We start from the raw sequence: 57,671 nt of genomic DNA, 5'->3' as shown, positions 1-57,671 counted from the left end.
GGCTCAGCAGGTTGGCCGAAATGCCGAACTGCCGCATCCCCGCCATGGCGCAGACCAGCGCGAAGGGAATGACCGAGGCAATGACCAGCGACGCCCGCCAGTCCCCGATCACCACCACCAGCACCCCCAGCACCAGCGCCGCCCCCAGCAGCAGGTTCTCGCGCACGGTGGCGATGGTGCGGTTGGTCAGGTCGGAACGGCTGTAATAAGGCTCCAGCGTCACCCCGGCCGGCAACGCGCGCCCGATCACAGGCAGCGCATCGCGAATGGCGGCCAGCGTGGCGTCCGAACTCGCCCCCTGACGCATCATCACCACACCGATCACGATCTCGCCCCGCCCGTCGCGCGTCACCGCGCCCAGCCGCGTGCGCGGCCCCATCGACACAGCGCCGACATCGCGCAGACGGATCGCGGTGCCGTCGGCATTGCTGCGCACCGGCAATGCGCCGAAATCGTCCAGGGTGCGGATCAACCCACGCCCGACCACGACCTGCTGCTCGGCATGGTGCTCGATCCACCCGCCGCCCGAGGCCGCGTTGTTGCCGTCCACCGCCCGGTAGACCTCGCCGACCGACACGCCGTACGCATTCAGCCGTGCCTGATCCAACGCCACCTGAAACGTCTGCTCGGCCCCGCCATTGACGTTCACATCCACCACGCCGGGCACCAGCTTCAACTGCGGCACCACGCTCCAGGTCATCAGCCGGTTCAGATCCATCAGCGACCGACCGGCGCCACGGATCTGGATCTGCATGATCTCGCCCATGCCGGTCGCCAGCGGCCCCATATTGATCGAAAGCCCCGGCACCGCGATCAGCGACCGCGCCTGCATGATGCGCTCGTTGACCCGCGTGCGGTCCAGATCGATGTCGGTCTCGTCGTCGAACTGCACATAAACGACCGAAACCCCCGACCGCGAGACCGATCGCAGGTCGTTCATCCCCGGAATCCCGGCCATGCTGGCCTCGACGGGGAAGGTAATCAGCCGCTCGACCTCCTCGGTCGCCAGTCCGGGCGCCACGACCGACACCAGCACCTGCCGGGGCGAGATATCGGGCACGGCCTCCACAGGCAGCCCCATCACCGCCACCATTCCGGCCAGCATCAGCGCAACGGCGCCCCCCAGAACCACGAAGCGGTTCGCCTGGAGCAGATTCAACAGGGCTAGCATATCAGTCGTCCCCGCCCACCCCGGCCAGCAGCACCATGGATTTCAGGGCAAAACTGCCATGAGCAGCCACAGCCTGCCCCGCCGAAAGGCCGGAAAGAACGACCACCCGCCCCTCACGCTCCACACCAAGCGTCACCGGCACCGGCCGATAGCTGTCCGCCCCCTCGCGCACGAACACCACGTCCCGGCCCGCGATCCGCTGCACCGCTTCGGCCGGCACCAGCATCCCGCTCCGTCTGTCGGCCGTCTCCAGTTCCGCATCCAGCATCATGCCCGGCCGCAACACGCCATCCGGATTGGGCACGACGCTGATCACGCGCACCAGTCCCGAGACAGGCGACGCCGCGCCGCTGACCGAACTGATCCGGGATTCGATCCGCCGCCCATCCAGCAGCACGCTCTGCCGCCCGCCCACCACCAGCCGCGCGGCGTCCTGCGGCGACACGTCGGACACGATCCAGACCGACGACAGGTCGATCAGCGTCGCCGCCACCTGCCCGGCCTCGATATCGCCGCCGGCCGACACCCCCACATCCTGCACCATGCCGTCGATCGGGGCGAGCAGCGACGAGGTCTCGTCCCCGCCAGTGGTCGTCCGCTCGCTGACGGAATTGAATTCCTCCTCGAAGCGATGCGCCATGGTGCCCACATCCGCCTGTCGGGCCGCCACGGTGCTGCGCGCCTCCTGCAATACCGCCAGCCGGCGCCGGAGCTCCCCCTGCGAAACGGTGCTGCCCGCCAGCATCTCGGCCCGTTTCCACGCCGCCTCGGCCTCGGCCCGCGCCGCCAGCGCGCCCGCCAGCGCGGCCCGCATCTGCACCGCCTGCAAGCGCGCGACATGCAGTGAATGATCCAGGTAATCGACCAGCACGCTCGCGCGCGCCACATGCTGCCCGGCCATGACATGCACCCGCAGCACCTTGCCCGCGCCCACGGACCGCACACGCACGATCCGCGTCTCATCCGCCATCACACTGGCCAGCACCGGCAGCATCCGCGACAGGCTCCCCGGCCGCGCCACGCTGTCGGTCAACTCCTCGGCCCGCCGCGCCTCAGCCCCGATCGTCACCGGCTCCGGCAGCACCGGCGCATCGGCCCGGACGGCGGAAGACAGGAAAAGACAGCCCATCCCCACCACGCACGCCAGGCGTGCCCGCACATCCCTCATGGCGTCACCCCGGTCGCGATGGCGGCACGCAAGATGGCCGCATGCCAGCCGATTTCGGCGGAATTCAGCGCCAGAATGGCGTTATAGGCCCCCAGCCGCGCCCGCAATGCCTCGATCAGCGTCGTCTCTCCCACCTGCCAGGACCGTTCCATCTCGTCGGCGCGCCGGTTCAGCGCGGCGGCCGACATCCGCGCGCTTTCCAGCGTCGTCCGCGCCGCATCCAGCCGCGCGCGCACCTGCGCCAACTCCACCCGCACCATGCGCCGTGCCTGCGTTTCCTGGCTGCCCGCCGCCGCCAGCCGGTTCCGGGCATCGGCCATCATCGGCACGTTGCGCGCCTCGCTGGGCAGCGGCACCGAAATCTGCACCCCCACCCGGCTGTCCCAAGGGCTGCCATACTGCCCCTCATGGATCGCCCCGACCCCGATTTCCGGGTTGGGCATGAAAGACGCGCGGGCCAGCCGCACCGCTTCCTGCGCGGCGGCCACATCCCGATGGGCCGCCCGCACGCGCGGGTCGTTATCCTCCACCACCTGCGGCATATCCAGCCGCGTGCGCGCCAGAAAGCCCGCGTCGTAGGACAGGATGTCCGGCAGGCCGGGCCGCCCCAGCAGCACCGTCAGCGCCGCATCGGTCGTCGCCACCTGCTCGCGCGCCAGCCCAACCTCGGTGCGCGCGGCGGCCAGTTCGGCGGCGGCCGCCTGCTGGTCGGCCGCCGTGGATTCGCCCACACGCTGCGCCCGGCCGACCGCATTGCCCACGCGCTGCATCGCCTGCACCAGCGACAGCGCCACCGCCAGCCGGCGCTGGGCGATCACCAGGGCAGATGCCGCTTCCAGCACCCGCACCGCCACGGCCATATGCGCGACATTCAGCTTTTCCTGGATCGACGCGGATTCGGCCTGCGCCACGCGCCGCGTCGCGGTGCCCTGCCCCGGCAGCCACAGCGGCACCGAAACCGTACCCTGATAGGTGGTATAACCAACGTTCGAGCCGATCAGATGATCGTCATAATATTGCGCCGAAACCACCGGCCCACCGGGAAACCACGATTTCGCGGCATCCGCCCGCGCATCGGCCGACTGGCGGTTGGTCGTCAGTTCGGAACGGGTCGGATCGATCGCCCACGCGGCACTCACCGCCTCATGAAACGACAGCTCGGCCGCCCGCGCCCCACCGGCCGAACCGGCCAGCAGCCCGGCACCCAGCAGCCCGGCACCCGGCATCACGGCCAGCATCGCGGCCAGCATGACACCCAGGCCCGGCTTTTCGACACCGCGCCGACGCAACAAGCCCCCTGGCATCCATCCGTCCCCACGCTTCGAATGGCCCGCTGCCATCCCTGTCGAAAGCGCGCTCTAACACACCAAGCTGACAGGACCCTGAACGCGGGGCGGGGTCGCGGGCGCCACAGGAGAATTTACGCGCGCCCCGCTGACTTTCGCGGGGTTTTGGCCTATGTCTGCGCCCATGACCGACACACCGCTCTCGCTGATCCGCAATTTCTCGATCATCGCCCATATCGACCACGGCAAGTCGACGCTGGCCGACCGGCTGATTCAGGCCTGCGGCGCGCTGACGGCGCGCGAAATGACCAACCAGGTCCTGGACAATATGGAGCTGGAGCGCGAGCGCGGCATCACCATCAAGGCGCAGACGGTGCGCCTCGCCTACCCGGCCAAGGACGGCAAGACCTACGTCCTCAACCTTATGGACACGCCGGGCCACGTCGATTTCGCCTACGAGGTCAGCCGCTCGCTGGCGGCCTGCGAGGGCTCGCTGCTGGTGGTCGACGCCTCGCAGGGCGTGGAAGCCCAGACGCTGGCCAACGTCTACCAGGCCATCGACGCCCATCATGAGATCGTACCGATCCTGAACAAGGTGGACCTGCCCGCCGCCGAGCCCGAGCGCGTCAAGGCGCAGATCGAGGAAGTCATCGGCATCCCGGCCGACGACGCGGTCCAGATCTCGGCCAAGACCGGCCTGAACATCGAAGGCGTGCTGGAAGCCCTGGTCACCCGCCTGCCCCCGCCGGTCGGCGACGACACCAAGCCGTTGCAGGCCCTGCTGGTCGATAGCTGGTACGACCCGTATCTCGGCGTGATCATCCTGGTGCGCGTCAAGGAAGGCCGGCTGAAGCGCGGCATGCGCATCCGCATGATGTCCAACGGCTCGGTCTACAACGTCGATCAGGTCGGCGTCTTCGCGCCACGCATGACGCAGGTCGACGATCTGGGTCCGGGCGAGATGGGCTACGTCAACGCCGCGATCAAGACGGTGGCGGACTGCAATGTCGGCGACACGCTGACCGACGACCGCCGCCCGGCCGAAGCCCCGCTGGCGGGCTTCAAGCCGTCGATCCCGGTGGTGTGGTGCGGCCTGTATCCCGTCGATGCCGACGATTTCGAAAAGCTGCGCGACAGCCTGTCCAAGCTGCGGCTGAACGACGCCTCGTTCCATTACGAGGCCGAGACCTCGGCGGCGCTGGGCTTCGGCTTCCGCTGCGGCTTCCTGGGCCTGCTGCACCTGGAGATCATCCAGGAGCGCCTGAGCCGCGAATTCAACCTGGACCTGATCGCGACCGCGCCATCCGTGGTCTATCGCCTTTACCGTACGAACGGCGCGATGGAGGAACTCCACAACCCCGCCGACATGCCCGACGGCTCGGTGATCGAGAAGATGGAGGAACCCTGGATCGTCGCCACCATCATGGTGCCCGACGAATATCTGGGCGCGGTGCTGACCCTGTGCACCGAGCGGCGCGGCATCCAGAAGGATCTCACCTATGTCGGCAACCGGGCCATGGCGGTCTACCGCCTGCCGCTGAACGAGGTGGTGTTCGATTTCTACGACCGGCTGAAATCGGTATCGCGCGGCTATGCCAGCTTCGACTACCAGATGGACGGCTACGAAGAGAGCGACCTGGTACGGATCTCGATCCTGGTCAATCTGGAGCCGGTGGACGCCCTGTCCTTCGTCGCCCACCGCTCGGCGGCTGAAAGCCGTGGCCGCTCGATCTGCGCCAAACTGAAGGAGCTGATCCCCCGCCAGCTCTTCAAGATCGCGATCCAGGCCGCGATCGGCAGCCGCGTGATCGCGCGCGAGACGATCGGCGCGATGTCCAAGGACGTGACGGCCAAATGCTATGGCGGCGACATCTCGCGCAAACGCAAGCTTCTGGAAAAGCAGAAGGAAGGCAAGAAGCGCATGCGCCAGTTCGGCAAGGTCGAAATCCCCCAGAGCGCCTTCCTGGCCGCCCTGAAGATGGACCACTGACGGAACGACTGACGCACGACAGCCCCGACCAAGGCCCCCATCACGGCCCCCGTCACGGCCCACTCCACCCCTCGTGCGCCGCCGCGGAAGCGGCGCACCTTTACCCCCTTGCGCCGGCCGGAATTATTGCTATGTTCCCGCCCCATACCGACGGGCTGGCCGACAAGGCAGTCCCGCCAGTGCGCCGGAGAGATGGCCGAGCGGCTTAAGGCGCACGCTTGGAAAGCGTGTGTGCGTTAATAGCGTACCGTGGGTTCGAATCCCACTCTCTCCGCCATACCTTCTAAGGCATTGATTTTACAGCGAAAATTTATGGGTTCCCGCCTTGTGTCACATGAGGGGCGCCAGATTTGCAGACGCCTTCCATGCTCGGACGGCATCACCCATGGTATGCCCGCATCCGAATCCCGTACAGATCAGGCGCGGCATCCACCGTTCGAGCGAAGCCCGGGAGGCCGACATCAGGGCTTTCATCGGCGTCCATAACGAACAACCCAAGTCCCTCAAATGAACCAGGTCCGCTGACGACACTCTACAGGCCGTCAAGCGATTCTGCCTCCATACTCCCAAAATCAGCGAAACTTCAGAATCAGGACACTCTCGACCCTGCCCCACCCGGACCGTACTCAGTCCGCCAGGGTCAGGCGACAATCCGGGTCCCGTGCCATGTCACGCAGGACAGACGCGAGCGCCGTCTTCTCCTGCGCGTCCAGGTCCTGCAACGGCGGCCGGACGGCCCCTCCGTCAAAACCGCGCATCGTCATCGCCGCCTTCACCGTCTGAGGCTGGCCATATTGCCGTGCAAGGGCACGGAATTCGTACCAAAGCCGATGCAGCCGGCCCGCCAGAGCACTGTCCCCGGCCTCGATCGCGCGATAGCTCTGCAGGAGCAGTTCCGGAAACGCGCCACTATTGGTCGAGCTGATCCCGTCGAACCCTGCCGCCATCGGGCCGAGAAATGCCAGGTCCGAAGCACAGAACAGACGGATACGGTCCTTCAGCCGGCCCACGATGCGATCGATTGCCGCAGGAGACAGGTCTCCCTGCTTGATCGCCACCATCCCCGGCAGGTCGGCGATCTGCTCCAGCGTGGCAGGCGAAAGCGTAATACCGATCCCCGGCGCGTTGTAGACCAGGATACCGGTTCGAGACAGCGGCGCCATCTCACGGAAGAACGCCACGATCTGCTCGTCCGTCACCTCGGAAACGAAAGGCGGCGTCACCATGGGAATACCCCCAAGATCACCGGCAAGGCCCGTCAGCTCCCGCACCACCCGCGGGTCCGACCCTGCCGCGCACAGCATGACCGGCACCCTGTCCCCCACGACATCCATCACATGCCGGAAGACATCCGCACGCTCCTGCGTGGAAAGCGCGGGAAACTCGCCGTAGGTCCCGCCGATCAGCAGACCGTCGAATCCCAGGTCCAGAACGCGCTCGACATTGCGCGCGAGCCCCGGAAAATCAATCGCATGGTCGGCCGTAAACGGCGTCATGGTGATGTTGAACAGGCCGCGCAGGCGCGCGCGGCTCTCTTCGAGCGTTTTCATTGATATATTTATCCTGAAAGAAGAAAAAAACCGCGGGTCAAAGGCGATTTGCGCATCGGACCCGCGAGGGATCACGCAGGGCGCAGCACCATGCCGCGATCGAGCGTTCCCAGCACGCGATGGCCGGTCTCCGTCACGACGATCGTTTCACTAACCCCGACCGTGAAACGGCCATAGATCCGCAATGCGGGGGGCAGATGAAAAGCCATTCCGGGTTCAAGCTCGGTTTTAACCCCGGCATTCAGGCTCAGGATGCCCCCCTCGCCCCAATCCGGGGCAAACGAGATTCCAACGCTGTACCCAAGACGTTTACGGAAATTCTCCGTATATCCCGCCGCATCGACAATGCGCTGGCAGACATTATGCGGCGTCTCGCAGGTCACGCCCGGACGGATCGCCTCCAGTGACGCCGCCAGGGCGTCCTGGCAGACCTTCATCATTTCACGCGCCTGCTCCGGCGGCGTCCCGACCCAAGCGGTGCGCATGAGCGCCGCGTGATAACGGTCATGACAGGCGGCCATTTCCAGAAAGACGCCGTCACCGGAGGCGATCGGCCCGCGGCGCCATGTGCCATGCGGCACGCCGCTGCGCCGCCCTGCGGAAACCAGAGGCTCCATCCCCATATATTCCGAACCGGCGGCAATGGCGTCATGCATCATGGCGGCGACGAGATCGTTTTCCGTCCCACCGGCCCGTACCTGGCCCAGACCGGCTTTCATCCCCGCATCGACATAAGTCGCGGCACGCGCCAGCTTCCCGATCTCGGCGGGCGACTTGATCGCGCGCAGGGATTCGGTAATGCCCCCCGCATCATGCAGCGTCCCCAGGGCGGCAACCATCCGGTCATAGACCGCTACGGGAAAGAACCAGCCGCTCTTCTCCACACCGACCCTGCGGCCCTTCAATCCTTTCTGCCGGAGCAGCGCGTTGAGCACGGCCATCGGGTCGTCGCTATCGCCGAAAGGATGGATATCGGTCAGGAACGTATTGGCCACCAGATTGAAATATTCCAGTTGCCTGACGACGAATGACGGCTCGCCGGAAACCGGCAGAAGCAGACACTGGAACGTATAATATCCCGGCGTCTGCTGCCCCGTCAGATAATAGATGTTCTCCGGGCTGGTCACCAGCATGGCATCCAGGCCCGCCTTCTGCATGGCCTGCCGGGCCCGGTCCTGCCGTCCGGTAAATTCGTCCCGGGTAAACGTCGCTTCCATTCCAGACGTGACGTCCTGTGCTGCCATCATGTCAGCAGGTCTCCATGAACAATTGAGGTTGAGTAAGGGTCGCATCGAACGCAAGGCCAAAGCCCGACCGCTCCATCCCGGCCAGACCCACCGCACCATCCCGGTAGACGAGGCCGGAAGCCGGATCGTCCGCCAGACCGTCCGCGCCATACAGTTCCGCGAAGCGCGGGGTGAGCACGCACGCGGCATGCAGCGCGGCCGCTGTGGCAATCGCCCCCTCGTTCATCTGTCCGATCATCAGCGTCACACCGGCAGCCTGGAGCATCCGCGCGGCCGAAAGCAGCGCGGCCAGCCCACCCAGCTTGACCAGTTTCAGATGCGCCATGGGCGGGCGCGTCATCTCCGCCAGCCTGCGGCAGGCCGCCATGTCGGCCAGGCTTTCATCCAGCATCAGCGGCACGGGGCTGCGCGCCGCGACACGCTCCAGCACGGCCCAGTCCCCTGCCGCGACAGGCTGCTCGACATAGTCGAGACGGAACGCCGCCAGCCTGTCCAGCGCGGTCAGGGCCGCCCGCTCGTCCCACTGGCCGTTCGCGTCGGCCGACAGCGTAATGTCCGCACCGAAATGGTCGCGCAACCAGCGCAACCGGTCCAGATCGGCATCCAGATCCGCTCCGATGCGAATCTTCAGTTGCGTGAATCCCCGCGCTACATACGCAATGCAACGACGCTGAAAGGTCGGCATATCGCTGAAGAACAGGGTCTGGTTGGTCGGATGACGAACCACCCCGGTCCCACCCAGCATGTGGGCCAGCAGAACGCCCTCGCGCCGGGCCAGAAGATCATGGACGGCCAGATCGACCAGCATCCGCACGGGCGCCGGCACCGAAAGAGGCAGTGCCGCGACAAAGGCCCGCAAATCCGCGCTCGCCTCGGGCCAGTCGCACGGCGATACGAAGCGCCGTGCCGCATCCAGCACCGCCTGCGGCGCCAGACCGGTCAGATAGGCTATGTTCAGCCGGACTTCGCCGACGCCCCGATGCACGCCGTCGTCCAGCAGAAGATACAGCGCGTCCAGCGCCTGCACCGCGCCGGAGGACGCGGTATGCACCGCCATTCCACCCGCATAGTGCAGTTGCGCGCGTCGCAGGGTGGCGCGCAGGCTCATCCCGTCACCACCGGCGGCATGAGACGGCAGACGATATCGACATAGATGCGCGTGGCATCGGCCAGTTCACCGATGGTCACGAACTCGTCGGGCTTGTGCGCATTGGCCAGGTCGCCCGGACCGATCACCACGCCCGATGCACCGGCCTCGCGAAAATGCACGAGATCGCATGCGCCCTGAAAGCCGAACGGCCCCGGCCGGGCAATATCCGCCGCCGACGCCGCGGCCAGAGCGGCCACGCTCAGGGGCGCGTCGGGCGCGGTCTGCGTCGCGCCCCCCGTGGTCGGCTTGTAACCGGTCACCTTCGCCACGATACCCTCTACCTGCCGGGCACGCTCCAGCAGGGCCAGGATATCGGCCTTGGCGGCCTCTTCATCCTCGCCCGGCACCAGGCGGCGGTCCAGCAGCAATTCGCAGGCGTCCGGCACCACATTGTCGGCCTTGCCGCCGCCGATGCGCGTCACACACAGGCTGGCATTGCCGACCAACGGATGCGTGATATGGCGGATCACCCCGCCATGATGCGCCTCGATCCGTGCCATCAGCCGCCCCGCGTCATAAATCGCGTTCCGGCCCAGTTCCGGTGTGCCCGAATGGGCGGTCACGCCCTCGACCAGCACGATCGGGCGCAGGCTTCCCTTGTGCGCCGTAAAGACGGCATTGGAGGTCGGCTCGCCGATAATCGCAAAATCGATCGCCGGACAGTCGCGGGTGTAAAAGCGCGCTCCCTGGCTGGAAACCTCCTCGTCCGCCACGAAGACGGCAATCAGCGTGCCAGACCACGCCGCGCGCGAGGTCGCGAGAATACGCGCGGCCTCCAGCATGGAGGCCAGCGAGCCCTTGCAGTCGCAGGCGCCACGCCCATACAGCCGCTCGCCCTCGCGCGTCATGCGCAGCGCCTCATGCGTCCACCCCGATCCGACGGGCACGGTGTCCATATGCGTGTTGAGGGCGAAGACGGGGCCAGGGCCATTGCGCAAGGTGGCGGAAATATTGGGCCGATCCGGCGCATATTCGGCAATGGCGATTTCGAAGCCCAGCGGCTCCAGTTCCCGTGCGACGAAACGCGCCACTTCCGTCTCATGTCCAGGCGGATTCTCGCTCGGCATAGCGATCATTTCCGCCAGATCGGAAACCAGCCTGTTGATATCCGGACTACAGCTCATCGTAAAAAACCATCTACAGATCGGTTGAAGAAGAAAACGCACCCGCATGGGGCATCGCATGCGTCAGGAACCGGCGAAGGCGCGGATTGGCATCCGCGGAGAAAGCCTGGCCGGCGGCAGCCTCGGCCACGATTTCCCCGCCTTCCATGAAGACGATGCGATCCGCGACCTTGCTGGCGAAGGCAATGTCGTGCGTCACGATGATCTTGGTCATCCCAGCCAGGGCATCGGATCGGAAAAGCGCCTGAAGCGCCTCGATCGATTCCGGATCGAGAGCCGATGTCGGTTCGTCGAACAGCATCAGTTCGGGCCGCATGACCAACGCGCGCGCAATCGCGACACGCTGCTGCTGGCCACCCGACAGTTCATGCGGATAGCGATCCGCCTTGTCCGCCAGTCCGACAGCCGCCAGCAGATTCATCGCCCGCGCATCGGCATCCGCCAGAAACCCAGCCCCGGCTGTCCGGGGCGCCAGCAGAAGATTGGCCCGTACATCGAGATGTTCGAACAGGCAATAATCCTGAAAGACCATGCCGATCATCCGCCGGACCTCGGTGGCCGACACATGCCGCGCCATCAGGTCCCGTCCCCGAAAGAGGATCTGCCCGCTATCGGCACGGAGCAGCAGGTTCAGGCATCGCATCAGCGTGGACTTGCCCGATCCCGATGGCCCGAGAATGACCACGGTTTGCCCTTCTGCCAGATCCAGCGTGCAATCGTGCAGAATCCGATGGGTTCCGATCGTCAGGCAGAGGCTGCGCAGCGACAGTACGGATGCCGATCCGCTCATCGCACATCCCCCCCGGCCGGCAGGAGATGACGCAGCCACCCCCGTCCATTATCGCTCCTGCGGCGGGGCGAGACATATCGCTCCAACCTGTATTGAAGCAGCATGAACAGGGTCGTGAACGCCAGATAATACAGCGCGGCGGCGCTCAATGCTTCCAGATAACGGAAGTTGGCGCTGGCAGCCTGGTCCGCGACCAGCAGAAGTTCCTGCACGGCAATGACCGAGACGAGAGAACTGGTCTTCAGCATCCCGATGACCTGGTTGCCCAGCATGGGCAACACGACCCGAAATGCCTGCGGCGCCACGACATGCCGAAACACCGATACCGGCGACATGCCAAGCGCCAGTGCGGCCTGCCGCTGACCCGGTCGCACGGCATCCAGGCCCGAGCGCACGATTTCAGCCATATAGGCACCTTCGTTGAGCGACAGCGCGACGATGGCGCTGGTCAACGCCGGCAGGCGCACGCCCAGCAGAGGCAACACATTGTACACGAAGACGATCTGCAACAGCACCGGCGTGCCCCGGAACAGCCACAAATACAGAAAGATCGGCCCACGCAGGAAACGACCGGCCCGCCCGAGTTGCCCCAGTGCCGCCAGCACCCCGACGAAACTGCCCAGCACCAGCGAGGCGACGGTCAGGAGCATCGTCATGCCCGCACCGCGCAGGAAGGGCGCGGAGACGACAAAGTCACCGATATAGGCAAGCCCGTCCCACACCGGGTGGACCACCCTGGCAGCCTCCCCCGTCCCGCCGGGCAACCGGTCCGCCTCCAGATGCCACTTGCGCAGCAGGCGGTCGAACGTACCGTCGCCATGCAGCCTGTCCAATGCCTGCTGCAGGCGGGCATGAAGTTCGCCATCCCCCTTGCGAATGGCGAACCCGATCCGGGCGTTCTCTCCGAACGGTGTACCGACGACACGATATCCACCCGGTACCTGCGCCTCCAGCACCGCGGCTCCGAAGCGCGACGTAAACGCACCGTCGGCACGCCCCTGCAACAGATTCAGGGCCGTATCCTGCGCGGTGGGATAGGCCAGCACCGTCAGGGGCGGCCGCCCCGCGTCGCGGCATGTGCGATCCGCGACATGCGCGTCGCGTTCCTCGATCCCGCCAAGCGTGACCGCAATACGTTTTCCGCAAAGGCTCAGATCATAACCGGTAATCGCCGACGCCCCCTCCGCCCGGACCAGCACCATGTTGTCGATGGTCATGTACGGAACGAATTCCACCGCCTGCTCCCGCTCGGGGCTCAGATACATGGCGGAATTGATCAGATCGATCCGGCCGCCCTGCAATGCCGGGATAAGGCCACCGAATTCCATGTTTACGGCGTCGGCCTGCACCCCCATCTTTCCGGCCACGGCCTGGGCAAGGTCGATGTCGAACCCCGTCAGCGTTCCATTCTGCACGAACTCGAACGGCGCAAACGTCGCGGCCGTCCCGTAGGTCAGCTTCCCGGCCACAGCCAGGCCCTCAGCCCGCGCGGGCAGGACCGCGCCGAACAACAGAAGAGGCAGAACGAAAGACCTGAGGTCACGCAGCGACATGAGATTCCAGAGCGTTTGGATACGTGCAGGATTGTCTTTTTTTTATAAATTAAGACAACGCCTTTCGCACGATCATGTCAAGCACGAAATGAGAAGGCATCCCCCCCCGTACCCTGCTTGCCGAAGTCGGAAAATTGTCTCTGAAAGTAGAATAAAATCAGGTGTTTGGGATATCGATCAGCACATGGGCCGCACTGAGAGCCTGATCGAGATGCAACGACATCAGAATGGAGGCGCGCTGCAATTTCCCCTCACCCAGCGCCGCCATGACGGCCAGATGCTCCTCGCACCACAGATGCACACGCGCACGGTTCGAGTAACCGCCGAACTCCAGCAGCCGACGCAGACGGCTCTGCTGTCTCATCGCCTGGACCACGAACGTGTTATGAGAAAACTCGGCGACCATCTCATGAAAACGACTATCCGCTTCGAACAGGACCCGAGGCTCCAGCGCATCGACATCGGCGCACGCGATCTGCCGATGCTGCTGGATGCTCTGCTCCAGTTGCGCGTGATCGACCCGGAAACCGGGCAGAAGAATCGCCTGGGGCTCGAACATGCGACGAAACTGGAAGCTTTCTTCAAGGGCTGCCCCGTTATCCAGTGCCTGCACGAACGACCAGTTTCGCGCCCCGTTCGATTGCAGCAACCCGTCATCCGTCAATCGCCGAAGCGTCTGGAGCATCACGGTCCGGTCGGCCTTGTAAAGCGCGGCAAGGTCTCTCTGCGTGAAGTCGTTCGCAATCCGCCCGGCCAGCCGATCCCGGACCAGACGGATATAAAGATCCTGGTCAGGCGTCGGAGGAGGCGACAGCGCGATCTCGTTGATCGAATCCAGCGCCATTTCCAGGAAATATCCCTGGTTGCGCCGCGCCTGGACAATCCCGCGCGACGCCAGGATCTGCAATGCGGACCGCACCGGCGTCCGCGAAAGGCCCAGTTGATCACTCAGCCATTGCTCGCGCAGATGGTATCCCCGCTCCGCCCGCTCCCGTCGCAGAAGATCGACGATCGCGTTGGCTATCGTATATTGCCGATGGACACTCGACCGCACGGGGAGCAAGGCACTCGTATTCACTGTCATTCCTGCAATGCGACATGTCGGAGAAGCGACGCCCGACATGCTATCATAAGCATGCCGGTATGCATTGCCAAACGGCGCCCGCCGGCAGCGGAGCCCGTCAGACGGACATGCACGCCGCGACGATGCGCTCGCAGGTCGCCCGCAGCGTATCGGTCTCGATCGCAAAGGCCAGTCGCAGGTGCCCCGGCGCCCCGAACGCCGTCCCCGGCACCAGTGCCGCCCGTGCGGACTCGATCAGCCATGCCGCCATGCCGACATCATCGGCAATGCCCAGCGGCTGCCCCGAGCCGGCCAGCCACGCCCTCACGTCGATAAAGACGTAAAAAGCACCGTCCGGCTGCCAGGCACGCAGGCCCGGAATCCGTGCGACCATATCCATGACGATCGCCCGGCGGACTGCCAGCGTTTCCAGCCACCCCTCCAGAAAGACAGGCGGTTCGACAAGTGCCGCGATCGCCGCGCCCTGGCTGATACTGCTCGGGTTCGAGGTACTCTGCGACTGTAGAATATCCATCGCCCGCACCAGCCATTCCGGCCCCGCCGCATAGCCAAGCCGCCACCCCGTCATGGCATGGCTTTTCGACACGCCATTGACCGTCAGAACACGGTCACGCATGTCCGGCCTTACCTGTAGCGGCGTGGAGAATGGCACCTCATAGCGCAGCGGCTCGTAAATATCATCCGCCAGCACGAGAATATCGGGAAACCCGTCCAGGACCTCCAGCAACGCACGCAGGTCTGCGGCCGTGTACACCGCCCCCGTCGGGTTGCCGGGGGAATTGAGCACCAGCCAGCGCGTACGCGGCGTCATGGCGGATCGCAACATTTCGGGCTGTAATTTCCATCCCGACGCCATGGTCGTACCCACCGCGACCGGCCGCCCCCCGGTCAGGCGGATCATATCGGGATACGACACCCAATACGGCGCAGGCAGGATCACCTCGTCACCGTCATCGAGCGTGGCCAGAAATGCATTGAAAATAAGCTGCTTGGCGCCATTCCCCGCGATAATCTCCGCATTCCGGAACGAAATGCCGTTGTCGCGTTGGAATTTTTCCCGAATCGCTTCCTTCAGGGACACCGTTCCGGAGACTGCGGTATATTTCGTCTCTCCACGGTCGATCGCGCGCTTCCCCGCCGTCACGACATGCGCCGGCGTCGCGAAATCCAGCTCGCCCTCGCCCAGATTGGTGATGACGATTCCCTGCGCCGCGGCCGCACGCACCCGGTCCGAAACCGCCGCCGTCGGCGACGCCCCGACGCGCGACATCCGCTCAGAGAGACGCCCAGAGGCGGTCGCCGCAGCGGAAATCTCAGACAAATTATTATTATTCAATGCATTAATCCCACATCACGAGCCAATGAAAACGGCTCGGGGCGCGCCGATGCCCCTGCTTTCCGTCGACATTGTATTTATTTTGTCATTTAGATCAATCTGGGCTGGATTTTTATTTCGATAATGGATTATGTGCATGTCAGGCCGTCGCGTAATCGAAACATTACCGACCCAACCTGGGGGAGTGACTCAGCATGACGCTTTTGCTGGTTCGGTATCCTGAAGAGGATGGCGGATATTTTTCTGCTGCTGCCGCCCTGTGGGCAGAACGCTGCAATGCGACAGTCATGCAGTCCGATGTCGTCTCTTCGCATTTCTCAGACTCGGTAAAAGAATTTCCGACGCAGGACGGCTACCTCGCTCATGCGGGCTGGCTCTGGGTAGACAGGTTTCGTCCGAACGTCCCATCATGGCCGTTCTCCGACGAGGCGATTCTGGCGCGTGCGGCAACCTGCGGGCATGTCGTCGTACCCTTCATGTCCTGTGACATGTCCTGGGCCGCCGCGCTGCAACGCCGCGCCATCTCCGCCGGAACAGACTGCACAATCGCCACCGCCCGCTTTCTCGCCGAGAGTCTTTTTCTCCAGATGGAAGAAGGCGAGGATCACCATATCGGTCTACGGGATGCATCGGGTCGTGTCTTTCCCATTCCGGACTCGGGGAAGACAGCAGGACCACGCAGAGGGAAGAAGCTGAAAATCGTCGTGACGGGGGATGAAAGGCATCACCGCCATCGCAATCCAGCCACCCTCTGCGCCCTTGGCGATGCCGCGGATCATCTGGACCTGACACTCGACATCAGTTTCCTCTCCGATAAGGCTTTATCCTGCCACGGCGCCGCAGCGTGTCTCGATGCGGCGTCTGGGGTCGTCCTCCCTGGGGGCGACATCGCCAATGCCGCGACACAGATGATCATTGCCGACCACTGCCTGCGCGCCGGCATCCCCGTCGTCGGACTGTGCCTTGGCATGCAAAGCATGATCACCGCCGTCGTCCGTCAGTACCCATCCTATACCGGCGCCGATCTGGCGGAACGTGCTCCCAATGCGCCATTCCTCAGCTTCGTGCCCATCTCCGGCGCCGATGGCAGCATCCGCCGCAGGGTCGGCGCCCAGGCACTCAGGGCCTGCGCATCATCGACTTTCGGGCGCGCCCTGGAATCGGCGCCCGTCATTCGCAGCAATCACAGATACCGCCTCAACCCCGCCCTGCTCCCCGATCTCGAACAGATGGGCGTGAAGATCGCCGCGACAGATCCATCGGGCGACATCATCGAGGCCATCGAGCTTCCCGCGCATCCCCATTTCAAGGGCATGCAGGGTCATCCGGAATGTGTGTCCACCGCGGAGCGACCGCATCCGGCCTTACTGGATTTCCTACAGAGCACGTCCGCGTATGCGGAAACGAAAAAGGCCACGACATGAATCTTCAACTTGAGGGCAGAGCCGCCCTGGTCATGGGCTCCAGTCGCGGGCTTGGACGCGCCTGCGCCAAAGCCCTCGCCCGCGAGGGCGCGCATGTCATCCTGACCGGACGGCACGAGGCCACGCTTCAGGCCGGCTGCACGGCAATCCAGGAAGAAGGCGGCAGCGCCTCCTTCCGCGTCGTGGATTTTCAGGATACGGAGCGCGCAATGCAGCACATCGCCGGGCTCGGCGATATCGACATCGTCGTCACGAATTGCGGCGGCCCCCCACCGGGACCGATCGCCACCGTCAACATTGCCGATCTGGGGCGCCATTTCGATACGATGGTGCGGGTGCCCGTCGCTGTCGCCAGCACATTCCTGCCCGGCATGCGCCAGCGCGGCTTCGGCAGAATCATCAACATCGTGTCTTCCGGGGTTATCCAGCCCATCGCCAATCTGGGCCTGTCCAACATGCTGCGCCCCGCGATTCTCGGCTGGGCCAAAACCCTCGCCGCGGAAGTCGCCGCCGATGGCGTCACGGTCAATTCCGTCGTCCCCGGACGCATCCATACCGAGCGCGTCGACGAGCTGGACGCCGCAGCCGCCAAAAGACAGGGTCGCTCGCCCGAGGATGTCGCGCGCGCCTCGCGGGAAAACATTCCCATGAAACGCTACGGCAGACCCGATGAATTTTCGAATGCGGTTGCATTTCTCGCCAGCGACCGCGCCAGCTACATGACGGGCGGCCTCATCCGGGTCGATGGCGGCCTGATCGCGGCGATCTGATTTCTTCCTGACATTCCATCAAAAATACGCACGAGAGGGCATAAGGTATGAAGCCTTGCACGAGAAAGCTGTACGTTTTTCTGAGCACGACGATGCTGTGCAGCTATCTGGGTACAGCCGCGCATGCCGCGACAGGCCCGACAGCTTCCCCCACTCCGCCGCCGGGCAGGAAGCACACCCCTATCCTTCCCCCCGCCAGACCTTCGAAGACGGAATCCGAGACTATCGCCGTAACGGTCAGACGTGTCGCCAATGGCACGCAGACCAGCATCTCGCAGCAATTGATCTCGCAGGCGGTTCCCGGCACCAACCCGATGAAGATCCTGGGGCAGATGCCGGGCATCATGTTCCAGACCAACGATGCGCAGGGTATCGATAACTATGCCGCCCAAATCTACGTCCATGGTTTCCAGCAACAGGAAATCGGCATGACGCTGGACGGCATGCCCATGGGCGAAATGACCTATCGCAACTATAATGGCCTCAACCCCCTCCAGGCGATCTCGTCGGAAAACGTCGCCCGGATCGACGTTTCCCAGTCCGCCGGCGCGGAAGCGATCGCCGCCACCAACAATCTGGGCGGTTCGTTCGAATACGTCTCTCTCGACCCGAAAGACCGCCGCGGCGGCACGGTCGCACAGACATTCGGCAGCAATCGCACCTTCCATACATTCATTCGCTTCGACAGCGGCGTCCTGAACCCGTCCGGGACCAAGTTCTTCGTTTCCTACTCCCGCAACGATGCCGGATTCTGGGGCGGTTCGCGCGCCAACCTGTTCACACAGCAGGTCAACGCCAAGCTGATCCAGCCGATCGGCAACGATAGCAGCATCTCCGCCTATTTCGACTGGTCCGACCTGCATGAATACAGTCGGCAGGACTACTCGCTCGAAATGCTCGATACGCTCGGCTATGACAGCAACAACTATTACAATGGCCGGGCCAGCGGCTACCGTACCGCCTACGCCGCGGCCGAGGGCCATTACGGCAGCTCGTACCAAAAACTGAGCGACCCGGCGGACGCCTCGGTCTACGATGCCGGAACCAACGTGGTCGACTATTTCGGCGGCATCAAGGCAGACCTTTCACTGGCCCCCCATCTACGCTGGACGACGACGGCCTATGGCCATGGTGAAGATTCGCAGACCACCTGGACATCGCCCTTCTTTCCCTCCCCCAACGGCGCACCGATGTCGGAAGTCGTAAAGGAACCCGCGATCGAACGATTCGGCATTCTTTCAGCGTTGCATTACAATATCGCCCATAATCAGTTAGGCATGGGCGTCTGGTACGAAAACAATTCCTACCAGTCCCCCATGAACGCCTACTCGCAGCCGGCCATCGTCGATGGGGTCATCCAAGGGCCGCTGCGCAGCGGCGTATCGAAATGGAGCGACCCCTTCGCCCAGATATTCAATCAGGATTACAGTACCAACGTCTTTACCGCCTTCGTTCAGGACACCTACCGGCCGGTCAAGAATCTCTACCTTCACTTCGGCTTCAAATCCATTCTCGACACCACCCGTGTCGGCAATGCCTACATCAACCCGGCCTATTACGGTGCCAATATCGGCGCCCTGACCGGCAGCGAAGGTCTGACGGTCGCAAAACCCTTCCTGCCGCATATCAGCGCGAACTGGAAGTTCCTGAAGAATCACGAGTTGTTCTTCGATATTTCCGAAAGCGTCCATACATACGCCGAGTCCGGCTACAAGCTCTCCAATTCTCCCTTTGCTGTCCTACAATCGGCCTTCAATGCGTCACGCTCCCAGATCCGACCGGAGACCGCATGGACATACGCCGTCGGCTATCGGTATTCGTCGCCGATCGTCGCCGGTTCGCTTTATGCATACCGGACCAACTTCCAGAACCGCCTGCAACAGATCACGTCCGGCTCACTTATCAATCCGGTCTCCGAGGTCGCCAACGTCGGCAGCGTGACCATGGACGGCGTCGATGCCAGCGTGACCCTGACCCCGATCCGTCACCTGTCGATCTACAACTCGATCAGCTACGATCATGCGACCTACGATAACGACCTGCGCAACGGCACGACGCTCTATCCGACGACCGGCGTACAGATCGTCAATTATCCGCGCCTGATGTATAAAAGCCGCCTGTCCTACGAATGGCATGGCGCCATGGCCTATATCGACGCCAGCTATATCGGGCGTCGTAATTTCACCTACACCGGCGACGTCAAGATGCCATCTTACTGGATCACCAATCTCGGCGCCCAGTACCGGTTCGGCGAAATGGGGAAATACAACCGGCACCTCGCCTTCCTGCGCAACCTCGTCGTGTCCTTCAACATCAACAATCTGACAAACACGAAATACATCTCCACAATGGGAGAAGCCGGCAACCCCATGAACGTGGCATCGGGCGCCCTGAGCTATCAGGGCTTCGAACTCGGCGCGCCGCGACAGTTCTTCGGCACGGTCAAGGCCGAGTTCTGATCCCGCTCCGCCACCCCGCGATACCGGTGCCTGCCACCCCCATGGCAGGCACCGAAATCCTCCCCCCTGCCCCCCGTGCCACCCCTGCGCTACCCACCTTTCCAGACCAGCAGTGCCCCATCACGAAACAAGCGGGCCCGTGTGATATCCAGCGACACGCCCTCGATCCCCGCATGATGGATCTGCTCCGGCAGAACGAGAATCTCGACCGTCCGCTTACCCAACGCCACCTCCAGGCGCCGCATGGCTCCCAGCCAGCCCCCGAACACCGTGGCCTGGCCGCTTCCCTCCGCAACCAGACGTATTTCATGCGGTCGCAGATACGCCGTCGCCGGACCGTCGGTCGCGGCAACCGGAAAACGCAGCACATTCGCATCGTCCGGCAAAAAGCTGCCTTGGACGACCCTCCCCTGAAACGCCAATGCTTCGCCCAGAAACTCCATCACGAACGGCGTGGCGGGCGCGGTATCCAGCATCTCGGCCGGCGCATCCTGCACGATACGGCCATTCTGCATCACCACCAGCCGGTCGGCCACTTCCAGCGCCTCGTCATGGTCATGGGTCACCAGCACCGTCGTCAGTCCAAGCTGGTCATGCAGCCCACGCAGCCAGCGGCGGATCTGCCGCCGCACGATCGGGTCCAGCGCACCGAACGGCTCGTCCAGCAGCAGCAGCCCCGGCTTCGTCGCCAATGCACGCGCCAGGGCCACCCGCTGCCGCTGGCCGCCGGACAACTGGTCCGGATAGGCGTCCCCCAGCATCGGCAACTGGATCAACTCCAGCAGTTCGGCCACCCGACCGGCAATCGCCCGCCGATCCGGGCGTTCCCTGCGCGGCAGCACATCCAGCCCGAAGGCAATATTGCGCGCCACCGTCATATGCCGGAACAGCGCGTAATTCTGGAACACGAAGCCGATCCGCCGCTCCCGCATCGGCCGCCCCGCCAGCGTCCGGCCATCGACCAGCACCGTTCCTTCGTACGGCCCATCCAGCCCCGCGATCGTCCGCAGCAGCGTGGTCTTGCCGGCGCCGGACGGCCCGACCAGCGCGACGAACGCCCCGTCCTCGATGGTCAGCGACACATCGTCGAGCATCTTGCGCGACGCATTCGGCGCATGGCGCGTCAGGGACTGGATCTGGACGCTCATGACGACGCTTTCCTGAAATCATGCTCGAGAAACGACCGCAGCAGAACGGTGGCCATGGCGATCAGCGCCAGCAGCGCCGCCATGGCGAAGGCGGCGACCGTCTGGTAGCCATTATAGAGTGTCTCGATATGCAGCGGCATGGTTTCGGTCAGCCCCGGAATATGGCCCGAGACGACCGACACCGCACCGAACTCCCCGATCGCCCGCGCCGTCGTCAGCAGAATGCCCGACAGCAGCGCCCAGCGTGCATCCGGCAACGTCACCCGCCACAATGTCCGCCAGAACCCGGCTCCGAGCAGAAATGCCGCTTCCTCCGCCTCACGCCCCTGCTGTTCCATCAACGGCATCAGCGTCCGCGCGACATATGGAAAGGTGACGAAGAGCGTCGCCAGCAGAATACCCGGCGTGGCAAACGCGATCTGGATATGGTGTCGGTCCAGCCAGTCACCCCACCAGCCCTGCCGTCCGAACAGCAGCAGCCAGACCAGTCCCGCGATCACCGGCGAAACACTGATCGGCAGTTCGATCAGCGCGACCAGGGCCGCCCGCCCGCGAAACCGATATTTCGTCACCAGCCACGCCGCCATGACCCCGCCGAAGGCGTTGACGATCACAGCGACGAGCGTCACCTCCAGCGTCAGGCGGATCGCGGACAGTGCATCCGGGTCCAGCAGGCTGCGCCACGCAGCCCCCAGCCCCGCGCGCAGGGCCTCCACCATCACCAGCAGCACCGGCAGCACCAGCACGGCCAGCACCGTCAGATAAGTACCGGCGACCAGCACCGCATTGCCACCACGCGAGGGTCCGCCCATCACGCCGCCCCCCGCGCCACCAGCCCGCGCGACACGCGGCGGCGCAGCGCGGCAACCCCGGTCATGCACATCAGCGCACTCAGCAGCAGGATCAGCGCAATGGCGGTGGCGCCCTCATAATCATATTCCTGCAACCGCACCACGATCAGCAGCGGCGCGATCTCGCTATGGAACGGCTGGTTGCCGGCAATGAAGATTACCGACCCGTACTCGCCGATACAGCGAGCGAACGCCAGGCTGAACCCCGCCACCAGCGGCGGCAGCAAGGGCGGCAGGATCACCCGACGGAAATTCTGCCACGGGCTCGCCCCCAGCAGCAGCCCCGCTTCCTCCAACTCCGGCGGCAGCCCCCGCAGCACCGGTTCCACCGCCCGCACGATAAAGGGCAGGCCGACGAACATCAGCGCCACCACGATCCCGGCAGGCGTGTAGGCCACACGGATGCCGGCACGGGCCAGCAGCGCACCGATCCACCCAGTGGGTCCATAGAGTGTCGCCAGCGTAATACCCGTCACCGCGGTCGGCAGGGCAAAAGGCAGGTCGATCAGCGCATCGACCGCCCGCCGGCCCGGCAGGCGCGCCCGCACCAGAGCCCACGCCAGCAGCAGGCCCAAGGGCACGTCGATCAACGCCGCCAGCGCGGCACAACTGAAACTGACGCGCAGCGCCGCATACATGCGCCCGTCATGCAGTACCCGCAGCATCACCGCCCCGCCATCCTGCCAGGGGCGCAATACCAGGGCCGTCAGCGGCAGCACGACAATCAGGCCGATCCAAACCAGCGTAAAGGCAATGGAAATGGAAAGACCCGGCAGCCCATCGCGCCGCCGCAGGCAAAACACCATGAAAGAGTCCGTTATCGGCTGTAAATCTGGTCGAACACACCGCCATCGGCGAAATGCGTCCTCTGGAGCTTAGTCCATCCGCCCAGACTCGCGACATCGAATGTTGTCGTCTTCGGGAAGACCGATGCCGTTTCCGCCACGATCGCCGGGTCGACCGGCCGGAAATAATGCTTCGCCCCGATCCGCTGCCCCTCGGGCGTGAACAGGAAATCGAGAAAACCCTTCGCGACCTCCGCCGTACCATGCGCCTGCACGTTCTTGTCCACCACCGCCACAGGTGGCTCTGCCAGGATCGTCACCGGCGGCACCACGATATCGAACTTGTCCGGTCCCAGGTCACGCGCCGCCAGCAGCGCCTCATCCTCCCAGGCGATCAGCACGTCGCCCAGCCCGCGCTGCACGAAACTGTTGGTGGCGCCGCGTGCCCCGGTATCCAGCACCGGCACATGAGCGAACAGCGATTTCAGATAAGCGGTCGCGGTAGCCTCTGACCCGCCCGGCTGGCGCAGCGCCCACCCCCAGGCGGCCAGGTAGTTCCAGCGCGCGCCGCCCGAGGTCTTGGGATTGGGGGTAATCACCTGCACGCCGTCCCGCAGCAGATCGGGCCAGTCATGGATGCCCTTGGGGTTGCCCTTGCGCACCAGGAACACGATCGTGCTGGTGTACGGCGTGGCGTTATGCGGCAGCCGCGTCTGCCAGTCCGCCGCCAGCAGGCCATGCTGGGCCAGAATGTCGATGTCATAAGCCAGCCCCAGCGTCACCACATCAGCCGGCGCCCCTTCCAGCACCGAGCGCGCCTGCGCGCCCGACCCGCCGTGCGAGGAGGTCACCACCACCTGATCGCCCCCATGGGCCTTCGCCCAGAAGGCGGCGAAGGCCCGCCCGGCATCGGCATAAAGCTCGCGCGTCGGATCATACGACACATTCAGCAGCCGGGTCGCCGCAGCCGCCGGACGCGGCCGCGCCCCGATGGCGAAGACTGTGGCGGCAGCGGCCGTTCCGGCCAGAAACCCGCGCCGCGACGACACCGTGAAACCGTTTTTCATATCGTTTCTCGTTCTGATGGCAGTTGCCGATGAAATATCGAGATATGCAGGGAAGACCGGTTCAGAACGTGGCCTGCACGCGCCCGGCGACGGCATTGCCCGTCCGCCCCAGCAGATCCACGCCACCCGAGACACCCTTCGACCGGGTCACGATGAAATGGTCGAAATCCAGCATGAACTTGAAATGCTGGTTCGGATACCAGTTCAGGCCGCCAGCCCACACCGTCTGCTGGTCGCCGTTGACGCCCCTGCCGCCCTGGCTGGCCACATCGGACAGATCCGTCACGCTCCAGCGGCCGCTGAGTTCCAGCGCCCCCCAATCCCCCCGCGCCGGGTCGAAATCATGCTCGACACCGGGCGTGGTAAACGCACCGCTCCTGACGTTGTATGCACGCCCCCGACCCAGCAGCGTATAGTTGGCGGCGACATACCATCCGTCGAAATTCAGCGACGGCAGGGGCGTCGCGCCGGTATTATGCCCCCGTTCCACGCCAACATGGTAATACTCGCCCTTCAGCAGGAAATTCCGCCAGCGAAAGGCCAGTTGCGGTCCCGCCGCCCATATCTGGGACACATTGGTCAACGCGCCCGATGTCAGCAGCGAAGTCTCGCCCAGCGGCACCTCCATATTGTCGCTGAAGGTATAATTGCGGCCATTCGCATTCTGATTGACCTTGAAGGCACTGGTCGCACCCGCGCCGACATGAACGTCGATATCCTTGCTGACATAAGGCCGGCCGACGATACGGGCCACCGCGCCGGTCTGGCTGTCGGTAATCGTCGTATCCTTGTTCCGGTCGCCGAATTTCTGCCCGGTGAAATAGGCCGCCGCCTGCCAGCGATTTTCATAATGCTCGCCACCGATGCTGAAGCGCGCAACGCCCCCCGCCAGGTTACGCACCAGATCGACGATGGTCGGGCGTTCAAGGAATTCGAACGACGATGCCCGCTCGGCGCTTTCCTCTTCCATACGCGGCTGGAAGTAACCGACGGTCAGCGTCGTATGATGCAGGCCGGTATAGTTCATGTTGGCCTCGAACAGGCTGACCGACCCATCCACCGAACTGGACCCGAATTCCGGCGTGACGTTCGCCACCCAATCCTTGTAGCGCCAGGAGAAATAGATGCGCAGACGCCGGGCATTCTGGGTAAATTTATTGAAATTGCCGTTCGCCTCGCCCCGCTTGGGCCCAGCACCGATAAACCCGCCCAGATCCCCCTGCGCCGTCAGGCCGATCGAAAAACTGTAGGCACCATCCTGCGACGAGATCGTGGGCCGCCCTGCCGGAAAGCCGATCCGCATACCGCCCACCTGCACGGTCTCGTCCCGCGCGCTGGCGGCCCGGATTTCCGCCCAGGACGGAATCGGTCCTTCCGGCGTGACCAGCCGTGTCTCGGCATCGGTACGGGGCCGCCGCGTGGCCGCCGGTCCCTGCGGCTCGCCGATCGCGGGTAGCGGGCCTCCGGCCCAGCGATGCGCGTGCACCACATGCGGCGCCCCCACGGCCGCATGACCGGCCGTAACCGGCGTCGCCCTTCCCTCGTCGCGGGCAATCCGGGCCTGAAGCACCCGAATCTCATCGCGCATCTGCCGCTGCATCTCCCGCATTTCACGACGCAACGCCGTGACTTCATCATCCTGCGAAGCAGCCTGCGCCAGAGCCGGCAGAAAAGCAGGAGACAGGGCCGTGGCCACGGCAAGAAGGCGCCGGACTTTCAAACCTTCTTTCATCTTCTTACGAAACCTCGACCCGGCACATAGACATGTTTCACGACATCTTTCGTATTTAATACAAACTGCAATGATTGATGTCACGTTACAATTTACAGGTCAATAGCGTGCAAGTTGGATTGTCTGGTCCTATTTGTTTAATTTAGACAGACCACAAGCCGGAAAGAAATATTTCCACTATTTTTATTTGTTATTTATCACCCCTGAGAGCCTGACCAAAAATGCGGTCTGGTGAGCGAGAGCGGCTCATCAGGGCCGCGTCCGGCGTGTGTTTCTGAGCATTTGAAGCGGAGCGGCCTTGATGGCCGTGAGCACCGAAGCGCAGGAGGCGCGCGTCGGATCGCCACCAGGGCGCATTTTCGGTCAGGCTCTGAAGCCATGTGGCGTCGATGCCCACAGCCACCAGACACACGGGAAAAGGCACGCCGTCCTCCCCCACCTCTTCCACTCGGGTCCTCAGAAACTGGCCTGGATCCGCCCCACAACGAGATTCCCGCTTCGGCCGAACAGGTTGACCCCATCAGCCACCCCCTTCGAGCGACTGACGATGAAATGGTCGAAATCCAGCATGAACTTGATATGCCGGTTTGGGTACCAGTTCACGCCCCCCTGCCACACTGTCTGCTGGTTGCCGTTCACACCAGCCCCACCCTGGTTCGCGACATCCGACAGATTCGTGACGCTCCAGCGGCCACTGATCTCCATCGCCCCCCAATCGCCATTCAGCGGATCGAAATCATGCTCGACCCCCGGCGTGATGAACGCGGCGATCTTGGGATTATAAGATCGCGGCCACCCGAACAGCGTATAATTGGCCGCGACATACCACCCGTCGAAATCCAGCGACGGCAGCGGTGCCGCGCCCGCCTCGCGGCTGCGCTCCACACCGATATGATAATACTCGCCCTTCAGCAGGAATCGCCGCCAGCGCACCCCCATCTGCGGACCGGCCGCCCAGATCTGCGCCACATTGGACAACGCCCCCGACGTCAGCAGTTCCGTCTCGTCCAGCGGCACCTCGACATGGTCGGTGAACGTATAGGACCGGCCCTTCTCCCCCTGGTTCACCTTGAAGGCGCTGATGGCACCGGCCCCAACATGCACATCGACATCCTTGCTCACATAGGGCCGGCCGGCGATGCGCGCGACAGCACCGGTCTGGCTGTCGGTGATCGTGGCATTCTTGTTGCGGTCACCGAATTTCTGCCCGGTAAAGTAGAGCGCCGCCAGCCACCGATCCTCGTAATGCTCGCCCCCGATGCTGAATCGGGCAACGCCGGCCGCGATATTGCGCACAAGATCGACAATGGTGGGGCGCTCGAGGAATTCGAACGCCACCGGACGCTCGGCACTTTCCTCATCCATACGCGGCTGAAAATAGCCGACCGTCAGCGTCGTATGCCGCAACCCGGTATAATTCAGGTTCGCCTCGAACAGGCCGACCGCCCCATCCGCATTCAGCGAGCCGAAATCGGGGGTAACTTTCGCCACCCAATCCTTGTAGCGCCACGAGAAATACATGCGCAGCCGTCGCCCGTTCTGGGTAAAGCTGTTGAAATTGCCCTTCGCCTCGCCCGCCCTGGCGCCGGTGCTCAGAAAGCCACCGATATCCTCCTGCAACAGCCCGCCGAGCGAGAAACTGTATGTCCTGTCATCCGACGATATCGTGAACCGGCCGGACGGAAAGCCGATCCGCATGCCGCCCACATGCACGCTCTCGTCCTTCTCCGTCGCGGCCTTCACGTCCGCCCAGGACGGGATCGGCCCTTCCACCATGACCATCTGGCTCTCGGCGTCCGACCGGGACCGCACGGGGCCGGGTCCATGAGGCGCGCCGATCGTGGGCAATGGCCCGCTCCAGGTGCGCGGCACCGCATGGACGACACGAGGAGACGCCGCCGCCGGATGCGCCACATGCGCCTGCGGTACATGGCCCTCGTCCCGGGCGATCCGGGCCTGAAGCACACGAATCTCTTCGCGCATCTCACGCTGCATATCCCGCATTTCGCGCCGCAACGCCGCAATTTCATCGTCTCGGGGCGCCGCTTGGGCAAGGCTGGGCAGGCCGACAACCGGCACCATGGTTGCCACAAAAAACAAATGCCGTGTTTTCAATAAAATAGTCTCTATCGCTCGAACACCCCGTGCCACCCCAGCAAGAGCGCAATGGATCGCACAGGTTTCCCGTAATCAACCACAGGAATGCTAAGGAACGCTAATGAACCGGTCAATGCTGCCGAATCGACACGACGCAACAAGTGAATAAATACCATTCAATAATTTTACATTATCTATAGACCAGACTTTCTATTCTCATCCCGCACTCCGTTACGTGACCATAAAAAAACCCGGTCTTCACCAGGAAGACCGGGCCAGTAGGGGAGATGAGGAGAGACGTTATTTCTTGTTGTTATTCCTGCACGCCAGGAGGCGCCGGCTTCAGCCGAACTGCCCCATGGTGTTATGCGCGCCACCGGCCTTCAGGGCCGCTTCGCCGGCGAAATACTCCTTGTGATCGTCGCCGATATCCGACCCGGCCATGTTCTGGTGCTTGACGCACGCGATCCCCTGGCGGATTTCCTCGCGCTGGACGTTCTGCACATAACCCAGCATCCCCTCCTCGCCGAAATATCTCTTGGAGAGATTGTCGGTCGACAGCGCCGCTGTGTGATAGGTCGGCAGCGTGATCAGGTGGTGGAAGATGCCCGCCCGCTTCGACGCATCCCGCTGGAACGAGCGGATGCGCAGATCCGCCTCCGTCGCCAGGTCGCTCGCATCGTAGCTCTGCGCCATCAGCCTGGCACGGTCATAGGCCGAAACGTCACGCCCTTCTTCCTTCCAGGCATCATAGACCTGCTGGCGGAAATTGAGCGTCCAGTTGAAGGACGGCGAGTTGTTGTAGACCAGCTTGGCATTCGGCACCGCGTCGCGGATCCGGTCCATCATGCCGGCGATCTGCTCGATATGCGGCTTTTCGGTCTCGATCCACAGCAGGTCGGCGCCGTTCTCCAGCGCGGTGATGCAGTCCAGCACACAACGATCCGCACCAGTACCGGGACGGAACTGGTACAGGTTGCTGGGCAGGCGCTTCGGGCGCAGCAGCTTGCCTTCGCGGGCAATGATCACGTCGCCGTCACGCACGGTGCCGTCGGTCACCTCCTCGCAATCCAGATAGGCGTTGTACTGGTCGCCCAGATCGCCCGGCTCGCTGCTATAGGCGATCTGCTTGGTCAGGCCCGCACCCAGACTGTCGGTGCGGCAGACGATCACGCCATCTTCCACCCCCAGTTCCAGGAAAGCGTAACGCACGGCACGCACCTTCGCCAGGAAGTCCTCATGCGGCACCGTCACCTTGCCGTCCTGATGCCCGCACTGCTTTTCGTCGGACACCTGGTTTTCGATCTGGATGGCGCAGGCACCCGCCTCGATCATCTTCTTCGACAGCAGGTAGGTTGCCTCGGCATTACCGAAACCCGCGTCGATATCGGCGATGATCGGCACGATATGGGTCTGATGGTTGTCGATCTTCTCCTGGATCTCGGCTTGGCGCGCCGCATCACCCGCCTCACGCGCGGCGTCGAGGTCGCGGAACAGCATGCCCAGTTCGCGGGCGTCGGCCTGGCGCAGGAAGGTGTAGATCTCTTCGATCAGCGCCGGCACCGCCGTCTTCTCGTGCATCGACTGGTCGGGCAGCGGGCCGAATTCCGACCGCATCGCCGCAACCATCCAGCCGGAAAGATACAGGTAACGGCCCTTGAGCGACCCGAAATGCTTCTTCACCGAGATCATCTGCTGCTGCGCGATGAAACCGTGCCAGGCCCCCAGCGACTGGGTGTACTGTGCCGGGTCGGCATCATAGGCAGCCATGTCCTGGCGCATGATGGCGGCCGTATAGCGCGCGATGTCCAGCCCGGTCTGAAAACGGTTCTGAAGACGCATGCGCACGACATAGTCGGGATTGATCCCGCCCCAGGTGCCCTGCTTGGCCTGGATGATCTGGTTGAGCTTGGCGGTTGCCGATTCCTGATATGACATGTGACGGTTTCCATTATTCTTGGAAGGCGTGGCGTCACAAGGCTTAACGCCATCACGCCTCATGCCGGAAGGCGGAAACCAATCGTCACGCTGTATTTCTGTAAAGAATTCACAGACAGTAATTTCCAATAGAAAAGTCTTTTGCCACGCCGATCCCGGACCGGGCGCGCCGCCGCGCAACCCGGCCCGTCCGCCCGATCAGCCGTGCGTCGGCATCGCGAATTCCGCACCCGAGCGGATTCCCGTCGGCCAGCGGGTGGTCACGGCCTTCATGCGTGTAAAGAAGCGCACACCTTCCGGCCCGTGCATATGATGGTCACCGAAGAGCGAATCCTTCCAGCCGCCGAAGGAATGGAAGGCCATCGGCACCGGAATCGGCACATTCACGCCGATCATGCCCACCTGCACCCCATGGGTGAACGCGCGTGCGGCATCCCCGTCACGGGTAAAGATCGCGGTGCCGTTGCCATAGGGGCTTTCATTGACCAGCGTCAGCGCACTGTCGAAATCCGGCACGCGCACCACGCAGAGCACGGGGCCGAAGATTTCCTCCCGATAGATCGTCATGTCCGTCGTCACATGATCGAACAGCGAGCCGCCGATAAAGAACCCCTTCTCATGTCCGGCCACCACATGGTCGCGCCCGTCGACCACCAGGGTCGCGCCCTGTTCCACCCCGGCATCCACCAGCGCCCGCACGCGGGCCAGATGCTGGCCGGTAATCAGCGGCCCCATCTCGTTGCTGTTGTCGATGCCGTGGCCGATCTTCAGCGCGCGCGCACGTTCGGCCAGCTTGCTCACCAGCGCATCGGCAACCGGCCCGACGGCCACGGCCACCGAAATCGCCATGCAGCGTTCGCCGGCCGAGCCATAGGCCGCCCCCACCAGCGCATCCACAGCCTTGTCCAGGTCGCAATCCGGCATGATGACGGCATGGTTTTTCGCACCGCCCAGCGCCTGCACGCGCTTCCCGGCCGCCGTCCCGGTCGCATAGACATGCTTCGCGATCGGCGTGGACCCCACAAAGCTGACGGCTTCGATGCCACGATGCGCCAGGATGGCGTTGACCATATCCTTGTCGCCCTGCACCACCTGGAACACCCCGTCCGGCAGACCGGCTTCCTTGAAGATATCGGCCAGCAGGACGGCGGCCGACGGATCACGCTCGGACGGCTTGAGAATGAAGCAATTCCCGGTCGCCAGCGCCATCGGCGCCATCCACAGCGGCACCATCACCGGGAAGTTGAACGGTGTAATGCCGGCCACCACCCCCAGCGGTTGACGCATGGTATGGGCATCGATCCCGCGACTGACCTGCTCGGTAAACTCGCCCTTCAGCAGTTCCGGCGCGGCGGTGGCATATTCCACCACCTCCAGCCCGCGCGTCACCTCGCCCTGGGCGTCTGAGAGAATCTTGCCATGCTCGGCCGTAATGACGGCCGCCAGTTCCCCCATGCGGGCCTCGATCAGGTCCCGCGCCCGGAAGAGGATGCGCGCACGGGTCAGCGGCGGCGTCTCGGCCCAAGCGGGAAAGGCGCGGCGCGCGGCGGCGATCGCGGCCTCCAGGTCGCTCTGCCCACCCAGCACGACCTGCGCCGCCACCGCACCGGTCGCCGGGTTGAACACATCGGCGCGGCCCGTTCCGTCACCCTCGCTATGCCGTCCATCGATAACATGAGGAATGATCTTCATGGTCCTGATCCTTCGTATGCGTGTTGATAGTCAGATTTCCTGCCCGGATTCCGGAATCAGCGCCGACAGCGATGCCACCTGGCGTTTCCGGTCGCCACCGACAGGCAGCGTTTCCGGCACGAAGAAAAGGGTGACGAGAAAGCCGATAATGCAGACCGCGATCGGATAAAGCAGCCCCGCGAAGACATTCCCGGTGAGATTGACCAGGCTGAGGCCGATCAGCGGCAGGAAGCCGCCGAAAATCCCGTTTCCGATATGATAGGGAATGGAAATCGACGTATAGCGGACCGCCGGCGGAAAACTCTCGACGATAAAGGCGCCATAAGGCCCGTAAATCATGGCGGCAATCACCACCAGCAGGAACACCGTTCCCGCGACAGGCAGAAAGTCGATCGTCGTGCCATGCACGGCGGAGCGCAGCAGCATGAACATCGGCAGGTAGAGAACAACCGCCGCCGCCATCCCGCACAGCGACAGCCGCTTGCGCCCGATCCGGTCCGACAGCGCGCCGAAGACGATGAAGAACGGCAGCCCGCACACCGCGCCCAGCGCCACCGCCAGCGTGGCGGAGAGGAAATCCACATGCATGACGCTTTGCAGGAAATAGAGGGCATAGAACTGCGCGGTATAGAAGGTGATGGCCTGCGCGCAGGCCACGCCAAACAGAAAACTCACGATCCGCCGCGCATTGCCCGGAATGGTGAAGGCATCGCGGATCGGCGAGGCCGAGAGCTGCTTGTTCTTCTGCATGTCCAGAAAGACGGGCGATTCATGCAGCCGCATGCGAATCCGAAACGACACCCCCACCAGCACGATCGAGACCAGGAACGGCAGGCGCCATCCCCAGGCAGCGAAACTCTGCTCCCCCAGCCCCAGCCGCAGGCCAAGCACCATGGCCAGCGACAGCACGAACCCGCCCGACGCCATGGCCTGGATATAGCTGGCCCATTTGCCACGCTCATGCGGCGGCGCATGTTCGGCCACATAGGTGGCAGCACCCCCATATTCCCCGCCCAACGCCAGCCCCTGGACGATCCGGAGCGAGATCAGCAGCACGGGCGCCAGATAACCCGCCGTGGCATAGGTGGGCAGGAACCCGATGGCGGCGGTGGAGCATCCCATGATCAGCAGCGTGGCCAGAAACGTGACCTTGCGCCCGAACCGGTCCCCCATATGGCCGAAGATCAGGCTGCCGAGCGGCCGCACGGCAAAACCGGTGGCGAAGGTCGCGACGCTGATCAGCGTCCCCGCCACCCCGTCCTGCGGCGGATAGAACAGTTTGGCAAAGAAGATGGCCAGGCTTCCGTAAAGGAAGAAATCGTACCATTCGATAATGGTGCCGACACTGGAGGCGAAGACCAGCCCATACATCGGACGGGCGGCAGCATCTTTATTCTGCATGACGGTCAATCCCGTGTGCTGATCGGTTCAGGCCCAGACGCGACGATAAAGGTCCATGATCTCGCGTGCGGTCGGCACGCGCGGATTATGCGCGGGCGAGCCCGAGGCCAGCGCCTGATCCGCCATCAGCGGCAGCAGATTGTCCCAACGCGCGGCATCCAGCCCGAAGGATTGCGGTGACGGCACCCCCAGTTCCGCATTGCGCGCCCGCAGCGCCGCCACCAGCGCCTCCCCGGCCGCCGCGTCGGACACGTCCGCGCCCACAACCCCCATGACCCGCGCACATTCGGCGTAGCGTCCAGGCGCCCCCGACAGCGACCACGCCGTGATCTCCGGCAGCAGCATCGCGTTCGACAGACCATGCGCGACATGGAAATGCGCCCCGATCGGCCGGCTCATGCCATGCACCAGTGCCACCGAGGCATTGGAGAACGCCATCCCGGCCTCGAACGCGCCTTCCATCACGGCAGCGCGGGCTTCGCGATTGCCAGGCTCGACGCAGCAGGTGGGCAGATGGGTCCAGATGCGCTTCATCGCCGTCAGCGCCAGCGCATCGGTAAACGGGCTGGCCCTGCGCGAGACATAGGCTTCCAGCGCGTGGGTCAGCGCGTCGATCCCGGTATCCGCCGTCAGGCGGGCCGGCATCGACAGGGTCAGTTCATAATCGACGATGGCGATCCGGGGCTGATAGGCCGCCCCCATGCACAGCATCTTCTCGTCCGTGGCCTCGTCGGTAATGACGGTCACGCGCGTGGCCTCCGATCCGGTGCCGGCCGTGGTCGGAATGGCAATGATCGGCAGCCCCGGCGCATCCTGCACGAAGGGCGCTTTCAGCCGCGCCGGCGTGGTGTCATGCACCGCCAGCACGGCCACCATTTTTGCCGTGTCGATAGGACTGCCGCCCCCCAGCCCGATCACGCAGTCATGCGCGCCCTCGCGCAGCATCGCCAGCGCCGCCCCCACACAGGCCACCGTCGGGTCCGGCACCGTATCGGTGAAAGCCCGCACCTCGATTCCGTCCGCGCTCAACAGCGCATGAACCCGTTCCAGCACGCCGGACGCGGCCATGAAACGGTCGGTAATGATAAAGGGCGTCCGAAGCCCGGCCTGACGCAACGCGGCCGGCAATTCATCGAGCCCCCCGCCACCGAGACGGACGAAGGGAGGCAGGGATAAGGCTGTCATGGGCAGAACTCCTGACCGGCCGGAGAGGCTTTCGAGGCTGCTCGGGCCATCCGACACGAGTTTTCAAGCAGCCTCTTGTCCGCCCTGTCGGCGGTGCCTCTTCTTGTTGATGTTGCCTCCGGGCTAACGCGGAGACGCTCGCGCGAAAATTAGGCGTTTTCGCCCATGGCCTGTGCAAATCTGCACGGCAACAGGCGGCCCGATGTGCGGGATCATAGGGAGCAAGGCAGATGAAACGCGGGCTGGACTGGCGGGACCTGCAATATTTTCTGGCTGTCGCCCGCGGCGGATCGCTATCCGTGGCGGGTCGGCAGCTCGGCGTGGACCATGCCACGGTAGGCCGTCACATCCAGTCCCTGGAGCAGGCGATGGACGCCTCGCTGTTCGAGCGGCACCTGCGCGGCTATGCGATGACACGACAAGGTGAACGGCTGCTGGCGGCGGTCGAAGGCATGGACAAGGAAGCCGGTCGCATTACCGAGACCAGCGAAGGCGGCCTGTCCGGCACCGTCCGCATCAGCGCGCTGGAGGGCTTCGCCAATTTCTTTCTCGCGCCGCGCATCGGCCTGCTGCTGGCCAACAATCCCGGCCTGACGGTGGAGATGGAGACGATCCAGCAGATCGTCTCCCTCGCCCGCCGCCACGCCGATATCGCCATCACCCTCACCCCGCCCAGCAGCAACCGCTTCGCGGGCGAGGAACTGGGCGAATACAACCTGTTCATCTATGCCAGCCCCGACTACCTGGTCCGCCATGCCCCCATCCGCACGCGCGAGGACCTGGCCGAGCACATGTTCGCCGGCTATGTCGACGAACTCCTGTTCACGCGCGAACTGGATTATCAGGGCGCCATGGGCATCCCCGCGCGGGCGGTGCGGATTCAGAATTCCAGCATCCTCGCCCAGATGGAGGCCACCTGCTCCGGCCTGTGCCTCGCCGTCCTCCCCGCCTTCGTCGCCGCCACCCGCCCCCACCTGGTCCGCATCCTGCCCGACACGATGACCCTGCGCCGCACCTACTGGCTGGTCACCCGCGCCGACGAACGCGGCACGAGGCGCATCCACCACCTCTGCGCGCTGCTCCGCCGAGAAGTCGAAAAGGAAAGAGCCCTGTTCCTGGGAGAGACGTAAAAAATTCATCCACACAGGCGGGAAACCCGTCGCTCCGGGGTTTATCGCGCCGCCCGAACTGTGACAAAACGCGGCGGCCCCTCACCCATCAGGAGCACCCCCCATGGAATCGCCGACAACGGCCACTCCGCAGTCCAGCGCCGCATCCAAGCGTCAGCCGGTCCTGTTCATGCCGCACGGTGGCGGTCCATGCTTCTTCATGGACTGGCCCGACACCTGGGACCACATGGCCGCCCACCTGCGCGGAATCGCCGCGACCCTCCCACGGCGCCCCGATGCCATTCTCGCCGTCTCGGGCCATTGGGAAACGGCCGTGCCGACCGTCACCTCCGCGACACATCCGCCGCTGATCTACGATTATTACGGTTTCCCGGCCCATACCTACCGGCTGCGCTACCCCGCTCCCGGATCGCCGGAACTGGCCGCCAGGGTCAGAACGCTCCTGAGCGCAGCGGAAATCGAGAATGAAGAAGACCCGACACGCGGTTTCGATCACGGCGTGTTTGTCCCCTTCATGCTCGCTTTCGCGCACGCCGATATCCCGATCGTGGAATTGTCCCTGCGCCGTGACATGAATGCCGAAGCCGAATTACAGACCGGCGCCGCGCTGCGCCCCCTGCGCGATCAGAACGTCCTCATCGTCACCACAGGCATGACCTACCACAATCTCGCTCATTTCATGCAGCCCGATCCGAGGTCCGACACCGCCTCGAAGGCTTTCGACGACTGGCTGGCACAGACCGTGGAGGCGCCCCCCGCGCAGCGCGATGAAGCCCTGCGCCATTGGGACCAGGCGCCCGGCGCCCTGCTATGCCACCCACGCCCCGAACATCTGCTCCCCCTGATGGTTGCGGCAGGCGCGGCAGGACAGGACATTGGCCGCCGCGATTACACCGACACCATCATGGGCAAAGCACTCTCCGGCTTCCGCTTCGGCTGACCCAGCCCTCGGAGCCTGATCGAACATGTGGGCTGGCGCGCGAGAGCGGCCCGTTCCGGACCGCGCCCGACATGTGTTCCCGAGCATCGGAGCGGAGTGGCCTTGATGGCCATGAGCACCGAAGCCCAGAAAACGCGCGGAGGACACGCCGCCAGCGCGCATTTCGGTCAGGCTCTCAGAATGTCGCCGTCAGGCTGAGATTATAGGATCGCCCCAACCCCGGCAGCGGCCCCAGCACCCCCGTCGCCCTGTAATCCCCCAGCGAGAGTCCCCCGAGCGGAAGATAATATTTCTGATCCAGCACGTTATCGATGCTGGCATCCAGCGTCAGGTTCCGCCACCGATAGCTTCCTCCCAACCCCAGCAGCGCATAACCCGGCGTGCGCGGCTCATGCCGCAGCCAGTCGACCGTATCCTTGGCCTTGACCAGCGTAACCTCGACCCGCCCGGTCCAGGCTCCGTATGTCTCGTGCAACGCAATCGTGCCGTTGGTCGGCATCTGGTGATAAAGACCGGAATGCGTCACCAGATCCTCACCCCGCACCCAATTGAGGTTGGCACGCATTTCGCCCGTGCCGAAGGCGTCGCTCCGCCACAGGCGCGCGAAGGCCATGCCGTTGATGCCGTAGCTCTGCGCATTGTGGTTGACGAACTGCAATTGCGACAGGCCGTTCGATAGGGCACCGATCCGCATCACATTGATATAATTGTGGGTGTAGGTGTAGTACGGCTGGATTTTCACCAACCATGCCTGGTCGCGCGGATCGTGCCACGTCAACGTCATGCTGGCGGTATTGGCGATTTCCGGCGTCAGGTTCAAATTGCCGACATAACCGTTCCCGTCGCCGAACCAGCCGATCATGCTGCTCGCCATCGCCCCCCGGCCCCAGGCATAACGCTCATACAGATTGGGCGAGCGCGTCTTGCGCGCATACCCTCCTTCGATCATCAGACTATCGAGCGGATGCCAGCGCACCAGCGCGGTCACATCGAAATTGTTGTCCGTGCGCCCACGCGCAGAAGCATTGAACCTTCGCGCGGCCATGGCATCGGCCATGCCCATCATCCCGGTCCAGGAATAGGGTGCAACCGGTCCGGTATTCATCATCACCAGGTCGCTGCGCATCCCCAGTTCGGTAGAAAGGCGCGGCAGCCATTGCGCCTTCCACTCGATATAATGGCCCAGCCGGTCGCGATGGCCGTCGTTGATGTTGTGGTAGGTATTCGGCCCCATCATCATGCTGCCGACAAGCGGCGGCCACCAATCGTTCAACCCGTTATGATCGAACGAACTGCCCAGCCCGAGCACATGCTTCAGGCCGAGCGGAATCGTCGCCTTGATCGCATAGCCCGCCGTCCGTGCATCGGTGTTCATCGGCATGCCGGTCGAGGCCGTATGCCCGCCCTTGTCCGACAACATGTCCATCACATGATCGACCCGCTGCCAGAAGCCGCGCGCCTCCAGCGTGCCCCAATCGAAATCGCCCTTGTATTTGCCATTCACGAAGGTCGACCGATTGTTGGTCATGTCCATATACTGGTTGGGAAAACCTTCATAAGGAATGTCCTGCTGCCCCACCGTCAGGGTCAGCAGATGATTGTCCTTATGCACCCCCAGCGTAACGGCGTGGTTGAAGCTGAGATAACTGGTCGAACGCACGCGCGGCCCGTCCCCACCGGCATGATAATCGCTGGCATGGTTGTAGGACCCGGTATAACGCAGACTCAGCAGATCGTTCGCCACCGTCACCGACCCCGAGGCACCGGACCCACCGCCGTTGCTGCGATAATCCCCACGCATGCGCCCGGTCACGAGGATCTTCCCCGCCTTGGCGAATTGCGGGTCCCGCCGCTCGACTGAAACGGTCCCGCCGGTACTGTCCCCTCCGTCGCTGACGGAGGTAATCCCCGCCGTCGCCACCGCCGACGCCACGCTGTCCGGGTCGATATAGGACATCGCCGGATTCATGTGGTTGGGGCAGGCCGAGGCGATGCGCATCCCGTCCACGAAAGTCGCCACCCGGTCGTCGGCCATGCCGTTCAGCACCGGAAGCGCCGAAACCCCACCGGCCGAATAGCTGCTAAACCCCATGGCGTGCGAGAGCAGGGCAACCGTATCCGCACTATGCCCCGTCTGCCGGCGAATGCCGTTGACGGTGATAAACTCCTCCGCCTGCGCGGACGATGGGGATGCGGATTGCGAAAGAGGCGCGGACATCGCCGTATCCGCCCAAGCCGGAGCGACGGCCAACCCAAAGACGACGGTCCAGCCGCACGCCACGACGCCGATCCAGGAAGACCGGACATAATCTGTCATGATAGAAACCTGATCTGAGAGAAAGCAACAGCCGACAGGGCATGCGCACCGGTTCCCGATCGCGTGCCCGCAGGCGTCCGACGGGACGAACTGTCAGGAACAGGCGCGCCGCGCCCCATCCCTGAAGACTCTCCCGAAGCCTGACCGGAAGTGCGCCGACGCGCGGGCAGCAGGCACAAAAGCCCAGCCCGGCCACCCGGTGCGCGTTCTCGTACACCGAAGCGAAACGGCTTTATGAAGCCATTCGCCACGAAGCCGGGAACCCGCGCGCGGAATCGCTACCGGCACGCCTCTCCAGTCAGAGTCTCAGATTGTTCGCGGTGGTCCGATGGCCGGCGGCCGCAACAGGGCCCGGCGCACAGGCGGCGCGCGGGGCCGGGCCGGGCTGTAACGCACCCGCGCCAGCCGATGCCACACAAAGATCGCCGCCAGCACAACCGGCAGCACGACCAGTGACAGATGCAACAGCGGGCAGAGCGGACAGGCGTCATGATCCGGCGCCTGGTCATGCGACCGATCGCGCGGAGACGGCATGCCGGCCATCGCCATCCCGGGCATGTCGTCACAGACAGCGGACAAGGACGGCGCGGCCAGATGGATGCCCGCCAGCCGTTCCAGCGTGGCACGCGGCATCTCGCCGGGCAGCGCCTGCGCCTGAATGCCCAGCAGGCCGAGATAGCCGCACAGCACGAACAGGGCGACCATCCAGCGGCCGAAGCCCGACCGCTCCATCCTGATCGCGTCCTGCCCCTGCACGGCCCGGCCACCTCGTTCGTTACAAACCTACCGCTTCTCCCCTACCCCCGCGGAGCAGGACGAGGCAAGGAGCAACAGAAGGCGTTTACTCAGGAAAGGACGGAAACGAACCTCGTCCGTCCCCGCCCCATGGCCTCGTTATTTCTTGGGCGTCGGAACCGCTGCCGTCGCAGCCGGCGCGGCGGCCGGCCCCGAAGCCGACGGCAGCGTTTCAACGAAATCCTGCGAGACGAAGACGATCCCGTCCAGCGCCTGGTTCAGCGCATCGGCCGCCTGCTTGGGCTGGCGTCCTTCGACGAACACGGTCGCCCGGTTCACCGCGCCCTCCATCTGATCCAGCGGCGCCAGCGCGACGATGAAATCCACATCCTCGCCGACAACCTGCATCGTCTGGGCCGCCGCCTGGCTGTCGCCCGCCTTGAGCTGGGCATTGGCCGTTGCGACCGCCGCCTTCTTCTCGGGCGCCAGGATGTCGCTGGCCACGAATTCGCCGCCCACCGGCACCCAGTCGGTCGGTGTCGTCACCGGCTGGTGCGTCGGAGACACCGGATGCTGCGGCGCGGGCTGGAGCGCACTCTCGGCCACATTGAAGCGCTTCTCCGCCTTGCGGGCGGCTTCCAGCCGCTTCTGCGCGTCATAAAGCGGCGGCACGGCCTGATCCACCTTACCCTGCGCCACGAACTGCTGGGCGGTCAGGATGTCGGCCAGCGCACGCTCTCCATCTTTGGAAAGATGGTGCAGGGCGCGACCGGCCTTGAACTTCTCCCACGCCGCATGCAGCGACGCGGCATGCGACAACGAGGGCACGCTACCAAGGGCTGCGACAACCGCCAACGAGGCCATAATCCGCATGTCAGACATCCTTTTCGTCATGGGACTTCTTTTTTAACATAATGTTGCTGGAACCCGAAAAACAAGTCAGGGCAGGAATGCGCTCCGCGATCATGAAGTTTTCAAGAAGACCGATCCGTTACCCACCCCGCGCCGATGACAGGGCCAGACCGCGCCTCTAGGGTCCGCCCCGATACCGGACAGGCCGTCTACCGGCAGAAATGGGGCGAGGGCGCGAGGGACATGACGGATTGGGCGATCCGGCAGACCGGGTGGGCGTCGCTGCATGCCCGCATTCGCCGCCTGACCGGGCGGCACGATTCCGAAGACCTGTTGCAGACAGCCCTGCTCCACATCCTGGAACGCGGCCACACGGGCATCGCCAACACCGAAGCTTACGTGCTGCGCACGGCGCGAAACCTGGCCATCGACGAATATCGGCGCGAACAACGCGACGGCCTGGTAAGCCTCCCTCCCGACCAGACGGAGGCCATCGCCTGTCCGATGCCCCTGCCCGACGCCGTGGTGCTGGGCCGGCAGCAACTGGCCCGGCTCTCGACCGCCTTCACGGGCCTCGACGCCCGCACCGCACGCATCTTCCTGATGCACCGGCTGGACCACCTGCCCTACCGTACCATCGCCGCCCAGCTCGGCGTCAGCGTCAGCACGGTCGAAAAACAGATCAACAGGGCGCTGTGCATCCTCACGACGGCCCTGCTGGACGTCGACCCGCCATGAGCGACAGCACCGTCCAGACCGCCGCCCGCTGGTCCGCCCGCCTGCGGGCCGAAGACTGCACCGAAGACGACCGGCGCCGTTTCACCGCATGGCTGGACGAACACCCCCGCCACCGCGAGGTGTTCGCCCTGATGTCCGGCGTCTGGGCCTCATCGGCCACACTGGCGCATGGCCGGTCACGCCCGGTCACAGCCTCGCGCCGCACCGTCCTGGCGGGCGGAATCGGGCTGGCGGCCAGCCTGTTCGGCCTGCCCGGCGCACCGGCCGAAGCCATGGTCCTGCGTACCGCAACAGGCGAACGGCGCCGCTGCGTCCTGCCGGGCGGCGCCGACCTGCTGCTCGATACCCAGAGCATGCTCATCCTCCCCCCCGCGGGCGCACCCGGTCAGGCGTGGCTACCCGGCGGCCGGATCGCCCTGTCGCTCCCCGGCGGCGGCGCCCCCCTGCGCCTGGCCACGCCCACCGGCACACTCACCTCCCCGGCCGGTCAGTTCGATATCGGCGTCCTCCCTGACGGGGTGACCGCCACGGTCCTGGCCGGCCTGCTGACGGCCTTCCCGGCTTCCGGCGCGGCCCCGATCACGATCGGCAGCGGCACACGCCTCATCCTGCGCACCGGCCAAGCCCCCTGCATCGACCACCCCAGACTGGACGACCTGATCGCCTGGCGAACGGGGCGCGTCGTCTTCCGCGATACGCCGCTGAGCATGGCGATCATGGAAATGAACCGCTACAGCGAACAGAAAATGGAAATCACGTCACCCGTCGTCGGCGCGCTGCGCATCAGCGGGCTCTACCATACCGGCAACATGGCAGGCTTCGCCCGCGCCCTGACGCATCTCCTTCCCGTACGGATCGAAGGCACCCACACCCTGCGCATTGTGAAGCTTTGATGAAACGCGCGCGGATACATTGAGGACTCATCGCGGGAGTTCGTCACGCCTGTAAGCCGGCGCAACCGGCGCCACAGACAGGATTCCCCCGATGTCACGCTCGCCGTCTCCACACCCTTCGCCGCAGACCCTGGCCGCCCTCCTGATCATGTCCACCACCCTCGCCGGTCTCCAGCCGGCACGGGCCGGTACCGCCGCCCCCGTCACCGTGCACCTGCGCGCCCAGCCCCTGGCGGAATCGCTGGAAGACCTGGCGCGCATCAGCGGGCGCGACATCCTTTTTGCCAGCAGCGACATCGGCAACCGTTCCGCTCCAGCCGTGGACGGCACGCTCAGCGTGGAAGACGCGGCCTCCCGCCTGCTGCGCGGCAGCGGCCTGCATGCCGTGCCGCAGCATGACGGCGGCCTGCTGATCGAAGGCCCGGCAGGCACGCCACCCCACCCCGGCCACCCCACCCACACCGACAGGAAAGACGCAGAGGACATCACCGTCATCCGCCGCGCCGAACGCCTGGCCCCATCAACCGTGCCGCTGACGATCACCGAGCCCACTTCGGTGATCCAGAAACGCTTCATCACCAACAACATCATCCCGCTGGCCAGCGTGGACGACATCATCAAGTTCCAGCCCAGCGTCTGGTCGCAGAACCCGAACGGCCCGGGCATGGGCAAGGCCGAGAAAATCAGCCTGCGCGGCTTTCAGGACGGTCAGTACAACATGACGTTCGACGGCATCCCGTTCGGCGATGCCACCGACCTGGGCCACACCACGTCTTCGCTCTTCATCTCGCATTTTCTCGATCAGGTGCGGGTCGATCGCGGCCCCGGCACGGCCTCGACCAGCGGCAACGCCACCTTCGGCGGCACGATGGGCTTCGAATCCCGCGAACCGGCAAAGCATTTCGGCGTCACGCCTTACGGTACCTACGGCAGTTTCAACACCCGCGCCGGCGGCATCGAACTGGACAGCGGCAAGACCCGCTTCGGCTCGATGGTGCTGGACATGCAGCATGAGGAAACCGACGGCTACCTGACCGGATCGGCCGAACGGCGCAGCAACCTGCTGTTCAAGGACGTGATCGCACTGGGCGAACAGACCACCGTCACCCTGCTGACGACCTACGACAGGGAATGGCAATACACCACCCAGGGCGCGACACTGGCGGAATATGCGAAATACGGCCATGATTACGGGCTGTGTTTCGATCGCGCGCTGCAATGCTACTACGGCTACAATCCCAGCACCTACCAGTCCGATTTCAGCTACGTCAATCTCAAGACCCGCCTCACCCCCTGGCTGACATTCGAAAACAAGCTGTACACCGACGGCTTCGTGCATGATTACACCGAATCGACCGACGCCAGCCAGGACGCCCCCTCCGCCAACGGCGTCACATTCTATTCCGCCGCCGGCAAGAAACTGGCCACCTACAAACACGACATCCCCGGCAAATACGCCCGCGCCGGCTTCCGCGATTATGGCGATACGATGCGCTTTCGCGCCGCCACACCGGTCGGCGACGTCCTGTTCGGCGCCTGGGCCGACGTGCAGGACGACCGGCGCTACAGCTACGCCATCGACCTCACCCAGGGCGGCATCCCGGTACCCGGCAAGACAGGTTCCGCATACAGCTACAATATTTCGGACCTGAACACGACGGTTCAGCCCTATCTCGAATTCGACTGGCATCCCATCAAGGGCATGACGGTCAAACCCGGCATCAAATATTCCTATTTCCACCGCGATTACGATGCCGCGATCAACAAATCCACCAAGATGCCGCTCAACGACCGCCAGACCTTCACGTCCTGGCAACCCTCGATCGCGATCAACCAGATCATCCTGCCGGGCTGGAGCGCCTACGGCCAGATCGCACGCGGCTTCCTCGCCCCGCCGATGAGCGTGTTCCAGACCCAGAATGTCGGCAATGTCAGCCCCGAAACCACGCTGAACTACCAGGTCGGCACCGTCCTCCAGAAGACGCGCTGGACCCTCTCGGCCGATGCCTATTACATCGATTTCTCCAACTACATCGCCTCGGCCCAGATCAAGGTCCCCGGCATCGGCACCCAGAGCACCTCGGTCAACAGCGGCGGCGCCATCTACAAGGGTCTTGAGATCGAAGGCCAATACGCCCTGGGCGCCGGCTTCTCGCTCTACGGCAATTACAGCCTGAACGACGCCCAGTACAAACACACCCATACGCGCATCGCGTCCACCCCGAACATACTGGCCTCCTTCGGCCTGCTGTACGACAACGGAACGGGTCCATATTTCTCGCTGATCGGCAAATTCGTCGGCAATCACTGGGGCCTCGACAGCACCACCAACAGCGACGGTCACACCGCGTTCGCCAACCAGTATCGTATCGGCAGCATCACCACCGCCGACCTGGCCCTGGGCTGGCATTTCCACCACCTGAGTGGTTTCATGAGCGACCTGACCGCCAGCCTGAAGATCGCCAACCTGTTCGACAGCCACGCCATCAGCGATTTCGCCGGCAACCAGTCGGCCGCCAGCGCCGGCTATCCCGACGGCGCGCCGCTGTACTGGCGCCTGTCGGGCCGCAGCATCTTCTTCAACCTGTCGGCAACGCTCCCATGAGAACCATCGCCCGCGCCGTCGGCGCGACCCTGCTCCTGGCCGCAACGCTGGGCGGCAACACCCGCGCAGCCGAAAGGCCCGACGATCCCCTGGCCGGCGCAACGCTGGAGAAAATCGTGCTGGTCGCGCGGCATGGCATCCGCAGCCCCACCAGGGCACCGGCGGAGCTGAAAGCCCAGACCGGCCGCGACTGGCCGGCCTGGCCGGTCCCGCCGGGGCAACTGACCGCGCACGGCCGCGCGGCCCTGGCCGCCATGACGGACGCGCTGGGCCAGCGTTACCGCCAGTTCGGCCTCCTCCCCGCCACCGGCTGTCCCGCTCCCGAAGCGGTCGCGATCTGGGCCGACGCCGCCGACGACCGCACGCGCCAGAGCGGCGCGATCATGGCCGACCGTCTCGCTCCACGTTGCGACCTCCAGTCCCGCGCCCTGCCCGCAGGCCACGCCGACCCAATCTTCAATGCCGTCGGCACCGGCGCCGCGAAACGGGACGAAACGCGCGCAACCAAGGCTCTGGAGCAGGGCGTCGCCCGTGACCGCGACCACCGGCCGCCACCGGTCCAGGCCGCGCTGACACGCCTCCAGGCGCTCGTCGCGCCCGACGGCTGCGCAAGACCGGCCGGCCCGTGCCTGACGGAGCCTCTGACCCTTTCCAATCCCCACGGCACGCCGCACCTCACGGGCGGCCCGCTCCTGGCCGCCACCATCGCCGAGAACATGATGCTGGCCTATGCGCAGGGCATGGCGCCGGAACAGGTGGCCTGGGGCGCGCCGAACGCCGCCGCGCTGCTGGCCACGGTCCTGCCCGCGCACGGATATGCGGCGGCACTGACCCGTCGCCAGCCCGCCTTCGCCGTCCCGCGCGGAGCGGTCCTGTCCCGCGCCATCATCGACCTGATGGCCGACCTCCCGGTCACCCTGCCCGACCACAGCGCAATCGGGCCAAACACGCGGGTCATCCTGTTCGCCGGCCATGACACGACGCTGGACACGCTGGCGGCGATCTTCGGCCTCGACTGGACCTTCACCGACCAGCCCGATTACACGGCGCCGGACACGACCCTGGCCTTCGAGCGCTGGCGCCTGAAGGATGGCAGCCGCGTGGTGCGCGCGGTCATCCTCCATCAGGGGCTCGAACAGCTTCGGGCAGCCCGGCGGCCGGACCTTGCAGGCAGCGGCGCAGCGACCCTGCCGATCGGCACCTGCGGGGGCGCGACACTCTGCCCGGCGGGGACTCTGCGCCCCATCATAATTTTCTGACCAAACAGTCAAATTTTTCATTGCGAAATAAATACAAACTCTGCGATAGATAATGTCACAGGTCATGCTTCATGACGGAGACCGTCTATCGTGGATTCGCGCCCGGACATTGCCGCCAACCGCCTGTCATCCGAATGCCTGGCCATCAATTTCGCCGACGCCCACCCGCCGCTGACACGCGGCCAGGCGTCGATCGAGGCTGATCGCTGCTATTTCTGCTACGACGCGCCGTGCGTGGAGGCCTGCCCCACCGGCATCGACATCCCCGGCTTCATCCGGGGCATCGCCACCGGCAACCTGGCCGGCGCGGCGCGCACCATCCTGGCGTCCAACATCCTCGGCGGCTCCTGCGCCCGCGTCTGCCCGACCGAAATCCTGTGCGAAGGCGCATGCGTGCGCACGGCGCAGGAGGAAAAGCCGGTCGTCATCGGCGCATTGCAGCGCCATGCCACCGACTGGCAGATGCATGCGGGGACCCAACCCTTCCCCCGCGCCGCCGAAACCGGCCGACGCATCGCCATCGTCGGCGCCGGGCCGGCCGGCCTGGCCTGCGCCCATCGCCTGGCCATGTACGGTCACACGGTCACCATCCTCGATGCCCGGCCCAGGGCCGGCGGCCTGAACGAATACGGCATCGCCGCCTACAAGGTGCCGGACGATTTCGCACAGCACGAAATCGACTTCATCACCGCCATCGGCGGCATCACCATCGAAACCGGCCGGATGCTGGGCCGCGACGTCACATTGGCCGATCTCGAAGCGGCATATGATGCCGTCTTCCTCGCCATCGGCCAGGCCGGGGTGCGCGCGCTGGGCATCGCGGGCGAGGATCTGGACGGCGTCCTCAACGCCGTGGATTTCATCGCCGGCCTGCGCGCTTCCACCACCGGGGCCGATGTCCCGGTCGGGCGGCGCGTGGTCGTGATCGGCGGCGGCAACACCGCCATCGACGCCGCCGTGCAGGCCCGCCGCCTGGGCGCCGAGGAGGTCACGCTGGTCTATCGGCGCGGGGCCGAAACCATGTCGGCCACCAGCGTCGAGCAGGCCTGGGCGCAGACCAACGGCGTCGCCATCCGCACATGGGCCGCACCGCAGCGCCTCGACGGCACCAACGGCGCGGTCCGCTCGATCACCTTCACCGGCGGCCGGCTGCTGGAGGGTCGACCGGTCCACGACCAGGGCACATTCACGCTGGAGGCCGATATGGTGCTGAAGGCGGTGGGCCAGCTTTTCCTGCCGGACCCGCTGGATCGCGGCGCGCTCGCCATCGAAAACGGCCGCATCGCGGTCGACGCCCAGGGGCGCACCACGCGCCGCTTCGTCTATGCCGGCGGCGACTGCACGCCCGGCGACGACCTGACGGTGGTGGCGGTCCGCGACGGCCGCAACGCCGCCGAGGCCATCCACGCCGATCTCACAGAAGCAACGGGAGCCTGAGCCATGGCCGATCTGCGCAGCCTCTTCGCCGGCATCCGTTCGCCCAACCCGTTCTGGCTGGCCTCCGCCCCGCCGACCGACAAGGACTATAACGTCCGCCGCGCGCTGGCGGCCGGCTGGGGCGGCGTGGTGTGGAAAACGCTGGGCGAAGACCCGCCGGTGGTCAATGTCAGCAGCCGGTACGGCGCCTTCAATTACAATGGCGACCGGCTGGTCGGGCTCAACAATATCGAGCTGATCACCGACCGCCCGCTGGCCGTCAACCTGGCCGAAATCAAGTCGGTCAAACGCGACTACCCCGACCGCGCCATCGTGGTCAGCCTGATGGTGCCCTGCGTCGAGGAAAGCTGGAAACGCATCCTGCCGCTGGTGGAAGAAACCGGGGCCGACGGCATCGAACTCAATTTCGGCTGTCCGCATGGCATGTCCGAACGCAACATGGGCTCGGCCGTCGGCCAGGTGCCCGAATATGTCGAGATGGTCACGCGCTGGGTAAAGCAGAACACCCGCATGCCGACCATCGTGAAGCTCACACCGAACATCACCGACATCATGCAACCGGCCGGCGCCGCCCTGCGCGGCGGTGCCGATGCGGTCTCGCTGATCAACACCATCCAGTCGGTGGTCGCGGTCGATCTCGACGCCATGGCGCCGATGCCGGTGGTCGGCGGCCTGGGCACCCATGGCGGCTATTGCGGCCCGGCCGTCAAGCCGATCGCACTGCGCATGGTGGGCGAGATCGCACGCAACGCCGTGACGCGCGGCCTGCCGATTTCAGGCATCGGCGGCATTTCAACCTGGCGCGACGCAGCGGAATTTCTCGTCATGGGCGCCGGCACACTGCAAGTCTGCACGGCGGCGATGCATTACGGCTTCCGCATCGTCGAAGACATGATCACCGGCCTGTCCAACTGGATGGACCAGAAAGGCTTCGCCACCATCGACGACGTCACCGGCCGCGCGATTCCGAATTTCGTCAACTGGAACCAGCTCAACCTGAAATTCAGGACCCTCGCGAAAATCGACCAGGATGCCTGCATCAAATGCGGCCTGTGCCACATCGCCTGCGAGGACACATCGCACCAGGCCATCGCCAAACTGCACATCGACAGCGCACGCCGTTACGAAGTGATCGACGAGGAATGCGTGGGCTGCAATCTCTGCGCCCATGTCTGCCCGGTCGATGACTGCATCACCATGGTACCGCAGCCGGTGGAGGGTGTGCTGACCTGGCCTCATCATCCGAACAATCCCGCACGGGCGGCCGAGTAAAAAAGACGACCATTCATTCGGGGACCTCGCACGCCCTAAAAAAACTCCAGAGAAAATAAAAGTTTTCTGGTTCTTTTTTTCAAAAAAGAACGCCCCCTTCAAACATCCTTCGGCGGCTCCACCGGCAGCCGCCAATCGATCGGCGTCACCCCATGGCTGACCAGAAATTCATTGGCCTTGGAAAAATGACGGCACCCGAAGAAGCCATTATGCGCCGAGAGCGGTGACGGATGCGCCGCCTTCAGCACCAGATGCCGCGACTGGTCGACAAAGGCCGCCTTTCGCTGGGCATACGCGCCCCACAGCATGAAGACAGCCGGCGTGCGCTGTTCATTGACGCGGGCGATCACGGCGTCGGTAAACTGCTCCCACCCCTGCTTCTGGTGCGAGGCCGCATTGCCGCGTTCCACCGTCAGCACAGAGTTCAGCAGCAGCACGCCCTGCTTCGCCCAGGATTCCAGATAGCCATGACGGGCAGGCGGAATCCCCAGATCGCTCTGGAGTTCCTTGTAGATATTGACCAGAGACGGTGGAATGCGCACGCCGGGCCGCACGCTGAAGCACAACCCATGGGCCTGCCCATCCCCATGATACGGGTCCTGGCCCAGAATCACGACCTTGACGTCGTTCAGCGGGGTCAGGTCCAGCGCCCGGAAATATTCCGCTCCCTTGGGGAAGATCACCTTGCCCCGTGCCTTCTCCGCCTGAAGGAATGCCTTCAGCGCCTGCATGTAGGGCGCGTCGAATTCGGGGGCCAGAGCCGTCTTCCAGCTCTCATCCAGTCTGATCGTCATGACGGCATCAAGCGACGCCACGCCGCAAAAATCAAGCCGCACCGCCCGCCCCCGCCGTTCAGGGCGGGGGCGGAACAGGCTCAGGCCGCAACATCCACCAGCACGATCTCGGCATCGTCGAGCGCGCGCACGACCAGCGTGTCGGTCTCCGAAATCGCCGCGCCGTCCCGTGTGCCCACGGTCTTTCCCTCGATCTCCACGCTGCCCTTGGCGGGGACGAGATAACCCATCCGTTCCACGCCCAGCCGGTATTCCGCGCTTTCCCCCTTCTTCAGGGTCGCGCCCAGAACCCGCGCATCGGCATGGATCGGCAAGGCATCGCCTCCCGCGTCGGCATCGTAACCCGAGGCCAGCGCCACGAATCCGCCGCCACGCTCGCCCCGGGGAAAGCTCCGCGTGCCCCACGATGGCGCATGCCCCGTACGATCGGGCATGATCCATATCTGGAAGATGCGCGTCGTGCCGGGCTCGCGGTTATACTCGCTGTGCATGATGCCGGTCCCGGCCGACATCACCTGCACGTCGCCCGCCTCGGTGCGCCCCGAATTGCCCAGATTATCCCGATGCGTAATGGCCCCTTGGCGCACATAGGTGATGATTTCCATGTCGCGGTGCGGATGGGTGCCGAACCCGGTTCCCGGCGCGATGGCATCATCGTTCCATACGCGCAACGCACCCCAGTGCATCCGGCGCGGATCGTAATAATCCGCGAAGGAAAAATGATGTTTCGCATCGAGCCAGCCATGGTCAGCATGACCTAGCTCCGCGAACGGCCGAACGTCGATCATCGTGATCGCCTCCAATGCGTTGAATGTCTGGACGGACCCTACGCCTCCGCCGACGCCCGGCGATACGGCAGGAAGCGAAACCCTTCGTTTCCGGAATTTCCACGCCCCAGCGCCATCAGCCCGGCATCTGGACGGTCCCTCCCGGAAAATATATGGAAAGAGTCCGACCTGACCGTTTCAAAAGAGGCTACTCCGCATGCGATTGCCCGATTTCGAAGCCTGGGCGATTTTCGCGAAAGTGGCCGAATGGGGCTCGTTCGCACGCGCGGCCGAGGATATCCAGCTCTCCAAGCCAACCGTCTCGAAGGCCGTCTCCCGGCTGGAGCAGGCCCTGGGCGCCAGCTTGTTCAACCGCAATTCGCGGCAATTATCCCTCACCGAGATGGGCCGCCACGCCCTGGGCCATGCCAGCCGGATCATCGCCGAAGCCGAGGCCGCCGAGGCGGGGGCCAGGGACGGCACGCTGAAACCCTCGGGCCTGATCCGCATCGCCGCCCCCATGACGTTCGGCGTCAAGCATATCTCACCGATCCTGCCCGCCTTCCTGCACCGCTACCCCGATATCGACCTTACGCTCGATTTCAGCGATTCGATCGTCGATCTGGTGGCCGAGGGCTACGACATCGCGCTGCGGATCTCCTCGCTGGCGGATTCATCGCTGCGAGCCCGCCGGCTCTGCGCGGTCAGGCTCCTGCTGGTCGCCACCCCGGCCTGGCTGGATGTAACCGGCCGCCCCACCCATCCGCGCGATCTGGAAGCGTACAAGAGCTTCGTCTACACCAACACCTCGGCACCGGGGACGATGCGACTGCACCATGCGCCTTCCGGCAAGGATTACGTGCTCTCTCAGGCCTCGCGCCTGCGCGCGAACAATGCGGAAGGGTTCCTGCCGGCGCTCGAGGCCGGACTGGGCTTCGGCCTGTTTCCCGAATTCATGATCTGGGACAGCCTCCAGGCCGGACGCCTGGAAATCATCCTGCCGGACTGGCAGGCCCCGCCGATCGCGCTCTATCTGGTCACGCCTCCCAGCCCGCTGCGCCCGGCGCGCGTCAACGCCTTGCTGGATTATTTCGTCGAGGCCTTCGCGCTGCCACCGTGGGCGCGCCACCCCACCCAGCAGGAATAGCGTTTCTCACCGTTCACCGCCGACTGTCGAGCCCGGCGATCAACAACGCATCCGCCTCTCCCGGAGCCGGCCGTCCGTAAAGATAGCCCTGCACTTCCCGGCATCCTTCCGCGCGCACCAGCGCAAGCTGGTCCTCGGTCTCGACCCCTTCGGCGACGATCCGCACCCCCAGGCGCTGGCCCAGATCGGCAATGGCCCGTACCACGGCGGCGCATTCCGGGCGTTCCAGCGCATCCCTCACGAAGGAGCCATCGATCTTGATCTTGTCGAACGCGAATGTCCGCAGATGGGCCAGCGACGAATAGCCGGTCCCGAAATCGTCCAGCGAAATCCGCACGCCCATCTCACGCAGCGACAGCAGCTCCTGGATGCCGCGATGCTCGTCGCCCAGCAGCGCCGTCTCGGTCACCTCGATCTCCAGCCGCTCCGCCGGCAGGCCCGAAGCGGCAAGAGTCGCCGATACGAGATCGACCAGAGTTCCCTTGCCCAACTGCATGGCAGACACGTTGACGGCCACATGCGCCTCGTCCGCCCATTGCGCGGCACTCCGGCAGGCCCGGTCCAGGATGAACGCGCCCAACTGGTCGATCAGACCGCACTGCTCGGCCACCGGCACGAACCGGCCGGGAGAAACCCAGCCCTGCTCAGGATGATGCCAGCGCGCCAGGGCCTCGCGCGACGTCACACGCCCGGACGGAAGATCGATGATCGGTTGGTAGAACACGAACACCCCATCCCCGCTCGCCAGGGCCGATCGCAGTTCCTCTTCCAGGCGCACGCGCTCCTGCACCTGCTTCTCAAGATCGGGCGAGAACAGCCTGGCGGTCCCCCTCCCGGCTTCCTTGGCGGCATACAGCGCCATGTCGGCGCGCGACAGCAGGATATCGGGTTCCCCGCCATGTTCCGGCGCCAGAGCAATGCCGACCGAGGCCCCGATCCGGATCGTCCGATCGTAATCCAGATCGAAGGGCGCGCCGAGCGCCGTAACGATCAGGTCGGCCAGCAAAAGCGCCTGCTGGCGGGAATCATGGGGCAGCAGCACGGCAAACTCGTCCCCCCCGAGACGGGTCAGCGTGACGGCAGGACCATTGCAGACCATTTTCAGCCTGGCCGCCACCTGCTGAAGCAGGGCATCGCCGATCTGGTGCCCGCGCGTGTCGTTGACCAGCTTGAAGCCATCCAGGTCGATGTAGAGCAAGCCCACCCGATTGCCGGGCGTGGCCAGACGATCCTCGAGTTCCCTGCGGAACGTGACCCGGTTGGGCAATTCGGTCAGCGCATCGTAATGCGCCAGATGGCGGATGCGATTTTCCGCCTCCACTTCCTTGGTCACCAGCGCCCAGGTCAGCATGGGCGCCATATAATGACCGTCCATGGCGGTGATGGCGGAAATCTTGAGGTCCAGAACCTCGTCGCCCAGACGGATGCGCGCATTGTGCGGCAGGTTGTTCGGGTCCGCGAGAATCCCGCGCTGATGGGCCGGCGAACGGTGGAACACGTCGATGGAGGTGCCGATCAGGTCATCGGCGCGGATCGGCAACAGATGTTCGATGCTGCGGATCAGCACTTTGGACATCTGGTTGGCATAGTTGATGATATAGGTCTGCGGCTCGACCGTCATCACCGCCACGGGCATGTTGTCGATCATCCGCAGCAGCAGTTCCTGTTCCTTCGCCCGCCGCTGCTCCTCCGCCCGCGCATTCACGGTCTTTGAAAAATCGCGATAGGTGCTGGTCAGCACGACAAGGCCACCGATCGAATCGACAAGCAGGCTCATGGTTGCCGCCAGATGGATCGCTGTCCCGCTGACCAGGCAGAGAATGAACAGCGTCACGTTGGCGATGATCGCGAGCCGGATCGCCGCGCCCCGCAGATGCGCAAGGCAGTATATGACGGCCAGCGTGGTGGTGGCGACAAAGAAGAAGAGAAAGGACCGTGTCGCCGCGTCACCGTAGGAATACAGGGCGAACACCCATCCTGCCTGGAGGATGATCAACCCGACCGAAAGACGGCTGGTATTGGCCAGCGCCGCCAGAACCTGGTCGAGCGTCGGATCGGCCTTTCTGGCCCGTAGCCAGGCCCGCATCCTCACGACGCAGAACACGGTGCACAATGCGGGGCACAGGAGCGAAAGCCAGCCGGGTGCCTGTCGAACGAACAAGGCGCCAAGCAGCCACGCATTGGCAATCAGGATGACATGCATGATCGGCAGGGTCTGGGCGCAGCGATAGTACCGGGCCACCGCCAGTTCAGAGCTTTCGGCCTCGCCGGTGCCAAACCAGCCTTCGCGGCCGAAAGGCCAGTTGAGAGTCTTCATGCCCCGCTCTCCGCCCGCCTCATATCCACCGCACCTGCGCCATCCGGGCCACCATTCAGCCGCGCGATCTGCCCCTTGCGGATGATGTCATCCACCGTGACGGGATGTCCGAGGAGAAATCCCTGCGCTTCCTCGCAACCTTCGACATTCAGCATCGAAAGCTGGTCGTAGGTTTCGATGCCTTCCGCCATCACCGGAATGCCGAAGCTCTTTCCCAACGCCAGGACGGCCCGGATGATGGCCGTCGTCTGGGTCGTCGCCTCCGAGGCGCTGAAGAAGGACCGGTCGATCTTGATCCGGTCGAAGGTGAACGATCGCAGGGTATCCAGCGACGAATAGCCCGTGCCGAAATCATCCAGCGCAATGCTCACCTTCAACGCCCGGATCTGGCGCAACAGATCCAGCGACCGCTCGCGGTCGGCGAAAATAGTCGATTCCGTCAGTTCCAGTTCCAGCCGTTCGGGGGCCAGCCCCGTCTCGGCCAGAACTTTCCGAACAATCTCCGGCAGATCGGCGTTGATGAACTGCACGGCGGAGAGATTGACGGCGATCGTATAAGGCGGCTCCCACGTCACGGCTTCGCGGCACGCCGTGTACAGCACCCATTCCCCGATCGACAGGATCAGCCCGCTCTCCTCGGCCAGCGGAATAAACTCACTGGGGGGAATCTGGCCCAATCTGGGATGATTCCAGCGCAGCAGGGCCTCGTAGCCGCGAATGCGGCCGGTGGAGACGATCGTCTGGACCTGATAATGCAGCGTAAGCTGGTTATGGCTGATCGCATCGCGCAGATCCGCGGCCAGCGCACGACGTTCGCGAATCCGTTCGTCCATGCCGGCTTCGTAGAAACAAATCCGCTGCAACGGGTTCGATTTGGCGCGATACATCGCCAGATCCGCGCAATTGACCAGATTTTCCCTGTCGACGGCATCATCGGGAAAGATCGCAACCCCCAGGCTGCCCCCGGGCGTGATTTCAAGATTTTCAAACGCGATCGGGTCCGAAAGGGCCTGTTCAATCCGGGAGACAAACCCGGTGACATCGCCGGAAATGCCGATACGGTACAGCGCCGTGAATTCGTCTCCGCCGGTCCGGGCGATAAACCGGCCCTGCTCCACCTGCTGCATGGCCTTCATGCGCTGGCCAAGCACGCGCAGCACCTCATCGCCAACCGAATGCCCACGCAGATCGTTGATGTCCTTGAAACGATCCAGATCAATGCCGATCAGGGCCAGCCGGCCCCCGCGCTGCGCCGCCAGCGCGATTTCAAAATCCAGCCGATCATTGAAATGCGCCCGGTTCGGCAGACCGGTCAGCGCATCGTTCAACGCCATGCGCCGCAATCGTTCGACGGTCTCGGCCCGCGTGCTGTCGTCGATCAGGTAGCTGACCATACCCATCACCAGGATGATCAGGCTCATGCCGATCACCGCCATGGTCATGGTTCTCAGGGCTTCGGAATGAACGGACACCACGCTCTCGCCGCCCGAAACGACATGAAAGGCCGTCATGCCCAGAAAATGCACCGACAGGATGGCGGCGGCGAACAGAGCGGCCATGGCATTGGTGCCCCGCGCCGTGCCCTTCAGCGCCATATACAGGGCCGCCATGGCCAGAACGGGACCAAGTATGCCCGACTCGACCACATAGAGCAGATCCCAATGGACCTGCCCTTGGACATGAAAGGCCATCATGCCGACGTAATGCATGGCCGCGATCGAAAACCCCAGCAGGCCGCCGCCCACCACGGAGGGCCATCTGATGGCCTTGCTGCCCGCGGCGATAAACCCCAGGACACTCCCGACGATGCAGATGAACAGCGACAGCAGGGTCAGGAACGGATCGAACGTCACGACCGCCCCCGACCGGAAGCCCATCATCGCGATGAAGTGCGTGCACCAGATGGCCACGCCGGTCGCCAGGGCGGTCAACACGTACCACCCGATCCGCTGCGACCCGTTCGTCTGCATGGCGCGGCGGAACAGGCGCGCCGTCACCCACGCCCCCACGCCGCAGAGAAACGCTGCGACCAGCACGATCCGAAGGTCATGCTCAAGAAGGATGCAGGCGAATAAAGAACTCACCGAAACATGTCTTTCTTCAATGAAAAAAAGCGCGATTTTTCTGCCTAATATCACCGAAGAAATATTCTTCAAGTCCTTATCCGGCTCCACTGATACTGAATTCGCGCATATCCCAACCACCGCCGGTCATGATGCCACGCACTCGCAATCAGGACCCGACCCCCCGGTTACGGACGACCGTTCGGCACGCGCGCCCGCATCGAGGCGCGCCCGCAAAACGCCCGAAGGGCGCCCTCACCGGCCGCTGACGCCCCCGCTTCGGTCATGCAGCATGATGGCCCTGAGCGCGGCCGCCAGGTCTTCCCCGGCCGGAGCCCGCATTTCGGCCCGGCGCAGCAGCGCGGGCACAAGGGCCGCCGCCCGCGCCGGGTTGCGGGTCCAGGCGCGCAGAAACGCCGCCAGCCGCCGGGCAACAGGCACCGGAAGCGCGCCGCCCGCCATGACCTCGCGAATCTCGATCACACACAGGCCCTGCACCATGACGGCCATATGCGCGGCGAAATAGGCGAAAAGCAGTTCCTCACGCACACCCCGCCCGGTGCGGACGGCGCGCACCATGCTCTCGGCGTTCGTCATCAGCCAGGTGCGCGCCGAAGGCACGCTCCGCCCCGTCGCCAGGCCGGGCAACCGCCGTTCCGCCCAGCCGATGGTGCGCCGCAGATGCTCGTCGGGCCGAAAGGGCAGCACGAGGCGGAACATCGCCCCGGCAAAAAACACCGCCGCCAGAAAAGCCATCGTCCCGTTCAGGAAGGCGCTTTCGTCATACCGACCGGCGTTGGACGGACCGATCAGGACCGGCAGAAACATGTTGAAGGAAAAGGCATGGTTCGCCAGTCGCGGCGTCCGGGCGGCCAGCCCACCGACCACCATCGGCACCAGCAGGCAGAAGGCCAGCATTTCCGGCGCCGTCACCATCGGCACGATCAGCAGCACATAGACAGCGGCGACGACCGCACACCACACCGCCCCCCGGGCGAAGGCCGCCGAAGCCAGTACCGGCACCTCCCGCGTCGCCAGCAGCCCATAGACCAGCACGACATACGCAATGAACCCGATCCCCGATGGCCACGCCGTCACATACCAGATCACCGACGCCGCCAGCACGCCCGCCGCCACCCGCGCGCCATTCCTCAGCCCCTGCGTCGCCTGCCGTACCGAACGGCTGCGAAACCGAAAGCGGTCCCCGCGGCGCGGCGCGGCGATGGCCGCGATATGCCGCTCCCCGCCATCCAGCCTCCGCAGCACGGAGGCCCAGGGCGCCCCCGCGCGGACCCGCGCCATGGCCGCCAGCAGGTCGGCCACCGCCGCGCGGGCATGGTCGGCCACCCGCCCGGCCGCCGGCCCCATCTCCAGCACATCGAATTCGATCCGCGCCGATGCCGTCATGATATCTGCCAGCAGGGCGCTTTCGGTCGCCGGGCCGGGCTCGGCCGCATGCCAGTTCTCCAGCCTCTGCCGGGCCATGGCGGACATGCCGCGCAACCGCGCCAGCAATGCCCCCCGCGCCCGCTCGCGCATGCCGGGCGAAAACAGCATGGCCAGCGCCGCCTCGCAGAGAATAGCGCCGCCTCGCAGAGAATACCGAGCGCGATATACGTCCCCCGCGCCATCGCGATGAAGAACGCATCGCCAGGCGAGGCGATCCCATCCGTGGCCACGATGGCGGCCGTAAAGCTGGCGACCAGAAAGCCGTAGCTCCGGTAGCCGTCAAAAGCCGTGGCCAGCCCGCAGCACACCCCGGTCCACAGGGCGAGGCAGAGAAAGAACAGCCCCGCCTCCTGCGGAAAGGCGGCAATCAGCGCCACCCCCACGCCGCACCCCACGACCGTCCCGGCCAGACGCCACCGTGCCTTGGAAAACGACTCCCCGCGCGAGGCCGTCGCCACGGTCCAGACGGTCAGCGGCGCCCATTGCGGGCTGCCCAGTTCCATCCACATCGCAATCAGCAACGACAGGATGGCGGCGCACGCAGTCCGGACCGCGAACCCCAGATCGGCCCGCGCAGGCGCGAACAGCCAGTTCCACCGCTCCGCGCTCACAGCCGTCTTCACTCCCCCGCTTTCGGCGGCGGACAGTGAGCGTGGGCACAGGCGGCGTCCAAGTGATTTTCGTGATCAGGTCATAAAGCGCGCTTATGAAGCCAGGTTTCTCTTCTTTTTCTGAAGAAAAAGAAGCAAAAAGACTTCTATCAGTTCAGGGCCATCGGGACTGTCAGGAATTTCGTGTGCGAGGCGTTGAGCACATTGTTGATCAGACGGTGGCGCGCGCGAAGCGGTCACCGAAGAGAATGGCGAACTGTGCCTTTGCCATGGACCATTCCCTCGGGGGCATGATCCATTCTTTCTCGGCCCGGTTCAAGGCCAGGAAGAGGAGCTTGAGGGCCGCG

43 protein-coding genes, 1 tRNA gene and 1 pseudogene (1 of these 45 running past the window's edge) are annotated in these 57,671 nt (G+C 64.5%); 14 read left to right on the top strand and 31 right to left on the bottom strand.

Going from position 1 to position 57,671, the window contains the following annotated elements:
* The 3 genes in view from HLH25_RS16535 to HLH25_RS16525 are tightly spaced (at most 1 nt apart) and all read right to left on the bottom strand, a layout consistent with a single transcriptional unit that may run on beyond the window.
* A protein-coding gene (locus tag HLH25_RS16535; RefSeq protein ID WP_182975113.1) for an efflux RND transporter permease subunit crosses the window boundary here: on the bottom strand, window positions 1-1,171 show its beginning. 1,898 nt of this gene lie to the left of the window's left edge; 1,171 of the gene's 3,069 nt are visible here — the first part of the coding sequence; the start codon lies at window positions 1,169-1,171; its stop codon lies off the left edge, out of view.
* A 1-nt stretch (window position 1,172) separates the two neighbouring features.
* On the bottom strand, window positions 1,173-2,339 hold the full coding sequence (locus tag HLH25_RS16530) for an efflux RND transporter periplasmic adaptor subunit (protein ID WP_246402604.1): 1,167 nt from the start codon (window positions 2,337-2,339) through the stop codon (window positions 1,173-1,175).
* A complete protein-coding gene (locus HLH25_RS16525; protein WP_246402602.1) occupies window positions 2,336-3,643 on the bottom strand; it encodes a TolC family protein in 1,308 nt (435 codons plus the stop codon). Before HLH25_RS16525 ends, HLH25_RS16530 begins: the two co-directional genes overlap by 4 nt.
* Before the next feature lie 166 nt (window positions 3,644-3,809).
* On the opposite strand from HLH25_RS16525, the gene lepA reads away from it, so the two are divergent.
* Both lepA and HLH25_RS16515 read left to right on the top strand, forming a co-directional pair.
* Window positions 3,810-5,615 carry a translation elongation factor 4 gene (lepA, locus tag HLH25_RS16520; RefSeq protein WP_182975112.1) on the top strand — a complete coding sequence of 602 codons (1,806 nt, stop codon included), beginning with the start codon at window positions 3,810-3,812 and terminating at the stop codon, window positions 5,613-5,615.
* Between the two features lie 186 nt (window positions 5,616-5,801).
* Window positions 5,802-5,892: transfer RNA gene (locus HLH25_RS16515), tRNA-Ser, on the top strand.
* 349 nt (window positions 5,893-6,241) lie between these two features.
* On the opposite strand, the gene HLH25_RS16510 is transcribed toward HLH25_RS16515, so the two are convergent.
* From HLH25_RS16510 to HLH25_RS16470, 8 genes are all read right to left on the bottom strand, one after another.
* On the bottom strand, window positions 6,242-7,165 hold the full coding sequence (locus HLH25_RS16510) for a dihydrodipicolinate synthase family protein (RefSeq protein WP_114726326.1): 924 nt from the start codon (window positions 7,163-7,165) through the stop codon (window positions 6,242-6,244).
* A gap of 71 nt (window positions 7,166-7,236) precedes the next feature.
* A complete protein-coding gene (locus HLH25_RS16505) occupies window positions 7,237-8,412 on the bottom strand; it encodes a M24 family metallopeptidase (RefSeq protein WP_220791865.1) in 1,176 nt (391 codons plus the stop codon).
* A gap of 1 nt (window position 8,413) precedes the next feature.
* Window positions 8,414-9,520, bottom strand: coding sequence for a mandelate racemase/muconate lactonizing enzyme family protein (locus HLH25_RS16500; protein WP_220791864.1), 1,107 nt, complete (start codon window positions 9,518-9,520; stop codon window positions 8,414-8,416).
* Window positions 9,517-10,686 carry a M20 family metallopeptidase gene (locus HLH25_RS16495; protein ID WP_182975111.1) on the bottom strand — a complete coding sequence of 390 codons (1,170 nt, stop codon included), beginning with the start codon at window positions 10,684-10,686 and terminating at the stop codon, window positions 9,517-9,519. Before HLH25_RS16495 ends, HLH25_RS16500 begins: the two co-directional genes overlap by 4 nt.
* Before the next feature lie 13 nt (window positions 10,687-10,699).
* Window positions 10,700-11,476 carry an amino acid ABC transporter ATP-binding protein gene (locus tag HLH25_RS16490; RefSeq protein ID WP_182975110.1) on the bottom strand — a complete coding sequence of 259 codons (777 nt, stop codon included), beginning with the start codon at window positions 11,474-11,476 and terminating at the stop codon, window positions 10,700-10,702.
* Complete coding sequence (locus HLH25_RS20055) at window positions 11,473-13,029, bottom strand: ABC transporter permease subunit (RefSeq protein ID WP_220791863.1); 1,557 nt, start codon at window positions 13,027-13,029, stop codon at window positions 11,473-11,475. The genes HLH25_RS16490 and HLH25_RS20055 overlap by 4 nt, the downstream gene beginning before the upstream one ends.
* Before the next feature lie 157 nt (window positions 13,030-13,186).
* Window positions 13,187-14,113, bottom strand: coding sequence for a GntR family transcriptional regulator (locus HLH25_RS16475; RefSeq protein ID WP_220791862.1), 927 nt, complete (start codon window positions 14,111-14,113; stop codon window positions 13,187-13,189).
* A 97-nt stretch (window positions 14,114-14,210) separates the two neighbouring features.
* Window positions 14,211-15,383, bottom strand: a complete 1,173-nt coding sequence (locus HLH25_RS16470) for a pyridoxal phosphate-dependent aminotransferase (RefSeq protein WP_182975122.1) — start codon at window positions 15,381-15,383, stop codon at window positions 14,211-14,213.
* Window positions 15,384-16,036: 653 nt separating this feature from the next.
* Here HLH25_RS16470 and HLH25_RS16465 point away from each other — a divergent pair.
* From HLH25_RS16465 to HLH25_RS16455, 3 genes are all read left to right on the top strand, one after another.
* Window positions 16,037-16,873, top strand: coding sequence for a glutamine amidotransferase-related protein (locus HLH25_RS16465; protein WP_182975108.1), 837 nt, complete (start codon window positions 16,037-16,039; stop codon window positions 16,871-16,873).
* Window positions 16,870-17,643: an SDR family oxidoreductase gene (locus tag HLH25_RS16460; RefSeq protein WP_182975107.1), complete on the top strand. Its 774-nt coding sequence runs from the start codon at window positions 16,870-16,872 to the stop codon at window positions 17,641-17,643. The genes HLH25_RS16465 and HLH25_RS16460 overlap by 4 nt, the downstream gene beginning before the upstream one ends.
* A gap of 92 nt (window positions 17,644-17,735) precedes the next feature.
* Window positions 17,736-20,102: a TonB-dependent receptor gene (locus tag HLH25_RS16455; protein WP_246402600.1), complete on the top strand. Its 2,367-nt coding sequence runs from the start codon at window positions 17,736-17,738 to the stop codon at window positions 20,100-20,102.
* An 89-nt stretch (window positions 20,103-20,191) separates the two neighbouring features.
* Here HLH25_RS16455 and HLH25_RS16450 read toward each other — a convergent pair whose 3' ends face one another.
* From HLH25_RS16450 to HLH25_RS16405, 10 genes are all read right to left on the bottom strand, one after another.
* The gene (locus tag HLH25_RS16450; protein ID WP_182975105.1) at window positions 20,192-21,250 is read right to left on the bottom strand and encodes a sulfate/molybdate ABC transporter ATP-binding protein; all 1,059 of its coding nucleotides are present in this window, start codon (window positions 21,248-21,250) and stop codon (window positions 20,192-20,194) included.
* Window positions 21,247-22,062, bottom strand: a complete 816-nt coding sequence (gene cysW / locus HLH25_RS16445; protein WP_182975104.1) for a sulfate ABC transporter permease subunit CysW — start codon at window positions 22,060-22,062, stop codon at window positions 21,247-21,249. The genes HLH25_RS16450 and cysW overlap by 4 nt, the downstream gene beginning before the upstream one ends.
* Complete coding sequence (cysT, locus tag HLH25_RS16440) at window positions 22,062-22,907, bottom strand: sulfate ABC transporter permease subunit CysT (RefSeq protein ID WP_182975103.1); 846 nt, start codon at window positions 22,905-22,907, stop codon at window positions 22,062-22,064. The genes cysW and cysT overlap by 1 nt, the downstream gene beginning before the upstream one ends.
* A gap of 11 nt (window positions 22,908-22,918) precedes the next feature.
* On the bottom strand, window positions 22,919-23,953 hold the full coding sequence (locus HLH25_RS16435) for a sulfate ABC transporter substrate-binding protein (RefSeq protein WP_182975102.1): 1,035 nt from the start codon (window positions 23,951-23,953) through the stop codon (window positions 22,919-22,921).
* Window positions 23,954-24,014: 61 nt separating this feature from the next.
* On the bottom strand, window positions 24,015-25,685 hold the full coding sequence (locus tag HLH25_RS16430; protein WP_182975101.1) for an OprO/OprP family phosphate-selective porin: 1,671 nt from the start codon (window positions 25,683-25,685) through the stop codon (window positions 24,015-24,017).
* 456 nt (window positions 25,686-26,141) lie between these two features.
* A complete protein-coding gene (locus HLH25_RS16425; RefSeq protein WP_182975121.1) occupies window positions 26,142-27,767 on the bottom strand; it encodes an OprO/OprP family phosphate-selective porin in 1,626 nt (541 codons plus the stop codon).
* Between the two features lie 357 nt (window positions 27,768-28,124).
* Window positions 28,125-29,720 carry an isocitrate lyase gene (locus HLH25_RS16420; protein WP_182975100.1) on the bottom strand — a complete coding sequence of 532 codons (1,596 nt, stop codon included), beginning with the start codon at window positions 29,718-29,720 and terminating at the stop codon, window positions 28,125-28,127.
* A 198-nt stretch (window positions 29,721-29,918) separates the two neighbouring features.
* Complete coding sequence (locus tag HLH25_RS16415) at window positions 29,919-31,412, bottom strand: CoA-acylating methylmalonate-semialdehyde dehydrogenase (protein WP_182975099.1); 1,494 nt, start codon at window positions 31,410-31,412, stop codon at window positions 29,919-29,921.
* A 30-nt stretch (window positions 31,413-31,442) separates the two neighbouring features.
* Entirely contained in the window at window positions 31,443-32,813 is a 1,371-nt protein-coding gene (locus tag HLH25_RS16410) for an MFS transporter (RefSeq protein WP_182975098.1), read from the bottom strand.
* Window positions 32,814-32,840: 27 nt separating this feature from the next.
* Window positions 32,841-33,998: an iron-containing alcohol dehydrogenase gene (locus tag HLH25_RS16405; protein WP_182975097.1), complete on the bottom strand. Its 1,158-nt coding sequence runs from the start codon at window positions 33,996-33,998 to the stop codon at window positions 32,841-32,843.
* 230 nt (window positions 33,999-34,228) lie between these two features.
* Here HLH25_RS16405 and HLH25_RS16400 point away from each other — a divergent pair, with 230 nt between their 5' ends.
* Window positions 34,229-35,128 carry a LysR family transcriptional regulator gene (locus HLH25_RS16400; RefSeq protein ID WP_182975096.1) on the top strand — a complete coding sequence of 300 codons (900 nt, stop codon included), beginning with the start codon at window positions 34,229-34,231 and terminating at the stop codon, window positions 35,126-35,128.
* A 103-nt stretch (window positions 35,129-35,231) separates the two neighbouring features.
* Window positions 35,232-36,068: a DODA-type extradiol aromatic ring-opening family dioxygenase gene (locus HLH25_RS16395; RefSeq protein ID WP_182975095.1), complete on the top strand. Its 837-nt coding sequence runs from the start codon at window positions 35,232-35,234 to the stop codon at window positions 36,066-36,068.
* A 175-nt stretch (window positions 36,069-36,243) separates the two neighbouring features.
* Here HLH25_RS16395 and HLH25_RS16390 read toward each other — a convergent pair whose 3' ends face one another.
* From HLH25_RS16390 to HLH25_RS16380, 3 genes are all read right to left on the bottom strand, one after another.
* Window positions 36,244-38,385 carry a TonB-dependent receptor gene (locus HLH25_RS16390; RefSeq protein ID WP_182975094.1) on the bottom strand — a complete coding sequence of 714 codons (2,142 nt, stop codon included), beginning with the start codon at window positions 38,383-38,385 and terminating at the stop codon, window positions 36,244-36,246.
* Between the two features lie 306 nt (window positions 38,386-38,691).
* The gene (locus tag HLH25_RS16385) at window positions 38,692-39,141 is read right to left on the bottom strand and encodes a DUF2946 family protein (protein ID WP_310889130.1); all 450 of its coding nucleotides are present in this window, start codon (window positions 39,139-39,141) and stop codon (window positions 38,692-38,694) included.
* A 138-nt stretch (window positions 39,142-39,279) separates the two neighbouring features.
* Window positions 39,280-39,993, bottom strand: coding sequence for a YfdX family protein (locus HLH25_RS16380; protein ID WP_182975093.1), 714 nt, complete (start codon window positions 39,991-39,993; stop codon window positions 39,280-39,282).
* A 222-nt stretch (window positions 39,994-40,215) separates the two neighbouring features.
* On the opposite strand from HLH25_RS16380, the gene HLH25_RS16375 reads away from it, so the two are divergent.
* From HLH25_RS16375 to preA, 6 genes are all read left to right on the top strand, one after another.
* Window positions 40,216-40,710, top strand: a complete 495-nt coding sequence (locus HLH25_RS16375) for an RNA polymerase sigma factor (RefSeq protein ID WP_182975092.1) — start codon at window positions 40,216-40,218, stop codon at window positions 40,708-40,710.
* Window positions 40,707-41,603 (top strand): FecR family protein, encoded by an 897-nt coding sequence (locus HLH25_RS16370; RefSeq protein ID WP_182975091.1) that lies wholly within the window; start codon window positions 40,707-40,709, stop codon window positions 41,601-41,603. The genes HLH25_RS16375 and HLH25_RS16370 overlap by 4 nt, the downstream gene beginning before the upstream one ends.
* 91 nt (window positions 41,604-41,694) lie before the next feature.
* Window positions 41,695-44,208 carry a TonB-dependent receptor domain-containing protein gene (locus tag HLH25_RS16365; RefSeq protein WP_246402598.1) on the top strand — a complete coding sequence of 838 codons (2,514 nt, stop codon included), beginning with the start codon at window positions 41,695-41,697 and terminating at the stop codon, window positions 44,206-44,208.
* Entirely contained in the window at window positions 44,205-45,467 is a 1,263-nt protein-coding gene (locus HLH25_RS16360; protein ID WP_182975090.1) for a histidine-type phosphatase, read from the top strand. Before HLH25_RS16365 ends, HLH25_RS16360 begins: the two co-directional genes overlap by 4 nt.
* A 90-nt stretch (window positions 45,468-45,557) precedes the next feature.
* On the top strand, window positions 45,558-46,904 hold the full coding sequence (locus HLH25_RS16355) for an NAD(P)-dependent oxidoreductase (RefSeq protein WP_182975089.1): 1,347 nt from the start codon (window positions 45,558-45,560) through the stop codon (window positions 46,902-46,904).
* Window positions 46,905-46,907: 3 nt separating this feature from the next.
* Window positions 46,908-48,176, top strand: coding sequence for an NAD-dependent dihydropyrimidine dehydrogenase subunit PreA (gene preA, locus HLH25_RS16350; protein WP_182975088.1), 1,269 nt, complete (start codon window positions 46,908-46,910; stop codon window positions 48,174-48,176).
* Between the two features lie 98 nt (window positions 48,177-48,274).
* Here the strand turns inward: preA and ung are convergent, their stop codons facing one another.
* Window positions 48,275-48,970 carry a uracil-DNA glycosylase gene (ung, locus tag HLH25_RS16345; RefSeq protein WP_182975087.1) on the bottom strand — a complete coding sequence of 232 codons (696 nt, stop codon included), beginning with the start codon at window positions 48,968-48,970 and terminating at the stop codon, window positions 48,275-48,277.
* A gap of 80 nt (window positions 48,971-49,050) precedes the next feature.
* The gene (locus tag HLH25_RS16340) at window positions 49,051-49,758 is read right to left on the bottom strand and encodes a pirin family protein (protein ID WP_182975086.1); all 708 of its coding nucleotides are present in this window, start codon (window positions 49,756-49,758) and stop codon (window positions 49,051-49,053) included.
* 196 nt (window positions 49,759-49,954) lie between these two features.
* Here HLH25_RS16340 and HLH25_RS16335 point away from each other — a divergent pair, with 196 nt between their 5' ends.
* Entirely contained in the window at window positions 49,955-50,884 is a 930-nt protein-coding gene (locus HLH25_RS16335; protein WP_182975085.1) for a LysR family transcriptional regulator, read from the top strand.
* Between the two features lie 13 nt (window positions 50,885-50,897).
* Here the strand turns inward: HLH25_RS16335 and HLH25_RS16330 are convergent, their stop codons facing one another.
* The 5 genes and pseudogenes from HLH25_RS16330 to HLH25_RS16315 form a co-directional block, all read right to left on the bottom strand.
* On the bottom strand, window positions 50,898-53,201 hold the full coding sequence (locus HLH25_RS16330) for a putative bifunctional diguanylate cyclase/phosphodiesterase (protein ID WP_182975084.1): 2,304 nt from the start codon (window positions 53,199-53,201) through the stop codon (window positions 50,898-50,900).
* Complete coding sequence (locus tag HLH25_RS16325; RefSeq protein WP_182975083.1) at window positions 53,198-55,285, bottom strand: putative bifunctional diguanylate cyclase/phosphodiesterase; 2,088 nt, start codon at window positions 55,283-55,285, stop codon at window positions 53,198-53,200. The genes HLH25_RS16330 and HLH25_RS16325 overlap by 4 nt, the downstream gene beginning before the upstream one ends.
* A 234-nt stretch (window positions 55,286-55,519) precedes the next feature.
* Entirely contained in the window at window positions 55,520-56,566 is a 1,047-nt protein-coding gene (locus HLH25_RS16320) for an FUSC family protein (RefSeq protein ID WP_310889133.1), read from the bottom strand.
* Window positions 56,567-56,667: 101 nt separating this feature from the next.
* Window positions 56,668-57,336: an FUSC family protein gene (locus HLH25_RS20680; RefSeq protein ID WP_310889129.1), complete on the bottom strand. Its 669-nt coding sequence runs from the start codon at window positions 57,334-57,336 to the stop codon at window positions 56,668-56,670.
* Between the two features lie 199 nt (window positions 57,337-57,535).
* Window positions 57,536-57,671 (bottom strand): annotated as a pseudogene (locus HLH25_RS16315) (IS256 family transposase); the annotation flags it as partial.

It is taken from the genome of Gluconacetobacter dulcium, assembly GCF_014174165.1.
In the GTDB taxonomy this organism is placed as follows: domain Bacteria; phylum Pseudomonadota; class Alphaproteobacteria; order Acetobacterales; family Acetobacteraceae; genus Gluconacetobacter; species Gluconacetobacter dulcium.
Note: the sequence above shows the minus strand (reverse complement) of the source record. Positions and strands in the feature narration are given on the sequence as shown.

What these genes read in the sequence shown, in the direction of transcription:
- lepA (WP_182975112.1), top strand. Translation starts at nt 3,810, where the DNA reads ATGACCGACACACCGCTCTCGCTGATCCGCAATTTCTCGATCATCGCC.
- HLH25_RS16340 (WP_182975086.1), bottom strand. Translation starts at nt 49,758, where the DNA reads ATGATCGACGTTCGGCCGTTCGCGGAGCTAGGTCATGCTGACCATGGC.
- HLH25_RS16455 (WP_246402600.1), top strand. Translation starts at nt 17,736, where the DNA reads ATGCTGTGCAGCTATCTGGGTACAGCCGCGCATGCCGCGACAGGCCCG.
- HLH25_RS16460 (WP_182975107.1), top strand. Translation starts at nt 16,870, where the DNA reads ATGAATCTTCAACTTGAGGGCAGAGCCGCCCTGGTCATGGGCTCCAGT.
- HLH25_RS16410 (WP_182975098.1), bottom strand. Translation starts at nt 32,813, where the DNA reads ATGCAGAATAAAGATGCTGCCGCCCGTCCGATGTATGGGCTGGTCTTC.
- HLH25_RS20055 (WP_220791863.1), bottom strand. Translation starts at nt 13,029, where the DNA reads ATGTCGCTGCGTGACCTCAGGTCTTTCGTTCTGCCTCTTCTGTTGTTC.
- HLH25_RS16405 (WP_182975097.1), bottom strand. Translation starts at nt 33,998, where the DNA reads ATGACAGCCTTATCCCTGCCTCCCTTCGTCCGTCTCGGTGGCGGGGGG.
- HLH25_RS16530 (WP_246402604.1), bottom strand. Translation starts at nt 2,339, where the DNA reads ATGAGGGATGTGCGGGCACGCCTGGCGTGCGTGGTGGGGATGGGCTGT.
- HLH25_RS16505 (WP_220791865.1), bottom strand. Translation starts at nt 8,412, where the DNA reads ATGATGGCAGCACAGGACGTCACGTCTGGAATGGAAGCGACGTTTACC.
- HLH25_RS16450 (WP_182975105.1), bottom strand. Translation starts at nt 21,250, where the DNA reads ATGAGCGTCCAGATCCAGTCCCTGACGCGCCATGCGCCGAATGCGTCG.
- HLH25_RS16415 (WP_182975099.1), bottom strand. Translation starts at nt 31,412, where the DNA reads ATGAAGATCATTCCTCATGTTATCGATGGACGGCATAGCGAGGGTGAC.
- HLH25_RS16320 (WP_310889133.1), bottom strand. Translation starts at nt 56,566, where the DNA reads ATGGCGCGGGTCCGCGCGGGGGCGCCCTGGGCCTCCGTGCTGCGGAGG.
- HLH25_RS16370 (WP_182975091.1), top strand. Translation starts at nt 40,707, where the DNA reads ATGAGCGACAGCACCGTCCAGACCGCCGCCCGCTGGTCCGCCCGCCTG.
- HLH25_RS16470 (WP_182975122.1), bottom strand. Translation starts at nt 15,383, where the DNA reads ATGTCGCGCGTCGGGGCGTCGCCGACGGCGGCGGTTTCGGACCGGGTG.
- HLH25_RS16525 (WP_246402602.1), bottom strand. Translation starts at nt 3,643, where the DNA reads ATGCCAGGGGGCTTGTTGCGTCGGCGCGGTGTCGAAAAGCCGGGCCTG.
- HLH25_RS16360 (WP_182975090.1), top strand. Translation starts at nt 44,205, where the DNA reads ATGAGAACCATCGCCCGCGCCGTCGGCGCGACCCTGCTCCTGGCCGCA.
- HLH25_RS16435 (WP_182975102.1), bottom strand. Translation starts at nt 23,953, where the DNA reads ATGAAAAACGGTTTCACGGTGTCGTCGCGGCGCGGGTTTCTGGCCGGA.
- HLH25_RS16365 (WP_246402598.1), top strand. Translation starts at nt 41,695, where the DNA reads ATGTCACGCTCGCCGTCTCCACACCCTTCGCCGCAGACCCTGGCCGCC.
- HLH25_RS16510 (WP_114726326.1), bottom strand. Translation starts at nt 7,165, where the DNA reads ATGAAAACGCTCGAAGAGAGCCGCGCGCGCCTGCGCGGCCTGTTCAAC.
- HLH25_RS16335 (WP_182975085.1), top strand. Translation starts at nt 49,955, where the DNA reads ATGCGATTGCCCGATTTCGAAGCCTGGGCGATTTTCGCGAAAGTGGCC.
- cysT (WP_182975103.1), bottom strand. Translation starts at nt 22,907, where the DNA reads ATGGTGTTTTGCCTGCGGCGGCGCGATGGGCTGCCGGGTCTTTCCATT.
- preA (WP_182975088.1), top strand. Translation starts at nt 46,908, where the DNA reads ATGGCCGATCTGCGCAGCCTCTTCGCCGGCATCCGTTCGCCCAACCCG.
- HLH25_RS16390 (WP_182975094.1), bottom strand. Translation starts at nt 38,385, where the DNA reads ATGACAGATTATGTCCGGTCTTCCTGGATCGGCGTCGTGGCGTGCGGC.
- HLH25_RS16500 (WP_220791864.1), bottom strand. Translation starts at nt 9,520, where the DNA reads ATGAGCCTGCGCGCCACCCTGCGACGCGCGCAACTGCACTATGCGGGT.
- HLH25_RS16490 (WP_182975110.1), bottom strand. Translation starts at nt 11,476, where the DNA reads ATGAGCGGATCGGCATCCGTACTGTCGCTGCGCAGCCTCTGCCTGACG.
- HLH25_RS16380 (WP_182975093.1), bottom strand. Translation starts at nt 39,993, where the DNA reads ATGCGGATTATGGCCTCGTTGGCGGTTGTCGCAGCCCTTGGTAGCGTG.
- HLH25_RS16465 (WP_182975108.1), top strand. Translation starts at nt 16,037, where the DNA reads ATGGAAGAAGGCGAGGATCACCATATCGGTCTACGGGATGCATCGGGT.
- HLH25_RS16375 (WP_182975092.1), top strand. Translation starts at nt 40,216, where the DNA reads ATGACGGATTGGGCGATCCGGCAGACCGGGTGGGCGTCGCTGCATGCC.
- HLH25_RS16330 (WP_182975084.1), bottom strand. Translation starts at nt 53,201, where the DNA reads ATGAAGACTCTCAACTGGCCTTTCGGCCGCGAAGGCTGGTTTGGCACC.
- HLH25_RS16475 (WP_220791862.1), bottom strand. Translation starts at nt 14,113, where the DNA reads ATGACAGTGAATACGAGTGCCTTGCTCCCCGTGCGGTCGAGTGTCCAT.
- HLH25_RS16400 (WP_182975096.1), top strand. Translation starts at nt 34,229, where the DNA reads ATGAAACGCGGGCTGGACTGGCGGGACCTGCAATATTTTCTGGCTGTC.
- HLH25_RS16425 (WP_182975121.1), bottom strand. Translation starts at nt 27,767, where the DNA reads ATGGTGCCGGTTGTCGGCCTGCCCAGCCTTGCCCAAGCGGCGCCCCGA.
- HLH25_RS16495 (WP_182975111.1), bottom strand. Translation starts at nt 10,686, where the DNA reads ATGAGCTGTAGTCCGGATATCAACAGGCTGGTTTCCGATCTGGCGGAA.
- ung (WP_182975087.1), bottom strand. Translation starts at nt 48,970, where the DNA reads ATGACGATCAGACTGGATGAGAGCTGGAAGACGGCTCTGGCCCCCGAA.
- cysW (WP_182975104.1), bottom strand. Translation starts at nt 22,062, where the DNA reads ATGGGCGGACCCTCGCGTGGTGGCAATGCGGTGCTGGTCGCCGGTACT.
- HLH25_RS16430 (WP_182975101.1), bottom strand. Translation starts at nt 25,685, where the DNA reads ATGAAAGAAGGTTTGAAAGTCCGGCGCCTTCTTGCCGTGGCCACGGCC.
- HLH25_RS16420 (WP_182975100.1), bottom strand. Translation starts at nt 29,720, where the DNA reads ATGTCATATCAGGAATCGGCAACCGCCAAGCTCAACCAGATCATCCAG.
- HLH25_RS16395 (WP_182975095.1), top strand. Translation starts at nt 35,232, where the DNA reads ATGGAATCGCCGACAACGGCCACTCCGCAGTCCAGCGCCGCATCCAAG.